This is a genomic window from Larkinella arboricola (assembly GCF_003259745.1).
GTDB classification, from domain to species: Bacteria; Bacteroidota; Bacteroidia; order Cytophagales; family Spirosomataceae; genus Larkinella; species Larkinella arboricola.
In genome coordinates, this window is record NZ_QLMC01000005.1 from 576025 (window position 1) to 632575 (window position 56551).

Genomic DNA, 56551 nt, shown 5'->3' on the forward strand with positions numbered 1-56551 from the left:
AAGCCGACGACGGCTTGTGGCTTCAATGGCCGGGCTATTTTGCCCGCAGCTTTGACTTCGAGACATTTGGGGTGAGCCTGAAAAAGAATGAGCAGCGGCAGGACGCCATCAATGCCCTGAAGGCCACGTTCTCGGATGCGCGGGCCTACGCCGACCTGAAAAACCCGGCACCGAAAAACCTCAAACTGGAAGCCATGAGGGGCCTGTTCGACGGGACGCGGTGTTTATATATCCGGGCCAACTACGGCAAGGACATCATCGAAGCCGTCAGGTTTGCGAAACAGATGGGCGTTAAAAAGCCGGTCATTGTCGGGGCGGAAGACGCGGCCCGGGTGGTCGATTTTCTGAAGGAAAACCAGGTGCCGGTGATTCTGGGGCCGATGCACCGCCTGCCGACGCTGGAAGACGAGGATGTATACCTGCCGTATAAACTGCCGGGCATCCTGCAAAAAGCCGGTATTCTGGTGAGCCTGAGCTACGACGGCGAATGGTGGCGCACCCGCAACCTGCCGTTTCAGGCCGGAACGGCTGTCGGTTTTAGCGGCCTTGACAAGGAAGAAGCCCTGAAAATGCTCACCTCGAACACGGCCAAAATCATGGGCATCGACAACGTAGTGGGCACACTCGAAAAAGGCAAACACGCGACGCTGGTGGTTTCGAAAGGCGATTTGCTGGACATGCGGACCAACGTCATTGAACACGCCTTTATCCAGGGCCGTCACATCAATCTGGACGACAAGCACAAACGGCTGTACCACATGTACCGCGAGAAATACGGTCAGCCGGATATTGGAAAGTAGGAAGAAGTTTTTGTAGAATTGGGGAGCTCAAGAAATTGGGCTCCTTTTTTTGTTGGGGACAAGCCATAGGTAGTGTTTGCGGTATGTCTGTATGGGGGTAGAAATACTGAATTAAGCCTTTGTGTGATCGTGGATGATAGGGCTGAACCAGTTGGGTTTATCAGGGTTACTCAAACCGGTTTGAAAAGTTTTCCAAATTACCCGCATTTCAAACGAAAACGGTTTGAATGAGGATGAATAACCTTCTGGGACAAAACCTGAAACACCTTCTTGATGATAGGAAGACAGGCTGATCTGGAACAACTGGTCGGCCTCTAACGCAATAAACCATGATCTTACCGAAAGAACGCGACCCGCGATTCATCACCATCCGGCGGGGTGGCACATTAACCGACTCGAATCATCAGTTGCTGGCCTTGTGGGCGGCTGCCTGTGCCGAACGCGTGCTGCCCCTGTTTGAGCAAGCCAGTCCGAACGATAACCGCCCCCGACAAGCCATTGAATTGACCCGGGCGTGGGCGAAAGGAGAGATTACGATGAAACAAGCCCACAAGGCGGCTTTTGCGGCAAATGCGGCTGGAAAGGGCCTGCCGGATGCAGCCCGGTTTGCGGCCCTGGCTGCCGGACAAGCCGTGGCGGTGGCGCATGTAGCGGCTCATGAACTGGGGGCTGCTGCTTATGCCATCCGGGCGGTCAGAGAGTCAGTGGAAGAAAATGAGAAGGAGAAAATGGGTCGAAACGAGTGCCAATGGCAGCGGGACCAGCTTCCCGATGCGATTCGTGACCTTGTGCTTGACGACCAGCACATCCGAAATCACCTCTGTTGGTTCGTGTTTCATGATCCTGTTTAGCGGCTATCTTTGAGTAGTCACTCGACCAATTCCGATCCGAATCGAGAAACCTGCGTAACAGTACGTGCCTTTTTAGAAGAAAAACAATTCTTATTGTCTTGTAAATGGACTCATAATCAATAGTTTAATAAGTGGTTGAAAACGCCAGTAACGGTTGTTAGAGGGTGAAGAAATACACGGATTTAATTGTAATCTGGTAAGTATATTTGGCATAGAAGTTGATCGATTTTAGAGGTCATCAATATTCCAAAATGGCCAAACCTGGTGGGAAAAGAATTTGATAGTATTATTTGTATTAGTCAAACGCCCTGGAAAGGCCGGTTTCAGAATTCTGCTGTTCAGCTTATGTCGGAGTTGGCCCAACGCCACCGGATTCTGTATGTTGACTATCAATATACGATCAAAGACTGGTTGATGGGCATCGTCGGCCGTCGGGACGTTCCCATCCGTGCCCTGCTGAAGCTTGAAGATCCGCTTACTAAATTAACACTCGAAAACGGAGGGGAAATTTATCTCTGGGTTCCCCCAATGATGTTTCCCACGAATTGGCTTACTAACCGATCTCACGATAAAGTACTTCAGTGGAATGTAAATTATCTCACCAGAGAACTGCGTAAAGTCATGGCGCGGCTGGAACTGAATTGTCCGCTGATTGTGAATGCGTTTAATCCGGTCTGGGGTCCTCCGATGATCGGCCGATTAAATGAATGCGCGACGGTTTATTATTGTTACGATGAAATCACGGCGGAAAACTGGATCAGTCGTCATGGCCAGCGTTATGAAAAAAAATATCTTCAGCAGGTAGATGCCGTCATTACCACATCTGAAGCCCTACGCCAATCGAAGTCAGCCTTGCAGCCTATCACGTTCTGCATTAAAAATGGAGCAAACTTTAATCTTTTTCATCAGGCTCGTCAATTGGCTGACAAACACCCCCCTGAAAAAATAATAATAGGCTATTTAGGCACGGCTGACAATAGAATAAATAGTAGTATTGTTGAATATTGCGTCCGCGTTATGCCAGACGTGGAGTTTCAATTTATTGGAGAAATTAATGATCTACAACTTCAGGAACGCCTGTCCGTATTTCCAAACGTAATTTTTATTAAATCGCTTCCTGCTGTAAAACTTCCTCCTTTGCTGGCGAAGCTGTCAGCGGCTATTATTCCTTTCGTCTGTAACGAACATACCTATACAATCTATCCGTTAAAAATTAACGAATACCTAGCTGCTGGCTTGCCCGTTGTGTCGACTCCCTTTTCCATTTTAGATGAATTTGAAAGCGTAATTGAGTTAGCCAATGACCCTGAAAGTTTTGCCCAGGCCTTACAACGGGTTCTGAACGATAATTCGCCGGAAAGAATTAGGCAACGGGTTGAAGTAGCAAGAGCAAACTCCTGGGAAAAGCGGGCCGAAGAGTTTGAGGATATTATTCAGAGAATATCCGAAGCCAAGGAAGTGAAAGCCTGATGTGATAAAGTACGCAGCTATGCTTAATCGATTATGCAAAAAATACTTTTAAAGTCTTTATACCTGATTGCCTCCATTAAATACCCCAAAGTACGGTCTGATTTACGGTATTTTATTAGAGATAATTATTATTGCAGGCTTAATCAAGTTAAGTATATTTTCAAAGATTACTTTGTTAAAAAGAAGTATAAAATTGTTAATTATCAGGGTGAATTTGATCAGGAATTAAGATATATATTACCGTTTGCCTATTGGCACCATGTGAATGGGACGCTCGAAAGAACCGTTTCCTGCAAAGACATGAAAGAGTTTTATTTTTTCAGTAAAAATCACGAAGAAAGATACACAGAACGGATTTGGCAGGCAGGATACAATTACTATGAGGTGCCAAATATGACGCATAGTAATACGTTTGACTACAGTAAATGGCTCAGAGTGCCTCTAAAGAAACAGTATGCCAATTCGATCTTTTTATACGACAAGCCTGCTTTAATTATTGCGAATAAATACAACATTGAATGGGATAAGCCCCCTGTTAACTATTTAGATCTTCCAATCCTTGGTAAATTAATTACTTCGCTGAAAGATAGGTATCAAATTATATATAACAGACCGCTTGCCAAACAGATCGTGGGGGATAACAGCGAAATACTGGATCTGAATGAATATGCCTGGATACGGGAAGCTCATCCGGAAGTTTTGCTGATGAACGATCTTTACGAACGGCATTCTAATGAAGTTAATAACTTTAACCACCTTCAGCTACTGGTTTATGCCAACTGCAATAGATTTATTTCGATGCACGGGGGTACGGCTGCCTTCGCCAGTTATTTCGAAGGAATTAATATAATTTTATCTGCTCCTGGTAACGGTATGGAGCACCATTTTAATGAATTCGAAACGATATTTCCCCAACTTTCGGGAGCTAAAATTCTCCACGCCAAAAACAGAGAAGAAGTTTTGCAGTATGTAAACCTCCATTATTGAGGACCAGACTGACGTTCCCGGTCCTGTATCCGGCATTCATTCATACGAAAAGCCACGCTTCTCTTTTTGAGGAGCACCTTAATTAAACTCCGGTTCTTCCTCCTAATCACTTCACGTGCTCAACAATCACGGCTGTCAGCTCATCTAAGCGGATAGCCCTATTGGCTCTTCAAACTATTTTTGGTTAATATACCGTCATAAAACCCGGACAAAAAGCAACCAACAGTTGCTGTAGCGGGTTCTGATTACATTAGCGAGCAAATACAACCCACCCAAACGAGCGAGAAATGCAGATTGAAACACACCCGATTAAGGATCAAAAAATAGCCGAAGTAGTTTCCGATGATGTCGTGATTTCCAGCGTGGAAGATGGCCTGGACTTACTCGGAAATTTATACTATCAGGGGTTCGATGCCATGATAGTTTATGAGAAAAACATCACCCCGACTTTCTTTGATTTAAAAACCGGTTTAGCGGGCGAAATCCTGCAAAAGTTTTCCAATTATCGGGTTCGGCTGGCCATCGTCGGGGACTTTACCCAATATCAAAGCAAAAGCATCCGGGATTTTATCCTCGAAAGCAACAAGGCCGGGCATATCAATTTCGTGTCGTCCCGAGACGAAGCGCTCGACCGGTTTTCCCGCTAACTAATGCTTGCCCAAATGCTGGAAATGTTTGCCTAGCCGTGTTTGGCAGCGGTTTCGGGATTGCGTATTTTGACGGTGTTAATTCCAAACCGTTTGATATGCCTTATAGCGAAGCATTGGCCGACCGGGTTCGGGAGCGGCTGGCCGATTTGCCTAATCTGGAAGAAAAAGCCATGATGGGCGGCAGGCTCTTTCTGTACAACGATAAAATGGTAGTGGGCGTCATTCAGGACGACTTGCTGTGCCGCATTGATCCGGCTATTTATGAGCAGATGCTCGAAAAAAACGGGTGTCGGATGATGTACTCGGGCAAACGCCCAATGAAAGGGTACGTGCTGGTGGATGAAAGCGGCCGGCGAACCCAGAAAGAGTTTGAGGAGTGGATCCGGCTGGCACTGGACTATAACCCCAAAGCGAAGTCGTCCCGAAAGAAATAACCATTGTGTCTGGGTGCGGTTATTGTACCGCATTCAGCTCCTCCAGAAAAGCCAGTCGGCGCGGGTTTTTGTCTTTTAACAGCTTAATCAACGCATTCATGACCGGGATGCTTTCCGGAATGTCGCTCTTGAGCAGAGCAATGAGTTGCGCCAGCCGACGATACTCCGAACGATCGGCGGCTTTTTCACCCAGTTTTTCGAGCACCGGCAGATACAGCGCGAGCATCTCGGTCGGAAAGCGGGCGGCCAGGTGCGGATGCGCCTGTTGGAGCCGCTCCAGACTGGGTTGTTCCTGCACCAGATTCAGCAGGGCCGCCCACTGTTTTTCTTCTACATAAAGGGGCGCTAACTGGTGGAACAGCGTGTCCGGTTCATAAAACCACACGGCTTTTCGCTGGCTTGTGTGCTGTGCCGCAGTTTGCGTAATGGACCGGATCAGCGCGTTGTATTCATCGGCCCATTCACGGGCCGAAAAAGTTTGTTTCCACTGCCGGTAATAGGGAAGCGAAACCGCCTGACCGGGTTCGAACGCAAACGCCTTTGTCCAGTGCCGGATGGTCGGGATGTCGTTTTCCCGGTAGGCAATGGCCAGCAGTTGCTCCTGCCACCGCCGAATCGTGCCGGGATGCTTTTTCTGTTCGGCCAGCCGAATGCCTTCCTGAACCAGCGCCCTGGCCTGCGCGAACTGCCCCGCTTCGACGGCTTCGGCCACCACTTCCTGCCGGACCTCAACAATGTCCAGACTTTCCTGCGTGAGCCTGCGAACCTCGTCGGTGCGGCCAATGGCCTTCAGAAACCGGATTTGGGTCGTTCGGAGCAGGTGCTGCGTGTAGTCCTGGTAATTGTCCCGGTGGAGCGGAATTAACTGGTCGATCAGCGCCAGAAAGCGATCCGGCTCGCTCATTCTGAGGGTCACCTGAAAGGCGGTATCGAGTAGTCTGGCGCCGAAATCGGCATACTCGAAATAGTTCGACTTTTTTAGTTCAACGGACAGGAAATCAAACAGTTGTTCCCGAAGCGGCTGGGCCGTTTCTTCAGAACTGGCCAGCTGGGTTAGTAGGTGGATGGCGTCGGAAATGGTACCGCTGAGGTAGCCCGCCGAGTCGTCGCAACGTTCGAGAAGATTTACCAGTTCGACGATCACCACCCGGCTGACCGTCAGGGCATCCCGGTAGTTTTTCTGGGCTAGAAATTGATGGCCCGTTACGAGGAACGTCCTGATTTCGCGGGCCAGTTTTCCGGTTTTCCGGTATTCGACAAAGCCCCGGCTGGAATGGGCGCGAATGGCTTTCCTGACCAGTTCGGTATACTGTTTTCCAACGTCGATGCGGTCGTCTTTGTCGGCAAAATAAAGCTGCACCTTGCTGGCAAAGGTCTTATCCGTGGCTGCGTAATCGGCCACAAACCGTCGAAGTTCCTCAACGGTTATTTGTTGCAGCAGATCGTCGAGGGTGAGTTTTTTAGAAGCGCGTTTGGTTTTGGGCTTGGGTTGATTCAATTTTTCGCGCAGGGCAAACAGCACAGATACCGTATGCTTGCAAAAGGATTCTTCCACCGGGCAGTCGCAAAAGGCATCCAAAAGGGTACGGCCCTGCAACTGGATTTCTACCGTATAGACCTCTGACCCTTCCACCTCGGCATTCCAGCCTGTATCGTCGGCCTGCTCAAGATACAAAACGGCTTTCCGGGTAAAATAACGGCGACCTTTCTGCACGGTATTTGTGTCGAGTTGCTGGTCGAACGTATCAATTGTCAGCATAGGCCGGTAGCGAATGTTTCTGCTTCCATTCTGCAAAAGTAAGAGAGTTCGGCAGGGCAGTGGTCAACTTCGCTTTTTTTCTCAACTTTGCGGCCAAACCGTCGTTCCGGTAGCGGGCGGTGGGTTGCCCGTTCATCAGCTAACTACTGATCCATGATTCGCATATTTCAACAGGATGAAACCGCCGTTCGGAAGGTTCGGGATATTGATTCGTTTTCGGATACCGAGCGAACCCTTTGGGTGGATTTGCAAAACCCCTCGCGGGAGGAAACCAAGAGCGTCGAAGACAAGTTTGATGTTAATTTCCAGAGCCAGCAGGAGCAGGCTGAGATCGAAAGCAGTTCGCGTTACATCGAAGAAGATGACTTTCTGATTGCCAATTCCAACTTTCTGATTCCGGATAAAGAGCATATGTACGTGACGGTTCCGGTCAGTTTTATGCTCAAGGACGACACGCTGTTCACCTACCGGAATGCGGATTTGCGGTCGTTTGCCGATACCGTTAAGAAAATCAAGTCCCGGCGCTCGGTGTTCAACGACGGTGCCCAGATTCTGATTACCATTTTTGAGTCGCGGATCGACCACGACGCCGACCTGATCGAGATGGTTTCGCAGGAAATTAAAGCCATCAACCGAAAACTGGACCTGGATGCCGCCCTTGATCGGGAGATGCTCCTGAAAATCAACGATTACCAGGAACTGACGATGTCGATCCGGGAGAACGTTGTCGATAAGCAACGGGTGATTTCGGCCATGATCCGCAGCGACGGCTGGTTTACGAACGACGAGCAGCAACGGCTCCGGACGCTGATCAAGGACATCAACTCGCTGATTGACCACACGAATTTCATTTTTGAACGGCTGGAATTTTTGCAGAACACCTTCCTCGGTTTGATTGATCTGGAGCAGAACCGCATCGTTAAAATCTTTACCGTCGTTTCGCTGGTGTTTCTGCCGCCGACGCTGCTGGCGAGCATCTGGGGGATGAACTTTACCAACATGCCGGAACTGAGCTGGCAGTTTGGTTATCCGCTGGCGCTGACCTCCATTGTGTTGTCCTCGCTGGTTACGCTCTGGATTTTCCGGCGAAAAAACTGGCTGTAAAACCGGTAGCGATGAATTAATCGTATTCCGGGCGTTACTTTTTGAAGTTTCAACCTTCTCAACAGGAAACTTTAAAAAGAATTGTATGGAATCCCCCGCTTTTTCAGTGCAGAGTGTGGTCGATCAGGTAGCGGCTTTTGCTACGCTTTACGGCTTTAAAATTTTGCTGGCTATCACCATCCTGATTATCGGGCTGTGGCTTACGAATCAGGTGGTCAGAATGCTGGCTGCGGTGATGAGCAAACGGCAGGTTGACCGGGATGTGCAGCCCTTTCTGCTTTCGCTGGTCAGCGTCCTTCTGAAAGTGCTGGTACTGCTCAGTGTGGCCAGCACACTCGGTGTCGAAACAACCTCGTTTGTTGCCATCATCGGTGCTGCGGGGCTGGCGGTGGGGCTGGCTTTGCAGGGCAGTCTGGCCAATTTTGCGGGTGGTGTTCTGATTCTGACGTTCAAGCCGTTCCGGGTGGGCGATCTGGTGACGGCGCAGGGCTTTACGGGAAACGTGGAAGCCATTCGCATTTTCGACACGGTTCTGGTTACGCCCGATAACCGTACGATCATCCTGCCCAACGGAGCCTTGTCCACTTCACCCATGACCAATATTTCCGGTAAAGGAACCATCCGCGTGGATATGGTTTTTGCCGCCGGTAATTCCAACTCGGTCGACAGCATCAAGGCGTCGATTGCCCGCGTGATCGATACCTGTCCTTATGCGCAGAAAGACCGGACCCACGATATTCTGTTAACCAAACTCACCGAACTGGCTTTCCACTTCGACGTGCGGGTCTGGACCAACAGCGACACATACTGGGACACGTATTACTTTGTCCACGAAGGCATTGCCCGGCAATTTGCCAAAGACGGTATTCAGGGGCCTCAACCGAGCATTACGGTTTCGGGTAATTTCACCAATCCCGGTAACGGCGTGCTGACCAGACAGGCGGCATAGGGAAAAAAGCAATTACACAGAGGTAATCAGAGATAATCGGGGTTAATCAGAGAAAATTCTGCTTGACTCTGATGTCCTCTGATCACCTCTGGGTAATCATTCATTTCAACAGCACCCGGCTCAGTACCGGCCAGTGGTCGGAAATAAAAACGTTGTCTTTCATAATAGGCAGATAGTCGTGGCGGTTTACGTCAATGTCCGGGCCGACAAAGATGAAGTCAATCACGGGGCCGCGCTGATCGGTTCTGAAGCCGTTAAAGGTGCTCTTGCCGCCTGTATGCGGGTTTTCGGATAAACGTTCGGTATTGGTGAGCTTCACAGACGAATGACTCGTCAAGGTCTGGAGGGCCGGCGAAATTTCCGGGGTATTGAAATCGCCGGTTAGAATCACGGGTAAGTCCTGGCTTACCTTCTTTATCCGGGCTATCAGCAGTTTGGCGCTGTTCTGGCGGGCCGTTTCGCTGATGTGGTCGAAGTGTGTGTTGATGACAAAAACCTGACGGCCATTCCGCTTGTCCTCAAAAATACCGTAGGTCGCTACACGCGGAAAGGCCGCTTCCCATGACTGACTGCCCGGCACGTCGGGCGTTTCGGAAAGCCAGAATGTGCCTTGTTTGAGAAGCTCAAATTTCTGTTTATTATAAAAAATCGGGCAGAACTCGCCCTGCTGTTTCCCATCCTCACGCCCTGCACCAATCCAGCCGTACGTGGGTAGCTGATCCTGCAAATCGGCAATCTGTCCCGCCAGTGCTTCCTGCAATCCGGCAAAATCGACCTGATAATTCCTGATGACACCAGCGGCCATTTCCCGGCGGTTGGGCCAGGCATTCAGACCGTCCTGCGGAGTAGTAGCCTGAATGTTAAACGAGAGGATATTCAGCGCCAACCGGGCCGTTCCGGTGGGAACGGTTTGGGCCGAAACGTTTGCAACAAGAACGAAGACCGTTAGAAGCAGAAAGGCTACTCGCATGAGATGAGGTTTAATTGCGACGAAGTAAGCCTTCGGTAACCGGAAAACCAACCGAATGGCTTATATTTCGAGAGCCCGTTGCCCGGTGACAGTGAAGGATTTCGCAGCAAATCGTAGTTCGCCAGGGGAGAGTTGATGCCGTTGCTTGGCTTGTGTGTCCTGATTCAGTGAGCCAACCGTTGGTTTGTCAAAGAAAGTTATATCTCCTATACCTGCTAAAATGACGACTCATCAACCCCCGACCAGCGGCATTTTAAACTGGTCATTTCGGTTCTGGTGGACTTACTTCGTACCCATTTCGTTCTGGATGCTGTTGGCGGCTCTGGGTCGCGCAATCCAGATGCGGCTTTTCGGACCCATACCGTCTGGCGTTTATTACGGGTTGGAAATCCTGGTTGAATGCGTGCGAATTATAACGGTGCTGGTCATTGTAGGGCACGGAAGTCCGCGACAGGGTGCCCGAAAAATCGTCCGGCTATTCCGTTTCAACCGAAGCCAATGGCGCGAAATAGGCCGGGCCGTCCGGCTGACAATCCGGCAACAGTGGGCAGTTTCGCTGATCAACCTTCTGGTATTTAGTTTGATCGCTTTCGGGTTCAACAAGCTGAATGGCATCATTGCCGATCAGTCCGTTCTGCTTCCATTTCTGAAACGTAACGGCCTGGTCGATGCCGCTGCAACGGGAATGCCGGTATTTTTCTTTCTGAAAAACCTGACGGTGATTCCGTTTACCCTGGTTTTTGAATATGGCCTATTCTGTTGGCTGGCCCGTCGATGGCCGGTCATTCCCAAGCCGGTTTAGGCCGGGGCATAAGTAAAACGCCGATCTTCCAACATTTAGGGAGCAATTGGGATTTGCATAAGTAGTTGATAATCCGACAATCACTATGCGAACAACCCTGTCTCCGGAAACCGACGCGAGTCCCACTACGCTGCCGGAAAAAACAACCATTCAGCTAACCATCAACGGCTCGGTTCACCATCTGGAACTGGCACCCTGGACATCCCTGCTCGATGCCCTGCGGGAATACCTGCACCTGACGGGCACTAAAAAAGGCTGCGATCATGGTCAGTGCGGAGCCTGTACGGTTCTGGTCGATGGCAAACGAATCAACTCTTGCCTGACCCTGGCTATCATGAAAGAGGGTGCCGAGATCACTACCATTGAAGGATTGGCGGGGGAAAACGGCCTTCATCCGCTGCAAACGGCTTTTATTGAACACGACGCTTACCAGTGCGGCTACTGCACACCGGGGCAAATCTGCTCGGCGGTGGGCCTGATGAACGAGGGCCGGGCCAAAACAACCGACGACATTCGCGAACTGATGAGTGGTAATATATGCCGGTGTGGGGCCTATCCGCACATTGTCGATGCGATTCAGGAAGTCATGAAAATCGATCCCAAAGCCTGACGTTATGAACCGATTCTCCTATTCCCGACCCGGCAACGTCGATACGGCCGTGGGCGAACTGACCCGGCACGAGGGCGCGAAATTTATTGCGGGCGGTACCAACCTGCTCGACTTGATGAAAGAAAATGTTGAGCGGCCCAATCACCTGATTGACATCAACCACCTGGCGCTGAAGACCATTGAAGACACGGAAGACGGTGGGCTCCGGCTCGGTGCGCTGGCAACCAATGCCGATACCGCCTATAACGACAAAGTTGAGAGTCGGTATCCGCTGTTGTCGCAGGCCATTCTGGCGGGTGCTTCGGCGCAGTTGCGGAACATGGCGACCAACGGCGGCAACCTGTTTCAGCGGACCCGCTGCTACTATTTTTACGATACCGGTACACCCTGCAACAAACGCGAACCCGGTTCGGGCTGCGGAGCCTTTAACGGTTTTAACCGCATCCACGCCATTCTGGGCACCTCGGACGAAAACCCGGAAACCCGCTGCATCGCTACCCATCCGTCGGATATGGCCGTGGCACTGGCGGCTCTTGAGGCCATTATTCGGGTAACCGGCCCTAACGGCGAGCGGACCGTACCCATCGCGGATTTTCACCGGCTGCCCGGCAACGAACCCTGGCTCGATACCACCATCCAGCCCGGCGAACTGGTGACGGCCATTGACCTGCCCGCCAAAGGATTTCCCGACTACTACGCCTACATCAAGCTGCGCGATCGGCAGTCGTACGCCTTTGCGCTGGTGTCGGTGGCCGTGGGGCTGGAAATTGAAAACAACCAGATTACCGACGCCCGGATTGCTCTGGGGGGTGTGGCGCATAAGCCGTGGCGCAAGCCCGAAGCCGAAGCAATGCTGGTCGGAAAAACCGTTACCGAAGCGGATTTCCAGTCGGTGGCCGAAACGATTCTGAGCGGAGCGAAAGGGTACGGGCACAATACATTTAAAATCGAACTGGCTAAACGCGCCATTGTGCGGGCACTGCAACGGGCGGCTAAAACCGAAACGGAATCATGACAAAATACATCGGAAAATCCATGAGCCGCGTGGATGGCGTGGCCAAAGTGACCGGAAAAGCCAAATATGCCGCCGAATATTCTGCGCCGGATCTGGCGTACGGCTACGTCGTTTGCAGCACCATTGCCAAAGGGAAAATCACGCGCATCAATACCGACGAGGTCCTGCAAATACCGGGGGTTATTCAACTTTTTACCCATGAAAACCGGCCCCGGCTGGCGTGCTTCGACCTCAATTACAAGGATCAGGACGCCCCGCCGGGTTCGCCTTTCCGGCCTCTGCGCGACGAGAAGGTGGTCTACAACGGCCAGCCGATTGCGCTGGTGGTGGCTGAAACGTTTGAAATTGCGCGGTATGCGGCCTCGCTGGTTAAAGTCGAGTATGAGCAGGAAGACCATGATACCGCACTGGAACACAACCTGCATCGGGGCCGGGGGCCAAAATCGGGTGTGGCCAGTTTGTTAAAGTCGCCCCCGCCCAAACCACGGGGTGATTTCGAAAAGGCATTTCAGGCGGCCCCCTTTAAAACGACGGGTCAGCATATTCACTCCGTTGAGCATCACAATCCAATCGAGATGTTTGCCAGCACCGTCGTGTACGAGAAAAACGGGAAGCTGACGATTTACGACAAGACGCAGGGCGCGCCCAATAGCCAGATGTATGTGGCCCAGGTGTTTAATCTGCCGTTCAAGGATGTGCGGGTGATCTCGCCTTACGTAGGGGGCGCGTTTGGGTCGGGTCTGCGCCCGCAGTATCAGTTGTTTCTGGCGGTTCTGGCGGCTCTCGAACTGAAACGGTCGGTTCGGGTTTCGTTAACCCGTCAGCAGATGTTTACATTCGGTCACCGACCGGCTACGGTTCAAAATCTGTCGCTGGGCGCAACGGCGGACGGAACCCTCGACGCCATTCGGCACGATGCGATAGCCGAAACATCGCGGTTTGAAGATTACTTTGAAATTGTCGTCAACTGGTCGGGAATGCTGTACCCGGCCGAGAACACCAAATCTACTTACGACCTTGTGCCGCTGGATGTCTTCACTCCGCTGGATATGCGGGCACCCGGTGGGGTAACCGGTGTTCCGGCTCTTGAAATGGAGATTGATGAACTGGCGCACAAAATTGGGATGGATCCCATCGAGTTTCGGTTAAAAAATTACACCGAAAAGGACATGGATCAGGATCTGCCGTTTTCGAGCAAGGAACTGCGGGAATGTTTCCGGCAGGGGGCCGAACGGTTTGGCTGGTCGGGGCGGAAGCCGGAACCGCGTTCGATGCGCCGGGGACACACGCTCATCGGCTGGGGGATGGCAACTGGTATCTGGGAAGCCTCGCAGGGACCAGCGCGGGCAGAAGCCGTGCTGACGGTGAACGGCAAACTTCGGGTGACCAGCGCCACCGCCGACATTGGTACCGGCACGTACACCATCATGACCCAGATTGCCGCCGATACCCTCGGAATGCCCATCGAAGACGTGATCTTCCGCCTGGGTGATTCGGATATGCCGCTGGCACCGATTGAGGGCGGTTCCTGGACGGCTGCAACGGTCGGTACGGCGGTGAAGGTGGCTTGCGAGGATTTAGGGAAGAAGCTCTTCAAAATGGCGCAGAAAATGAAAAATTCGCCGTTTGCGGACGTGAAGCAGGACGATATCACCTTTGCCGATGCCCATATTCGACTGAAAAGTGATCCGTCGGTCGCCGTTTCGTTGCTGGATATTGTCGGAACAAACGGGGGGCGGGCCGTTAGCGAAACATCCACTTCGCTGCCGAGTATGCTGGAGCAGCGCAAGTACGCCCGGGCCGCTCATTCGGCGGTATTTGTGGAGGTGGAAGTGGACGAAGATTTTGGTACAGTGCGGGTAACGCGCGCGGTGACGGCCGTGGCCGGTGGCAGGATTCTGAACCCGAAAACCGCCCGCAGCCAGATTGTCGGCGGTATGGTGTGGGGAATCAGCAAAGCCCTGGAAGAAGAGAGTGTGATGGACCACCAGTTCGGGCGGTTCATGAACCACAATCTGTCGGAATACCACGTGGCCGTTCATGCCGATATCCGGGAGCTGGACGTGATTTTTGTCGAAGAAAACGACACCATTGTAAACCCGTTGGGCGTGAAAGGACTGGGCGAAATCGGCATTGTTGGAATGCCTGCTGCCGTGGCCAACGCCATCTTCCACGCAACGGGCAAACGCGTTCGTAGTCTGCCGATTACGCTGGATAAATTGTTGTAAACCTGATTAAACCTTTGGGGGCGTTGAGGCATCTAAGGAGAATAAGGCACTTATAACGTCTGCCGGGCCATGAAAACACGACCGATCTTACCAGCTTTTGGTTTAATCTTATTCTTTTTTATCGCGCTGGTTGGGCCGCAGAAAACCGTGGCCCAACCCGGCGTTGATCTGCCGGTTGAGTCTTTTTACGACGAACTGGCGCCCTACGGGCAGTGGGTGCGCAACCCCCAATACGGCCAGGTCTGGATGCCGGAGGTCGAAGCCGACTTCCAGCCGTATGCAACCAATGGCCGCTGGGCCGTTACCGAATACGGCAACACCTGGGTTTCGGATTATGACTGGGGATGGGCACCGTTCCACTACGGTCGCTGGCTGTTCGACGATTACTATGGACGCTGGATCTGGGTACCCGACAGCGAGTGGGGGCCAGCCTGGGTAAGCTGGCGGTCCGGTGGGGGTTACTACGGCTGGGCTCCGCTGGGCCCCGGTATGAGTATTAACGTGAACATCAACATCAACCTGCCGTTCAATTACTGGACGTTTGTTCCGCAGGCGTATTTCACCAGCCCGCGCGTTTACAGCTACTGCATTCCACGCACGCGGGTGGTCAATGTTTACCACAACACTACAATTATCAATAACGTCTACCGGTATAACAACCGATCATACGGCTACGGGCCGCGTCGGGAGGAAATCGAACGGTATACGCGCCGGAATGTGCCGGTGTACCGGGCCAACGAAGTGGTTCGGCGCGGAACAGTCGGGGCGCGGGGTGGTAACGGTTCTTCCTATCCGTCCGACCGGTTCAGCAACCGGGGCGAGTATAACGGAAACAGCCGGGGAACGCTGGCCGAACGAAACCTGAATGATAACCGCTCCAACCGGGGCGGCTTTCCCGGCAGTCGGGGGGATAACGAAATCAATCGGAATGACGGTTTTAACCGCCGACCCGGTACTATGAACCGTCCGGATTTTGGCAACCGCCCCAACATAGACAATGATAATCGTCCGGATTTTAGTAATCGACCGGGTTTCGACAATAATGGTATAGACCGCCCAAACCGGAACGGAAACCGGGTAAACCGTTTCGAAAGTCCTTCCGAGAACCGGGCTAACCCGGGCTATACGCCACGGAGCAACTCGCCCTCGTTTGAACGCCGGTCGGAAAACCGTCCGTTCCCGCAGCCGGACCAATCCAGCCGTCGCGAAGGCTGGTCAGGAAACCGTGGTTTTGAAGGAACTCCGCAACGGATGGAACGCAGCCGGGAGTCGTTCCCGCAACGGTCAGGAGATCAGGCTCCCCGGCACTATCAGGAGCGCCAGAACTCGTCCAACCGGGGCGAAGGGAGCGGTAGCCGTCGCGGACCGCAGTAAACCAGATCAACCAGTTGGAGCCGTTGGGCCGGAGCGTTGTCGCCCCGGTCCAACGGTTTTTTATTTAATGCGGGATAGAATGGTATAATCGATATAAAACGTCCCGAACGGGATAAAGCAGGCCAGAATCACTTTCCAGGTCGTTTCCAGGAATTTCCACCGTCGCTCAATGCCGAAGCTTAACGTGTTGATGACAAACAGCAGGAAAAACAGCCCGTGAACCGGGCCAATGGCTTTCACCAGCGAAGCGTCGCCACCCGAATATTTGAGCGGTACGGCAACGCCCAGCAGCATGAGCAGCGAAATACCTTCCAGAAAGCCGATCAGTCGGAGTCGGCCGAGTTTGGTTTGAAACAGGTTGAACATGGCTAAAAGGCGCGAAAATAAGGTCGATTGGCGAGGGGTGAAAACGGCCAGGGAATGGCCACGAAAATGATCAGCAGCGCCAGCAGGAACCAGATCGTCATGGTTTTGAATTTGGCCCCATCGGTTTCTTTGCGTTTGGAAGCCGCCGATCCGATGGTAATAAAAAATACCGCTACCGTCATCAGCGTAATGTGAATCAGGCCGAAAAACAGGAACTCGAGCTGACGGCTGGCCTGACTGAAGTTGGCCCGGAAATAACTGATCACCGGGCTATTGAAATACAGCGTATAGCCGATCATCAACTGAATGTGCGAGATGGTGGCGGTAATATGCCGGATGGAGTTGTCCGATCGGGTATACATCCTTTGGCCGAACCAGCCGGTTAACCCCCGGTAGGTGGCATACAGCAAACTCAGGAGGACCAGCCATCGGAATGCGGAATGGAAAAATAATAAGGCGGAATACATGGTGATTTGTGGGCATTTCTGATGGGCACAAAGGTCAAAAAACCGTCCGCAACGGGTTAGGATGGATAAAGCCGTTTTTAGGACTTTTCAATCATTCGGCGAAATGCGGAGGGCGTCTGGTTTTCGTATTTCTTGAACAGACGGGTAAAATAAGAGGGATCGTCCAGACCGACTTCCACGGCAATCTCGCTCACCGACAGGTTGGTCTGGCTGAGCAATACCTTGGCTTCGAGCAGAATGGCTTCGTCAATCCACTGGGTCGGCGATTTGCCGGTAATGGCTTTTACGGTTTTATTGAGGTGATTGGGCGTAATGTTTAGCAGCGACGCATAATCCGTAACCCGTTGTTTGGTCCGGATCTGCGAAAAAAGCAGTTCCCGAAACCGGTTGGTAATCGTCACCCCCGCCACCGGACCGGGGCCGGACGCGGGCCGGTAAACCCGGTTGACTTCACACAGCAGGGTGAGCAGATACGACTGGAGCAGGTCGAGGTTCTGAAGACCGTTCTGCGAATAATCGATCATCAGCCGGGCAAACAGCGGCCGGATGAATGCCGCCGACTGCGGACCGGGCTGGATCAGGGGGTTGCCCCAGACCCTGAGAAAATCGAACTCGTTTAACAGGTTGTTCTTGAAAAACTTCCCGATCAGGAAATCCGCATGAAAACCGCAGATATACCCTTTGTTAACATCATCTTCCCGGAACGAAAACACCTGACCGGCGGGTACAAACAGCATCTCATCCGCGTGAATGGTGTATGGCTCGCTGCCGATTTTCATGCTGGCTTCACCGTCGGTGATGTACAGGCAGGAGGTGATGGTGGAGCGGGAAGCCGGTACCGCCCGGGTAACGAACTGATACATATCCTCCACACGCATGATAAAAAACTTACCCATGTCGCCCCGAAAAAAGCCACCCAGTTCTTCCGAGGGCATGAACTGCCCGGTAAACGCCCGCGTATCGTATAGCTTGATTTCACTCATGCCGGCGATGGGTTGATCTTCAGCCGGTCGATCATCATAATGGCCCGGTCGATGCGGACCTGCGGGGTTTTGGCCCCATCGACGTAATAAATGATACCCCGCTGCTGATTGGGTGTCAGCGCGTGAAAAAGCCGGTTGCCTTCTTCGTCAATAGCCAGTAGTTCCGTCAGTTCTTCGGGCATTTTGCGGCCGTATTGGCTGTCGTCTTTCCAGATAACCACCTGGAGCCTATCGCCCAGTTGCAGTTTACCCTGCTGCCGGATGGGCGTTCCGATGCTGATGAAAAACGAACCATCGCCTTTGGGCCGGAGTGCGCAGTGAAACTCGATGCTGTCGTTGAGCAGGCACATGATCCGAACCGGTTTGGGACGCGTAAACTGCTGGGCCACTTCGTCGGGAACGGCCATATAATGGGTTCGGTCGCGCTGCTCAAACCGTTCCAGAATGGATTCAAAACGGACCGACTGGAGAGAATCAGTGTTCATGGTAACATTCGCCCGCAGTTTCTTTCGCCACGGTCCAGCAAATTACCGGTTTTAACCGGGTTTACAAACCCACCTGAAACGACACTTTCACGGCAAACGGCGTCGCGTTGGGATGCTGGCGGTAGGTCAATCGGTGCATGGCTTCCACGCGCACCAGCTTAAAAATATTCTCAAGCCCGTAGCCCACTTCCACGTACGGATCGCGCTGGAGAGAGTAGACGGGCAGCAGGGCTTTTCCGGAGGCATCGTGCGTTGCAATCAGGTTACGATTCGACTCGCTTAAACTGCCCCACAGTAATTTGCCCGTCACAAAACTACGCCAGCCCAGCCGCCGGACCAGCGGAAGCCGGTTGGTGAGCAAGCCTTCAAATTTGTGTTCCAGCGCCACCGATGCGTACCGGTCGCTGACAAACTCGCCGTAATTCATCAGGTTATAGGCCGTGCGGTTGTAGAACGGCGTCTGGTTGCCAACGTGTACCTGCAACAGCGGATAGGGCAGGGTGGAGGGGGTATATCCCGCCTTAACCGTGTATTGCGTCCGCCCGAACAGGCCCCACCGCAGCGTATGATCCAACTGGAACTGCCATTTGTGGAAGTCGCCAAACGTGCCACCCTCAAACGAAGCCGTTCCGTATGTATACCGCAGGCTGACGATGGGCGCGGTTTCGGTGGGTCGGCGCTGCATCCGGCGTTTGGTTACCCGGCGGCTCGGAATCCGCCCCGGTGCGTAACGCAGTTCGAGAAACGCTTCCCGGCTCCAGAAATCAGAACTGAGCACGGTTTGCTGCGTGTCGGGAACGGGTTGGCGGAAGGCAAACGGAAAAAGTGGGTCGATGCGTCGGTAGCGAATACCGGCGGTCTGAATAAAATCGGTTCCTAAATCGCGCTGTACCGACAAAGCCGTTTCGTTCTGGTAAAAAGCTTGCGGGTAAGGGCCGAACCGGCTGGTGATGCGTAAAAAAGGGTTATCGGCTAAATCCTCGGTTCGGAAGCCCAGTTGCTCCAGGTCGTAGGTGCTTTTCAGCGTAATGAGTGTCAGGGGCTGGCGCGTCGGAATGTAGTTGATTTCGCCCCCCATTTTCCAGACCTGATCGCGGGTTCCGTAGGCACCGTAGGCCGATAGCTGCCAGTTCCGGCTGAACTGGTTATTGGTTTGCAACCCCAACCGCAGGCGGTGCCCTTCAACCGGGTTGTAGGCCCACATCGAAAAAACAGACCCGGCCTCAACACCTTTCGTGAGCGGGAGATAGCCGCCGTTGAGTACAAACTGGCCTGTGCGGCTCATGAATTTGATAACCGGCAGATTGCGGACGGTGTCGAGCAGGGCCCGCGTCTGCTGGTTGGTCCCGGATTCTGTGGCGCTTTCCCGCTGCGCCTGCCAGTAGTCGGCGGATGCTTCCGAACGGTCTTCGGCCAACTGGACCTCCGTATCGAAAAACCCGACCGGCCTGGGCCGCCCTACCAGCGGCTGACGAACCGTGGTCCGGTAATCGACCGTGGCCCCGAAGGTATTTTTTACCACCTCATCCACCTGGATGTTCAGGTGCGTCACTTCGGGAAGCCAGGCGCTGGCCGATTCTCCGGCCGTTTCGTAGGTCTGTTCAATGTCGATTTGTTTAATGAAATTCACGTTGGCGGCTGCTCCAACCCGCGCATTGATCTGCACCAGGGCGTAGCTGACGGTATCGATCCACATCTTGCCGCTGAAAACCAGATCGCGCTCGTTTTTGGGATCGAAATCAATGACGTAGCAAGTATGCAGGCCCACCTGAGCGGTATCGGCCAGAAAGTACGAATAGGCCGTCCGGCTATTCTCGGCCAGCGGTGAAATAAACTCCTTTTTGAACAGGCTGACGGTATTCTGGTAAAAATTGAGGGTATTGAAACCGGCTCCCGTAAACATCGTGATGAAGCTGTCGTCGGTCAGCCCGGCGCTGCTGATGGCCGTTTTCAGAATGTGTTCTTTCTGGCGTTCGGGTTGCCGCCGGGCGTACAGTTTCGAAACGGTTTCGGAGAAAAAGATCGGCACGTGCGTCAGCGGTTTTCCGGGTTGTTTTTTCTCGAGTGCCCGCAGAATGGTTTGCACGGGTTTACGTCGGCGGAACCGTTCGGCCAGTTGGGTAATGCTGATCGAAAGCTGGCTGTAGGCTTCATATTCGTAGCCGTCGAGCTTCCGGAAATCATTTTCCGACCGATGGGCCGATACGGCACGCAGGATGCGGAAGGCCGGATTTTCGCCCGCCCGTATTACCACTTCGTTTAATTGCGTTGCCACGGGTTTGAGCACGATTTCGATGGGTTTGTCGGCGCTGGCTGCGTTGAGGGCAACGGTGGTGAGCTGGTAGCCCATGGCCGAAACCAGCAACGAATCGGCCCGTTGGCTGACCGTTAACCGAAACAGGCCGTTTTCATCCGCCTGCGTACCAATGGGTTTGCCTTTGACGGCTACCGAAGCAAACGGAACTGCCGCCCCGGATGGTGTTTCGATGATGCGACCGGAAAGGACCAGCGAGCCGGATGTCGGCTGTCCGAAAGCGGCCCACGTTGTTATGAATATACTTAAAATGGCTGCTGGAAAACGGGTTAAAAGTCGGCGAAAGCCGTTGGATAAGGTTTGCAAACGCAGGTTCATTCTCTTCGTCGTGTTGTTTACTGTGATTTATGCCACTAGGACGACAAAGGTGACGTTTACCCCTACGGTTCAAAGAGAACGGTGTGCGTGAACAGGTAAATTCTACGTTTGAATTGCGGTTTTATGGAAGTGAACTGACTGATTTTTTGATGGGCCTAAACCGTCCGGGAAACCACGGAGCCGCGCAGCGGTTTCTGATTTAGTATTCGGACGCCAGCCGGGCGTAATAAACCGAGTCCAGAAAGCGGCCGTTGAAATAGCTGGCTTCCCTGAAATGGCCTTCTTTCCGAAAACCGCTGCGTTCCAGCACCCGGGCCGACGCCGTATTGTCGGGATCGACGATGGCTACGATGGAATGCAGCTTCATAACCCGAAAACCGTAGTGGACAACGGCCTCCAGGGCTTCCTGCATGATGCCCCGGCCCTGGTACTCCGGATGCAACAGATAGCCCACTTCGGCCCGAAAGTTTTCCGGACTGATCCGGACAAAGCCAATGGTGCCGATAATGCCCGGTTTGTTGTTCAGCGTGATTCCCCAGGTAACGCTCTCATTGCGCCGAATGGCATCGTTAAAAGTCTGAATTAACCGGACCGCATCATCCACCCGGATCGTCAGCGGCCGGGGTATAAACTGCATCAGCGTCGGATCAGAGCGAAGCTGATGCAGCGCTTTTCCGTCCGACTGTTTTAATGGTCTGATGATCAGGCGAGCCGTTGTTAAGGTGGGGCAGGGGGTTAGGTTGATGGTCAACATGGCAAGAATAACGTTAAACGGCGGGAATGATGGGGTGATCGGTTTGCCGCTCAAACCGGATACCGTTCGTTCTCCATCTTTTGCGGGTAAGATACTTCTTTTCGATTTATCTTGCCCAACTGCGGTGAAATGGGGTATGAATGATGGCTAAAATTGCACAATTCGGTAATAATATAGTATCGTTTTTGTTGACCGGAAACGATTCACATACGAGAGATTTACTATTTTCGTTGCCTTAATACAACGTCAGATCCAACCACCGTTTCGTTATGCACCAGTCCGATCCTGATTTGCCACCCTTTGCCCGCTCCTGGCGGCAGCTCTATTTCCTCGTCATTGGCAGTCTGCTGCTGGAGATCGTCTTGTTTTACGGGTTTATGCAGTATTTTTCATGAGTGGTATTGATTGGTTGATTCTGGCCGGTACGCTGGCGCTCATCATCAGTTATGGCGTAATCCGCAGTCGGGGCAACCGCAGCATGGACGATTACCTGCTGGCCGACCAGTCGTTGCCCTGGTACCACGTCTGTCTGTCGGTCATGGCGACGCAGGCCAGTGCGGTTACGTTTCTTTCGGCTCCGGGGCAGGCGTTTACCGACGGGATGCGGTTTGTGCAGTTTTATTTCGGGCTGCCGCTGGCGATGGTGGTGCTGGCCATCACGTTTGTTCCCATCTTTCACCGGCTAAAGGTTTTTACGGCCTACGAATACCTCGAATCCCGGTTCGACGCCCGCGTTCGGGTCTTTACGGCTTTGCTGTTTCTGCTCCAGCGGAGTTTGTCGACGGGTCTTTCCATCTATGCCCCCTCCATTATTTTGTCAACCATTCTGGGGTGGAATATCTTCTGGACCAACATCATCATGGGCGGTATTGTGCTGGTCTACACCGTTTCGGGCGGGGCCAAAGCCATTTCGTACACCCATTTGCAGCAGATGCTGATTGTAACGGTGGCCATGTTTATTGCCGGTTGGATGACGGTACACTTGCTCCCGGCGGATGTCGGTTTTGTGGATGCGCTGCAAGTGGCCGGTAAATCCGGACGGCTCAACACCATTGACCTCACCTTTGACCCCGACAGCCGCTACAACGTCTGGTCGGGCCTGATTGGCGGTTTTTTTCTGCAATTATCGTATTTCGGCACCGATCAATCGCAGGTGGGACGGTATCTGACGGGGCAATCGGTCGGGCAAAGCCGGCTGGGGCTGCTGGCAAACGGGATGCTGAAAGTGCCGATGCAGTTTCTGATTCTTCTGATCGGGGTACTGGTTTTTGTTTTTTACCAGTTCAACCCTTCGCCGGTTTTCTTCAATAAAGTTGAAACCGATCAACTGCTGAAGAGTCCGTATGCCGATCAATACCGTCGGCTGGAAACGGAACACGAGGCCATTGCCGCCCGTCGGCAGAAGGCGGTGCTGACGCTGAACAAGGCGCTCTCCACAGACGATACAAAGTCCGTGGAACAAACCCGGGCGGTTATCAGTCAGACCGATCAGGAAGCCAAAGCGGTGAAAAACCAGGTGGTTGATTTAATTAAAAAGAACAATCCGGTCGGCGACACGAGCGACGTAAATTATGTTTTTCTGCGTTTTGTTCTCGATTTTCTGCCTCACGGCCTGATCGGTCTGCTCATTGCCGTCATTTTCAGCGCATCAATGGGGTCGATTGCGGCTGCCTATAACTCGCTGGCTTCGACCACCATTGTGGATATTTACAAACGGCTTTTCTGTAACAGTTACAGCGACGGTCATTACCTGAAAGCGTCCCGGATTGCGACGGTTATCTGGGGGTTATTCTGCATCGTGGTGGCCCAGTTTGCCAGTAAATTGGGCAGCATGATCGAAGCCGTCAACATTCTGGGCTCCCTGTTTTACGGGGTGATTCTGGGGATTTTTCTGGTGGCCTTTTACTTCAAATCCATCGGCGGAAAGGCCACGTTCTGGGCGGCTGTGCTGACGGAAGGAATTGTCATCTGGTGCTGGTGGACGGAGCTAACGGCTTTTCTGTGGCTTAATGTCATCGGCTGTGTTCTGCTGATCGGTATTGCCTGGTTGCTGGAAAAAGTAATGCCCTCCAGGCGGCTACAACCGGTGGATGCGGTGGATGTGTAATGTTACGGTATTCCGATAAATAGCAACGCCGATTTCAGGGTTGAAATCGGCGCTGGTGTTACAATCTGCTGCGTTTAGGCTTTCTTCTTCTTTCCTTTTGCGGGTGTCGCCGGAATCAGAGCCTGAAAATCGGTAACGCCTTTCTGAATAGCTTCTTTATAGAATCGAAAAACCGGGTCATTGGACGTCTCGCCTACCGTTAATGCCTTTTTGGCCAGCGGCAGGGCTTCGGCTGCTTTGCCCATTTTCGCCAGAATCTGCGCTTTGGTCCAGAGGTTAGCATACGTTTCTTTCAGCCCGATTGATTTATCAGCCCACGCCAGAGCCTGATCGAGATTCCGGTTTTTGGACAGATTCCAGTTGGCTGCGGCTTGCAGTACTCCGGCGTCTTCTGGTTTTTCGGCAACGGCTTTTTCGATGTTAGCCTGCGCATTAGCCAGCACATTGACTTTCAGGTTGGCCGTGGCCCGCGTATCGGCCCAATCCAGGTTGAAATTGGCGGTGCTGTCGGTCAGGTCGCTGAAACCAAGGGTGAACGTTTCCGAAGTTTTGCTCATTTTTTCAGCTTTAATCTGAACCCGAAGCGCATCTTCTTCCTTTTTATAACCGTTAGGAGCCCCTTCTTCGGCAGTGGCCGTCAGGTTTTTGTTAAAGATCAGGGTCCACTCGCCCTGATTCGGAATGGTAAAAACCGAGTACGTTCCGGCGGGAAGCTTCTGCCCCTGCACCATGACGTCCGTGGTGGTTTTGAAGTTGGTAGCGGCATTGGCCCCGGTCCGCCAGAGTTTGCCAAGCGGTGCCAGCGGGGTTTCGTTGCCTAACGCCGGGCGGCCTTTCAGGCTGGGTCGGGAAAAGGTGACTGTAAAGTCAGTTGTACCTACCGTCTGGATTACCGTTGCGCCGGGGCTGGGCTGCGGTAATTTAATTTGCGCGAGGGCGACCTGAGCTCCCAGCGTTAGCAGGGCAAGGATAGACAATTGCTTCATAATTCTTAGATAATTGTATGTCGTAGTAAAATCAGGACGAAGTTGCAGTTTTTTACAGTGAAAGCCAACATTCATTTTTAATATGCACCGTAAACCGTTGTTGAATCTGCTCATGAACTACCAGCCAGTCGATGAAGACGAACGACGGATGCTGGAGCAAACCATTCAGTTTGTCCACACCCATGCTGACTGTTTTGAGCGTCATCTCAGCGTCGGGCATGTGACGGGTTCGGCCTGGATTGTCAGTCCGGACCGGCGGCAGGTAGTGTTGCTGCACCATGCCAAACTCGACCGCTGGTTTCAACCCGGTGGTCATGCCGATGGTGACCCGGATGTGCTGGCGGTGGCGTTGCGGGAAGCGGAGGAAGAAACGGGGCTGTTGGAGTTAAAAGTGGTCAGTTCAGCCATTTTCGATGTGGATGTTCACACCATTCCGGCCCGCGCAACCGAGCCTGAACATCTGCATTATGACATCCGGTTTATGCTGGAAGCCGCTACGGACAGCCCCTTTATCAAGACGCGGGAAACAAAAGACGTGCGCTGGGTAAATTGTAGTGAAATTGAAAATTTAACCTCGGAAAAGTCAATTCTGCGAATGAAAAGCAAAATTAATGCTGATAACTAAAAACATAGTGATTTCTTATTAGTTATCTTAGCATCGAGAACAAATTTTTGGTTTTCATAGTACAACAAAACCACAGGAAAGTTATGAAGACGATAGTAGCGACCTGCCTGGGGCTATTGGCGATAGCTTTAGCTATTCCGGTCATGGCACAGGATAAACTGAAGAACGATCCGACGTACTCTACGGCTAATTATAAACATCCTAATAAGGCGGCAGCCGCCCGTCAATGGGAGCCTGAAAAGGGGATTGAATTCAGAAGACGGAAAGCGCAACCGCAGAACATTGCGACCTACCGCGAGCAACAGCGTCGGGGCGGTATTGGTGATCCGGCCATTGCTATACCCGCAACTCCTTCGATGGCCAACCGGAATTACAAGCAGCAAAATCGGATGGTTAGTCCACAACCTGCCAACAAACCGGAAGTGGCTGCCACCCGTACCGAAGCCGACGAAAGTGTTGGGAATTAACAGAATCTTCCTAAGGAAAACCACCTCAGCAACAGGGTGGTTTTTTTGTGCCCGAAAACATTGCCTATCTGCAAAACTGGTAAAGTCCGGGTCGTAGGGTAGCTGTTCTGTTGCCGTTAGGAATTTTCAGAAAGTCCTTGCTGGTAAAGCCGGTAGTTCTCGTCGTCGAAGCAAACAAACTGCACTTCCTGAACCGGTGTGTCACCTTGTTGCCCAAACTCCTGAACGGTTTTCAGGGCAATGGCGCAGGCTTTGTCTTTTGGGTACCCGTAAACGCCCGTGCTGATGTTGGGAAACGCCACTGTGGTCAGTCTGTGCTCCGTGGCAATTTCCAGCACCCGGCGGTAACAGCGGGCCAGCAGTTCCGGTTCGCGGCTGTTGCCACCGCGCCAGACCGGACCAACGGTATGAATGACGTAGCGGGCGGGCAATCGGTAGCCGTTGGTGAGTTTGGCGTCGCCGGTGGGGCAACCGTTGAGCGTCCGGCATTCGGCCAGCAAGTCCGGACCGGCTGCCCGGTGAATGGCACCATCGACTCCTCCTCCGCCCAGCAGGCTCGAATTCGCTGCGTTGACAATGGCATCAACCGCACATTTCGTAATATCTCCCTGAACAACCGTTCGTTTCATGCGTAAGTGCGTTAGTATTTCATCAGTTTCACCGTCCGCCGGGCGCTGGGTGCCGAAAGCGTCAGAAAATACAGGCCGGGCGAAAGGCTGAGGGCTTGCAGCGAAAAACGGGTTGCCCGGTCGGAGGTGTATTGCTGCCGCCAGACCACCTGACCCGCCGAGTTGGTGACCGTTGCGTCGATGGTCTGGTTCAACGGGATTTCGTTCCACTGGACCGTGATGCGATCGACGCTGGTGAACGGATTCGGATAAATCAGCAACGAATACGATTCGGCGGCAATGACCGATGCCCGTTCAAAATCAGGAATTCCATAACCAAGTTCGTTATCGGGTTTGGCCGACTGGCTGCCCGACTGACGCAGACATTCAATCACCTGCTGAGCGGTCAGGCGCGGGTTGGCCTGCCAGAACCCCGTTGCCAGGGCCGCCACCAGCGGGGCCGAGTAGGAGGTGCCATTTCCGGTCGTAATCAGCCCCGTTGACGAGCCCAGAGTGGTGCCAAGTCCGTAGGCAACCAGGTCGGGTTTGATCCGCCCGTCGGCTGTGGGGCCAAACGAGCTGAAAGGCGCTTTAAAGCCGTCGCGGTCGACGGCGCCGATGGACAGGATCGTAGCCACATCCGCCGGTGCGCTGATGTAGTGCCAGGGATCGTTGCCTTCATTACCGGCTGAAACCACCACCAGCATACCGGCTTCGGAAGCCCAGCGGGCGGCCCGGCTGATAAGCGTTGTTTGCCCGTTCAGGTCGTTGTAGGCATGGTTTTGGGTGGGATCATCGAAGGAGGTGTAGCCCAGCGACGAGTTGATCACATCGACTCCCGAGCTGTCGGCGTATTCAGCACCAAGCAGCCAGTTCACTTCCTCAACCGGGGTTTCGCTCGACGCGTCTTCCGTTCGCAGCAGGAGGTAGGACGCTTTGTAGGCAGGCCCGACCAACTGGTCTGGCTGATAACCGGCCATGATCGACAGGACGTTCTGCCCGTGCGAATCGTCTTCGAACACGCCCGTTTCTTTCTTCACGAAATCATAGGTACCGACCACGCGGTTTTCCTGAAAAAGCTGGCTCAGAAACGGCACCTGATTGGCGTTGCGGAAACCGGCATCCAGAATGGCCACCAGCATTCCCTCGCCCCGGTAGCCCTGCGCGTGCATTTTATCGACGCCAATCTGGAGTAACTGATCGCGTGAATTGCCGTATACTTGCGGGTCGTCAACCTGGCCGCGTTTGTCCCGGCGCCGGTTGGCCGTAAACTGCGCAAATCCGACCCGGGCGCGGCCAATGGAGCGGTTGTTTTCAATACCGGCCACAAACGGCAGGGCGCGGATGGCCGCCAGATTGCCGTCGGTGGACTCGACCAGAACGGCATTGGCCCAGCGCGAACTAAACCAGATTTTGGCACCCGCCTGCTGAAGCGCCGACACGTAAGCCGGATTGACGGGCAGGTCCTTTTCCTGAACAGAAATGCCCTGTTTCTCCCGACGCAGGATGGCACGCTGGGAAAGAAATTGCTCCGGTCGGCTGACTGAATACGGCGAGTTGGCTTTGTCTTTCAGCAGGACCAGGTATTTACGATTCTGGGCCTGAGTCGAAAAGCCGCCAGCCGTCAGCAGGAGCAGGAAAAGCAGGGTTCGTTTCATAAAGGATTGGCTTCCAGTGTGCCCGTTAAGTGTTTAACCTCGTCATAAACGGTTACGCCGAGTAGTTTCCAGTGCATGGTTCCCGATACACCATACGTTATTTTACGGTCTTTCGTTGCTTCAACGGATACCAGGTGGGGCTCCCAGCCATAGCCGGTTATTGAACCCATTAAATGAGGGGTGGCCGATAGGGCAACGGTTTTACCGGACGTTGAATCGGTGCCGGTTTCCACGGTTAGTTCAATCCGGTTTACCCAGTTTTTGTCAATGGTGCTGTACCTAATCCGGTGTGAGGCTGGTCGTATGTTGATTTTGGGCGCAAGGCCGATGGTTCTCGTCGGTTTACTTTCTTTACGGGTTGAATTACCCGAAAACAGCCCTACCACAAAAACAACGGCGGCAAAAAGTCCCATTTTTTCCCGAATCAGCTTGGTGGCCCGAAAGCAGATCACCAGAAAGAAAATAATGAGACCGATATTCAGCAAGGTCCAGAAGAGGTGTAGCATGGGTTTGAATGGAGTGTCTCACCAAATCTACGCATCCTTTCATAATTTTCCGTATGACCGCAGCCGCATATAATACCGAATGCCGTAATCAATCTGGGCTTTGCCGACGCACGACGGAGTGGACGAACAAAACTGCAACTGAACCTTTTCCCGGTAAATCAGTCCCACGTTCCGGGCGTAGACTTCCAGGCGTTTGTCCTGATTAACCAGTGTGGAGTCATTTTGTTGGATCACCGTAGCCGTTTGGGGAAACGTCTGATTCAGAATGTTAAAGGACTTCCCCGTATGGCGAAGCTGGTAGTTGTCTTCCCCCAGCGTATTGTACGCATTGCCGTTCCACTGCAACTGATCCGTCAGCGGAAAAACCAGCTTGAGGTAGACCACGTTATTTTCGGTTCGGAGGAGTTGATCGTCGGAAAGCCGGACGCTGCTTACCGAGTCGGGTTGCCAGCTTGCCTGCTCATTCGCCCGTCGATAGCGTTCAATGCGGAAGGCGGTACCGTTGGCCGGGTCCGTCTGCGAGTCGGTCGTTACTTCGCGCAACTGATAGGTCTGGGTTGTCGGCGTTCCGTTTAGCGCAAAGCGTTGTTCCGTTACGTCATAAATACGGTATGAACCGGCTTCCAGCGGAAAGTAGTCGTACCCGGGAGCCTGCGGTTCGGTATGGGTCTGGCAGGCATGGAGAAAGAATAATGCTGCTACAAGCAACAATGTACAGCAAAATCGAATAGTGGAATGGAGTTGAAAAGGCTTCATGGACAAAGACGTTAGAAAACGAAAATACACAGTTTGCGCCAGCGTAACAAACCGTGGACCAGAATGGGGTGGCTCGTAAGACCGTCGCGTCAATAATCTTACCGATGGCAGCTATTCCAGCAACGGGCTAACAGAAAAGCCGTTCCAGACTTGAAACGGCTTTTCTTATGATTTATTCAATAAACTCCCGTAATCAGACCATGTGACCGATAGCGGGCATGGAAAACGGCGTCATTTCTTCGCCCTGCTCCGACTGCCGGAAGCTTTTCATGATCCAGCCACCGCCGATCACGTCGTCGCCTTCGTAAAAAACGGCGGCCTGTCCGGGGGCAATGGCCGAAACGCCCTGTTCGAACAGAACCTTAATCCGGTCATCGGCTTCCTGCGTAATCAGCGCCGGGGTGCCCGGGTCTTTATAACGAACCTTCGTAACGGTTTCCAGCGGTTTTTCGAGCGCGGCATATTTTTGCAGGTTCAACCGGCTGACAATCATACCGTCGCGGTACAAGTCTTTGTCAACACCCAGCACCACCTCGTTAGCCTCTTTCCGAATGTCGGTAACGAAAACCGGGAAGCCCAGCGCAATGCCCAGCCCTTTCCGCTGGCCGATGGTATAAAAGGGGTAGCCTTCGTGTTTACCGACTACTTTCCGGGTGCCGGTTTCGGCGTCTTCCAGAATGAAGTTTCCGCCCGCAACCGACTGCTCCAGCCCCGGAACGCGCCGTTTCAGGAAGCCCCGGTAATCGTTGTCGGGCACAAAGCAGATTTCGTAGGATTCTGATTTGGTAACCAGTTCGATAAACCCGCGGTCTTTGGCCATTTCGCGGATTTCCGATTTGCGCAGGTGTCCCAGCGGTAATTTGGTCCGGCTCAGGCTTTCCTGCGAGACCCCCCACAGGACGTAGGATTGGTCTTTGAGGTTGTCGATACCGCGGGAAATCACAAACCGACCGTTGGCGGGGCTTTCATCGGCAACCTGCCGGATGTTGGCGTAGTGGCCCGTGGCAATGAACTCGCAATCAAGCCGGTCGGCCCGGCGCAGCAGCGCATCCCATTTGATGTGGGTGTTGCAGAGCACGCAGGGATTCGGGGTACGGCCTTCCAGGTACTCGCCCGTAAAGTGGTCAATCACCGCATCGCCGAACTCGGAGCGGATATCCAGAATATAATGCGGGAAACCGAGGTTGACGGCGATGTTGCGGGCGTCGTTGATGGAATCGAGGCTGCAACAGCCGGTTTCTTTCTTAGTGCCGCCCGACGAGGCATAATCCCACGTTTTCATGGTCATGCCGATTACTTCGTAGCCTTGTTCGTGCAGCATCACTGCCGCCAGGGAAGAGTCGATGCCGCCACTCATGGCGACCAAAATACGTCCGTGTTTGCTCATGGTTTATCTGACAAGGTTCAAAGCCTTGCGATAATTATTGAATAATGAATAATAGACAATGCGTAAGGAAACCGTTACTTTGTAGTGTAACACCGTTTACATCGGCGATGGTTTCTTGCTGCAAAGGTAACGCAATAAGCTGTCAAATTCAGTATCCATCCGATAATCCATTCATTATTCTGTGGTTAGTAATGGCTTTAAAAACAATCGTTAAAATTAGTAATGTAACCAACCTGAGCGATGCCCGCTACTGCGCCGGCATGGGCGTCGATCTGCTGGGGTTTTCGATGGACGAAAGCTCCGAGCAGTACGTAGCCCCCGATACATTCAGGGAAATCCGTTCGTGGGTAACGGGGCTGCACATCGTTGGGGAAACATCCTCCATCGACCCGCTGGAAATTGAGCGGCTGCTGGAATTGTACCAGCCGGACGTCCTGCAAATCGAAGAACCCGCCCTGCTGCCTTACCTGTCCACTTTCGACAGCCGCCTGATTCTGAAAGCCGACCTGGCCCTGCTCACCCTCGATCAGTTGGAAGCCTACTTTTCGGCCATTCAAACCGATCAGGTCGATTATTTCCTGCTCGAAAGCAAAGCCAATAGTCACCTGGACGACGACCTGAAAGCTGTTCTGCACCGGCTTGCGGCCCAATACCCCATTCTGCTCGGAACCGGCTTTACACCCGAATCCATCCACGACCTGCTGGCCGAGCTTCCCGTTCAGGGTATTGCGCTCACCGGCGGGGACGAAGACCGCCCTGGTTCACGCGATTTTGGCGAACTGATGGACATTCTGGAAACGCTGGAAATCGACGACTGAATTATTAGGTTAAACCCGGTAGTATGTATTACCTATTATCCGGTTTAGCGTACTTCCATCCGTACCCGCGTCCATTCTTCCCTTCTTTCTTTTAAGCTACCCAAAACGGCTCTAGGTTTACATCGTGTTCAACAAATACGATCATGACCAAACGCTTAGAACGTTATCGCGACGAGGCCATGCTGGGCGGAGTAGCCGCCGGTATGGCCCATTATTTCAATATTGACCGGACGCTGATCCGGGTCCTGTTTGTAGCCGGTTTTTTCCTGCCGCACGTTCCCTCCCTGATAATTTATGCTATCTTGTGGATTGTGCTACCGGAACGGGTTTCCGGCTTTTATACTGCTTATCAGTCTGATCCTTCAACTAATGTGTACACAACTATGAATACGAATGAACGCAATGGTAACGTCGTCGGGGGAGCCATTCTGGTAGGAATCGGTTTTCTCTTTCTGCTCGACCGCTGGTTTGACATCAATTTTGGCGATATGTGGCCGCTGATCCTGATCGGTATCGGTGCGTGGCTGATCGTTAAAGACCGGAACCGCAACAACGATAACGACGTACCCCCTCCACCAAACCGCTACACGAGCGGCACCGATCCGTACAATCCGGGTCCCAGCACGACAGATCCGTATTCGACCAATCCACCCCAACAACCCCTCTAACCACTCATGAACCGAACAGGCTTATTCTGGGGAATTGCGCTGATCACGCTGGGCGTGGTATTTCTGGGCCATAATTACGGCTGGTTCTATATCGACTGGGGCTTCTTTTCCAACTTCTGGCCGGTGCTGATTATTCTGGCGGGTCTGAATCTGATCTTCGCGCGCCGTAATCCTGGCGCGGCCGTAGTGACCACCGTCCTGCTGGGGGTGTCGGTACCGCTGGCGATTGTGGGGGCCTTCCACGGGAATCGTTGGGATAACGATCGGGATAGTTACCATTATAATTACCACGATGAGGAGGACAATGAAGACTCGGACGAAGCCCGGGAGCGCGATGAGGAAAACCGTGACCGTAATGGAGAAAACGACCGGCCAAAGGTGCAGACCAGCCACATTGCCGAGCCAATGGACCCCACCATCACCCAGGCCAGCCTGAAGTTTGAAAGCGGGGCCGGACGGTTTTACATCGGTTCGTTGTCGGATAGTCTGGTGGAAGCCGATACCCGCATGAGTGTCAGTAAGTACAGCATGTCGGTGAGCCGTAACGCTGAAAGCAATTCGGCGGATGTTCATGTGAAGCTGGACGACGATAGTTTTAACCTGAAATCCGGTGAGCTGGTCAATCAGGTAGATTTGCGGCTGAATCAGAAGCCGTCGTGGTCGTTTGAATTCGGCATTGGTGCCGGACAGGCTAACTTTGATCTGAGCGCCTACACCGTCCGGTCGGTAAAGCTGGAAGCCGGTGCCGCCGATCTGGACCTGAAACTGGGTGAGCGGGCTCCGCTTTCCGATGTAAAGATTGAGTCAGGGGTAGCCTCGGTGACCATTAAAATTCCAAAAACGGCTGGTTGCCAGGTCGAAACCAAAGGCGCCCTGAATATTAAAAAACTGGACGGTTTTGTTGAAATCGGTGGGGGCGTTTACCAGACACCTGGATATGCAGCCAGCCCGAAAAAGATCAACATCGCCTACGAAGGCGGAGTATCCCGCTTTGCGATAGAACGGTATTAGGATAAGAAATAGGTAAAAAAGGCCGCCGGACCCTCCTGGCGGCCTTTTTTTATGAAATAAAGAACCATCCTGACCGATTTGCCATTTAACCGGTATTTCGACCGTAGAAGTACTATGTATAGCAAGGTACCTTGCGGATTTTTACTTTTAAATCGTATAACGGCTGTTTTGGCAGGCCGCTCACAACGAACGCACAAACAACGAATACGATGAAAAAACTAGTTGCCTCCGCTTTCCTCACCTTACTTTTAGGGATGATTTCCGTTTGTTTTGCTGATAATAGCCAGGACGCCCCTGAAGCGAAATCTTCCTTTCGTTTAGCGGTTTATCCGGCTGCTAACAACATGAAGATCAGTGTGAATATTAAGAAAGCTAAAAACAGTAAAGTCAACATCCGGCTGCTGAATCAGATGGGGGAGACGCTGACGGTTCTGAACCTGGGCCGAGACAATGAATCATCGACCATTCGGTTTGACCTCAATCATCTGGAAGACGGTATATACCGGATTGAAGTATCGGACGGTAGTAAGACCGAAATAAAAACGGTATTCCTGCAAACCCGCCCGCCCCTGACTACCGCTTATCGGTCTGTTTGTCTAAACTAAAGACGGCGAATCGTCACAATTTCAGAGAATAAGACGGTTTTTCCGGATAATTGAAAAATAGTTCAGAAAAAACGGTGATTTCTGGTGCTCACTGGTCTCTATAACTGTGAAGGCTTTTGCCTCTCATCATAGGTTGGTTGAGCACAGGCTCCGGCGTTTGCCGGAGTTTTGTGTTTTCAGATGGTATGCGCTAACCGGCAACAGGCCCGATCTGGACAGAAATCCTTCCAGAAACGGTGCTGTTTGCCAGATCGGCCTGCTTCAACAGGGGCAAAACTGTAAGGCAGGCCGTCAGTAATCCGGCTAAACGGGAAGAACGAATGGCGATGCTGGAGAGATGGTATCAACAGCCCGCCGGAATGAAGCTCTGGAGGCTTTTCTCAGATGGCCTTGCTTTTCTCCAATCAGAACCTTCACTAAAGGAACAAGCTGACCGTTGAAATCCGTCACATACTGGACCGGTCTGGATACAATACCGTTCTGAATAAGCCAGTTATCCATGCCAGCATTTTCTGAATAATTTTTAATGTACGCGTACCCGTCAGGACAAGGGGCATCCGCCAGATTAATGCTGATCCGGCAGTAAGGGAGGTTAAGCGATTTTTCCATGAGTTGAATGGTCAGCCTGCCATTCTTGTAATTTCCCAGTTTAACGGTTACGTCGGTGCCTTCGTGGGTGTAAATCGCGTTAGTCATGGATGTTAGCTTTTTGATGGATAAATTTATTTTGTTACCGGGCCGCTGTTCTGACATACGGTATGTAGTGTCAGTCTGATGAGTGGCAGAAGCACCTAAAACAATTCTTGTGTTGCTTGCGTATGCAATTATAATTATATTTGTTTATAGAAACAATCGTATCGGCTGGATTTGTGGAAATTTTTTCGCTTGGTCTTTATGGTCTAGCTTACAGAACGTTACGGCGCTTAACTGAACAGAATTGTCAGGGCGATGATAACAAAGGTGAAGATCACCAGCCAGTCGGGACGATTGGGTCGGGGGCTTTTTCGCGACGGTTTTCCGAACTGGTTGTAGTAAATGGCAAAGCGGGACGGGCGCGGATGAAGGGACCGGATAAAGAACAGATGGACAGTCATGATTCATCGGGTTGTTTCACGACCAAAACTGTATTCCAGTCCTTAAGCCTATCTAAATATGGCCTTAAAATTTACTTAGAACCCTAAAGTTCGTAGGTGACGGTTTGCCGAAGTACCGGGCCACCTTCCGGTTTAAATGCAACCTGCAAAAGACCTTTTTTATTGGTTTTACGATACGTGGCGGTTTGGTAAAGAATCCGGCCCGTTTCAAAACCCAGCATTTTTTTCTCCATCGAACCGGCACCAAACGTGAGCGGACGAAAGCTGGCTTCGGTTAGGGCCGTGTCCATCTCCGTCACCGTAAAAACCGTATCCTGGGCGGAAATCCCCTGAACCTGTACCAGCAGCAGACCGGTGGCACTGGTCGGGTCACCATTTTCGTCTACCAGGGCTACAGACACAATCAGGCCGTCGGCCCCGTCTTTCCGGACGGCCACTTCTTTCAGGGCTTTAGGGGTATTCTCGTTTTTACACCCGACTGCTAGCAGCACCAGTAGCAGGAATCCAGCGGTTTTCATCAGGACGATTGATTAAGGAATGGTTTATAATCAATAACTGTCCGGATGATAAACGGTTTGCGGCAGTGCGGTTTCGGGCTTGCAGTGCCTGCTTTTGCGGGTTGGTCCGCTGCAAGCCCGAAACCGTTCATTTCGGAACTACTTCGGCCATTTCGCCAGCGGTTCAACGGCTTTTTTGCCCAGCTTTTCGGCTTTCTGGGGAATGAGCAACACCGTTAGCGCCGTTTTGGCACTGGCCGCAACCGGTATTTCGAAACCGACGCGGACCGTGCCGGGGTTGGGGGCGTCGTATTCGTTGGGGGACTCGGTTGTCCAGGTTTTCAGGACCACATTGGCCGGTTCCCGCACTTCCAGCACCAGCTTCTTGCCGTCTTTGGTCAGCTCGGCTTTGTTGTTGCCGAGAATTTTTACGTCAGTCGGTGTCAGCATGGTCCAGCGTACGGTGGTTGGAGCGGCTTTGTTTTCGAGTTCATCCCGCACGACGACGTAGCTTTTATCCACCAGCGCAATGCCCCGCACGGCTTTCTGAACTGATTCGGCATAAAGCTCGGTCATATCCGTCACGGCATTCATAAAAGCGGGTGTTTTTGAAACCGCCGTGATGGGTGCCTGGCCGTTTACCACCTGCATCGCATTGTTGATTGTCAGGGTATTGTGGACAAAGTTGTTGTACCGGAACACCTGCCAGCGCTGCGAATTCTGGTTCTTGTTCCATAAATCCACTTTCTTGGATTCCAGCGATTCGTAGTCCTGCATCCCGAAATCCATTGCCCAGCGAACCTCGTCGGCTTCCATTATAAACGAGCCCACATCCATGTGCGCGTGGCTCGCCGAAGGACTACCTCCTTTGAAGCCCACGTACACAGCCGCCGGGTCGGTCCAGGACGACCGCATCATCGCCACTGGTGTTTTTCCTCCGCCCGTCCACATCAGCGCTTTCGGCTCCTTCATAGCCGCCGTGCTCACCCCGGCGCTCCAGAGCATGGTGGCGGGCAGCAACCGGTTTTTGATCAATTGCTGAGCCTCATCGTTCAACAGATGGCTGCGCTCAACCCACAGCAGCGAAGGGTCTTTCTGGCGGGCGGCAAACCAGAACATGGCCGGTTCAAGACCGACCCCGCTCCCGGCATCGGAATAATTAAACGGAAGGCCGGAGGGGCCGGTCATGTTTTCCATATATCCTGCGGTTTTCAGAAATCCCGGCTGGGCCGACAGGCCAAAATCCTTCCCGAACGCTTTTTCCAGCGCACTGATGAGCATGACATTAAAACTTGTTCCGTAGCCCCAGTAACTGTAGCCTTCGGGGTAGGCACCGTCCGGGCTGTATTCGGCCATCGAAATAACCACCGATTCGAGTGCGCGGTTGACGATTTTTTTGCCCAGTTCGGGCTGGTCTTCAAAAATGGCCAGCGCACCGTATACCATGCCTGCATTACAGACCTGATTCCAGTTGTTGGTCGTTCTCAGCCAGCTATTATACTTCGGATCAAGCGAGGGTTCAATCCCTTTTTTCAGAATCGCTGTTTTGATTGCCGTCCGCGACGATTCGGGTAAACCGTCATACAGCCAGTCGTACCCCAGCGCAACGGCCATCGTCATTTCGCCCACGTCCAGAAAATGCGACGGATTCCAGTCGCTGAACGCCGAGATGGCGAGCAGTTCTTTTTCTGCCCGACGGAGGTAATTTTCCTGCCGGGTCATGCGCCAGCCGTAACTCAGAAAAAACAGTCGGCGCAGGCCCTCGCGGGATTTGCCCAGCAGGCGTCGCCCAATCTGAATCCGTTCGATTGGGGGGACCTCCATCAGCGCATCGCATTCGGCCAGAATAATACCGTGTAATTTCGCCCATGCTTTATCGGCGCCGATGGTGCGTTTGATCGCATCTTCTTCGCCTTTCAGGAGCAGGATGCGCGGGTGATCGGGCAGGGTAGCCTGGGCACCGATGTGATCAACCTGCGCCCGGACAACGCTAGGAATCAGCAACAGAACAGTAAAGAGGTTTAGAATGATCTTCATGGTTTGTAGTCGGGAATAGGATTCGTTCTTTCTATCCTAAACCGGGTTCGCGGCCGGGTCTACCCATCGGATAGTAACCTTGGTGGAAAAAGTTACGTTTTTCTGCGTTGGTAGATTTTTAAAGTTTTGTACTTTACAGGCAAAGTAGGAACATGCAAAACTTAAAAACCCCGGCATCTACAGGCCGAAATCTTTACATAAATGGATCTTTTTAACATCAACCGTCGTCAGTTCCTCCAGGGCGCTACGGCATCGCTCGCACTTTCTGCCTTCGGTGCCCAGGGGATGGATATGTTGCATCAGGGGAAAACCTGGCGCGTTGGCCTGATCGGAACTGGCTGGTACGGCAAAAGTGACTTGTTCCGGCTTATTCAGGTGGCACCCGTTGACGTGGTGGCGCTTTGCGACGTCGATAAAAATCAACTGGAAGCGGCCGGTAAACTGGTCAGCCAGCGGCAGAAATCGGGCAAAGTGCCTAAACTCTACGGCGACTACCGGAAACTGCTCTCGGAAAATAAACTGGATATCGTTCTCATCGGTACACCCGACCACTGGCACGCGCTTCAGGCCATCGAAGCCGTTAAATCCGGGGCGCACGTGTACGTGCAGAAGCCCATCAGTGTCGATGTCATGGAAGGGGAAGCGATGGTAGCGGCTGCCCGAAAATACAACAAAGTGGTGCAGGTGGGTACGCAGCGCAAAAGCACCCCGCACCTGATTGACGCCAAAAAGAACATCGTTGACGCGGGGTTACTGGGCAAAGTGTCGCACGTCGAAATGTGCTGTTATTTCCACATGCGGGCCAACGGCAATCCGCCGGCTGAGCCCGTTCCGGCTTTCCTGGACTACGAAATGTGGACCGGACCGGCCCCGATGCGTCCGTACGACGGTTTGCCGCACATCCGCTGGTGGCGCACCTTCAAGGAATACGGCAACGGTATTATGGGCGATATGTGCATCCATATGTTCGATACCGTGCGCTGGATGCTCAAACTCGGCTGGCCGGAGCGCATCAGTTCCGAGGGCGGTATTTACGTGCAGAAAGAAGGAAAATCCAATATTTCCGATACGCAGTCGGCGGTTTTTGAATACCCCGAACTGAACTGCGTCTGGCAGCACCGCACCTGGGGAACGCCTAACAACCCCGATTATCCGTGGTCGTTTACGCTTTATGGCGACAAGGGAACGCTCTGGGCCAGCACAATGGCCTACGATTTTATTCCGCAGGGCAAAGGCGAGAAAATCCACAAGGATGTTGTGTACGAAAAAGAAAAATATCCGGAGGACAATACCGAAGAACGCATCGAACTGAACGCGGCCCCGGCCACGCGGCTGCACATGCTCGATTTTCTGTCGGCCATCGAAAAAAACAGCCGCCCGGTTGCCGATATTGAAGAAGGACACATCTCGACGGCGAGCTGCATTCTGGCGAACCTGTCGATGGAACTCAAACGGCCCATGGTCTACGATCCGAAGAAACGCGAGGTGGTTGGTGATAAGGAAGCTACCGCCAAACTCTCCCGCGAATACCGTAAACCCTGGATTCACCCTGATCCCAAGAAAGTATAGATGGATCGGAGAACATTTATGCGCATCGGCTCCGTGTCGCTTTGCGGTTTGCCTGCTTTAACAACGGCCAGTCTGGCCCGTCCTTTTGGGGTTGCCCCCGACACCAAACCCGCCTGGCTGGTGGAGATAATCAAGGCCAACGATGAACAGATCGGGAGAGTCCGGGCGTATCGGGTGAAGGAATCCGGTGATCCGGCTTTTGGCGGGATAAAAGATGGCGAGGATATTCCGAATGCCCAGTCGACCGGCGATTTTGTCCGGCGATGTGCCTGCGCCATTTCCTGCCCCGAATCGTCGTTTTACCGTTCGAAAGAACTGCTTAATGAGACAGCGCTGGCGATGCAGTATCTGCTCAAAATCCAGCATTCGGACGGCACCATCGACCTGCCTTCGACCAACTTTCACTCGACGCCCGACACCGGTTTTCTCGTCAAGCGGTTAACCACGGCGTATACGCTGCTGAACCGGTCCGGAGCGCCGGGTCTGGAGACGGTTTTGCCGAATCTTAAAACGTTTCTGCAACGGGCGGGCGAGGCCCTGACGGTGGGCGGCATTCACACCCCGAATCACCGCTGGGTGGTGTCGGCGGCTCTGACCAAACTAAACGCGCTCTGGCCCGACAAACGGTATGTAAACCGCATCGAACAGTGGCTGGGCGAACACATCGACATGGATGAGGACGGGCAGTATAACGAACGCAGTACGCTGATTTACTCGCCCCTGACCGACCGTCTGCTGATTACAATTGCGCGGGGGATGAACAAACCCGAACTGCTGGAATTTGTGCGGAGAAACCTGGCCATGACGTTCTACTACATTCACCCGAACGGCGAGGTGGTTTCCGAAGCGTCCGGGCGGCAGGACAAGGCCGGAATCGGTACGCTCGAAGGCTATTATTACCCCGCCCGGTACATGGCGCTGCGGGACCAGAACGGCGAACTGGCCGCGCTGTGTCGGCAGATCGAGAAAACCGTTCTGCTCAAGGGCGTTTATTTCCTCGACTATTACCTGGAAGATTCCGCGTTCTGGAAGGAGTTGCCGCCGAGCAAACCGTTGCCGACCCATTATGTGAAACCGTTTCCGCATTCGGGCCTGGTCCGGATTCGGCGCGGCAACTGGGACAGCACCATTCTGAAAGCCAATCCGGTCTGGATGACGTTTTCGAAGGGCGAAGCCGTCTTGCAGGGCATTCGGTTGTCGGCTTCCTTTTTTGGGAAAGGTCAGTTTCAGACGGCCAAAATCGAGCAGCAGGACAATAGCTGGGTGTTAACGCAGTCGCTGGTTGGGCCTTATTACCAACCCGTTGCCAAAAACGAGATCGATCCGGAGGGCGATTGGGAAAAAATGCCCCACGCGAAGCGAAAGCAAACTGAAATTCAACGGTATGAGGCAAAGGTGACGATTCGGGAAACCAGCAGTGGGATGGAGGCTCAGATTGCGATTACCGGAACCGACAACGTACCGGTGTCGCTGGAACTGATTTTCCGACCGGGCGGTACGCTGGCGGGGGTTACCAAACACCCTACCCGGGCCAATGCCCACCTGCTGAGCGGAGATTCCGGTTCGTATACCGTCGGGAAAGATACCCTTACGTTCGGACCGGGAAAGGCGCTGCATAAAGGCGTCGTGCTGCGGGGTGCTTTGCCGCCGATGGACGCGCCCACGGTTTACCTGACCGGCTTCACGCCATTTGAGCACACCATCCGGCTTTCGTAAACCTCATCAGCCCCCAATCCAAAAGGTTGAGGGCTGATTTTTCAAACTTACCGGAGTTCTTCCAGCATGAGATCCTTGTAGTAGACCAGTGCCTTGCCTCCGCCGTGAATCTGCAAACCGATCAGGCCCGTTTGCGGGATGGTCTGGTCCGGTTCAGTATAGTCGATGGTCTGTTTGCCGTTCAGGTACAGCCGGATGCGCCGGTTTTCGGCCCGGATTTCGTAATCGTTCCAGTCGTTGCGCTTCAGAATTTTGGCGATCAGTACCGAGTCGGGCTTGACCAGCGTTTTGTTCCGGCGCGATTCGTCGTACAGACTGGCCCAGTAACCGTCGCCCAGATCGGCCTGATAGCCCGTCATTTCGTGGGCCGGGTTGGTAAGCCGTTTGCTGCGGAACTGAACACCGGTATTGACAAAACCGTCGGTGCCGAGCAGCTTGAATTTGACGCGCAGGATAAAGTTGGCGTATTCGCGCGTTGTACACAGAAAGTCGTTTTTAGGTACGGTTTCCGTCAGCGAGCCGCCCACCAGTGCACCGTCCTCGATTCGCCAGGTTTTGAGGGTGTCGCCTTCCCAGCCACGAAACGTTTTGCCGTCAAAAAGCGAAACCGCTTTCTGCGGAGACGGTGCCATAAAACCCGTCAGCAGGGCTCCGGCCAGGAGTGTGCAGAAAAGAGAAAATCTCATCAGAGTCAGGAATCGTTAGAGTCAGGAATCGTTTATGTAAAGAATTGTGAATGGCAGTGCTCAGTGCGGGCACAGATTTTGGCCCATTTCTTCCTGAGTGGGTTTGGACGACGCTAGGCCGCCCGCCGGAACATCGGCTTTGGCCACCCAGCTAATGGCGTTCAGGACCAGCTTCCGGACGTTATCGTCGGTCCAGACGCGATGGTAATGCCCGCCGGTAATGCCAAAACCACGACCGCCATCGGGTCGCTCCCGACACCAGGCCATGTGCTGGGGTTGCCCGGCTTCGGCCCGAACGGCCGGGTTGCCTTCGTGCGGACCGTCTTTCCGCTCCAGGGTGGAAGCGGGCGGAACCGTGGTCAGAATGGGCGTCACCCCCTCCATATTCTTCCGGAAACGCATGTGGTAATACCACTCGTCGTTGATCGTGAAGGGCTTCACCCCGCTGGTGATGGCGTGTTTGGGCAAGCTCCGGTATTCGGCCGTCCATACGGGGTTGACCGACCAGTACGTTTCAAAGTACCCGCCGAGCCAATCCAGAAAGTAATTTCCCGCTTGTCCTTTAGGCACTTCTACGGCATAATGAATGCAGACCAGTCCGACGCCTTTTTTCATGAGTGCATTGACCGACTCCAGGTGCTTGAGAACCATGTGGCTGTCACCGCCGTCGCCGTAAATCACCACCGCAGCGGCCCCATCGAATGCGTTCGGAGCAGTGGGCCAGCCCGCAAAAACTTCCGTTTCTAACGTCGGGACGGCTTGTTTGAGCCGTTTGGCCAGCAACAGACAACCCGCTTTGTGTTCGTGTTCGCCCGCGCCGTGGCTGCATCCCCCCGCAATAAACACCACCCGCTTGTTGGCCGGGACCGATGCGCCCGGTACGGGGTCTGGTTGTACGGTAGGGGCCGGAAAGAAAGCCATCAGCAGGCTTCCAACACTTAACAAACCAACGATAAACAGAGAGAAGAGCGGACGCATGGTGTTTTCTGATTGGGAATATGACTAAAAGAAGCCGGTAGCCGGTAACTACTACTGGACCTGTTTTAGATGGTTTTCTATCAATAACGGCGAAAAGCCGCTCTTGGCGACCATATACAAACTTTCTTTAGCGAATGGCGTGGTATTTGTGCGGTATATTCTAGTTAGAATTGCCTATCCGTCCGGCATTAACTCTTTTCCCTACACATTGAATGAAAAAGTCGGTACTGGTTGTTGAAGATCAGTCTTCACAACGAAAAATAATGGTCGATGCTTTGCAGAAGGCCGGTTATGCCATTTATCAGGCCGCCGATGTGCAGCAGGCCATTCAACTGCTGCACCAGCATAAGCCCGATGTACTGGTAGCAGACATGCACTTGCCCAGCGGGGATGGGAGAGAGGTGATTCGGGAAGCCCGGCAATTACTGGGGGAACCCATTGCCATTGTCGCTGTCTCCATTGATCTGGCTATCCTGAATCAGAGCCTTACGGCCACCTATGCGGCTGATGCGTATTTGTCGAAACCGTTTCATCCGCGTGAATTGCTAAAGATCGTGGATGAACTGGTGGGTATTCAGCTCTGATAACCGGCCGCTCGTGCTAAAAAAGCAGGCCGGATTTGATACTATATGATTGGTTCCGTGTAATTAAAGTTAATCCTATACGGGGCTCGCTAACAAATGGAAACGTCGATTCAATACACTATGTCCGGTTCTCAGGCTGATTCCTTGTTTAATCCCGTGTGGAGTAAGCACGTTCAGGAATCCTTCGATCTTTATCATGAACTGGATGTGTTAAGGGATACAATTCTGGACCCGGATACCGTTCAGGAGATAGATGACTGTCTGCAACACCTTTTATTTACGCTAAATGCCGTCTTTGTTGATATGAGCAAGGCGCCGGGTCCTGTCGATCAGGAAGCGCTGGCTGCCTTCATGCGGCAGATTTCCCGGCGGCTACAGGCCGAAAACCATTCGGTGAAAGAACTGCTCGAGCGGGCGCGTAAAGCGGAAAATAATTTGTTCGCCGGGTAAAGGCGTTCAGAAAGGGAATGGTCTTGCGTACGGTGATATCCGTCGATGTAGTGTCTTTTGTACCTTTGTCAGGACTTAACTTCCTGACCCAATGACGCGTTCTTACAGTTATCTACTCTTTGTCTTTCTGCTGGCTGCTCAGCCGGTTTGGTCGCAGTGGCAACCCGCGCCCTGGCCCGTCTTAAAACACTACGACAACGCGCATCTTTACAACATTGCCCTGCCGCTGGGCGGAATTGGCACCGGCACGGTTTCGCTGGGGGGCCGGGGCGAACTGCGCGACTGGGAAATTATGAACAAACCCGCCAAGGGGTTCAGTACCGTCACCGTAGGCAACAACGCGCCGTTTTTTGCCATCCATGTGAAGCCCGCCAACGGCAAACCCGTAACCAAAGCCTTACTGGGGCCGCTGGACCCCGCCGAATACCTCCACTACGAAGGCCGCCCGGTCAATCAGCACGGTTTTCCGCGTTTTGCCGAAGCATCGTTTGATGCGACTTATCCGCTGGGCCAGGTAAACCTCTCGGACCCGAAAATGCCGATAACAGTAAAAATCAAAGGCTTTAACCCGTTCGTGCCGGGCGATGCCGATGCGAGCGGCATCCCGATGGCCGTGCTGGCGTACGAAGTAACCAATACCGGAAAAGAACCGTTGACGGTGGCGGTTTGCGGTTCGATGCGCAATTTTATCGGGAAAGACGGCAGCCAGTACCGCAAAGACTGGAAAGGCGATGTGATTCCGCTGGGGGCCAGAAAGAACCAAAACGTTTATAAGGCGGGCGACGGTTTTCGGGGCATTTATATGTACTCCGACAGCGTCAACCGGCAGGACCCGGCCTGGGGTACCATCGCCCTGACGACCAACAGTTCCTCCGGTGTCAGTTACCGCACCTCGTCGCGGTCCAACGACTGGGAAAATGCCATGCTCGATTTCTGGGACGATTTCAGTGCCGACGGCCAGTTGACGGAAAAAGACAAACTGGAGGACGACGATCCGCTGGCGTCCCTGGCCGTTCAGAAAACCATTGCACCGGGCCAGACCCAGACGTATTCATTTTTTATCACCTGGCGTTTTCCGAACCGTCCGGCCTGGTCGTCGTATTCGTTGCAGCCGGGGCAGAATACCGTCGGCAATTATTACGCGACCCAGTATGCTGACGCCTGGGATGTGATGACCAGGGCGCTCCCGCGTTTACCGGCTCTGGAACAGAAAACCCTCCAGTTTGTCAATGCGTTTCTGGCGAGTACGTACCCGGATGTGATCAAGGAAGCGGCTTTGTTTAACCTGGCGACGCTGCGTTCGCAGACGGTTTTCCGGATTCCGAGCGGCCACCTGATGGGGTGGGAGGGTGTTTTTGATGAGAATGGTTCCTGCTTTGGTTCGTGTACGCACGTCTGGAATTACGAACAGGCCACGGCATTCCTGTTTGCGGATTTGTCGCAGTCGATGCGGGATATTGAGTTTAATTATGCCACCAACCCAGCCGGGAAGATGAGTTTCCGGGTGATGCTGCCGCTGTCGAAAGCGCAGGACTGGAATAACGCAGCCGCCGACGGGCAGATGGGAACAGTGCTGAAGTTCTACCGCGACTGGCAACTTTCGGGCAATCCGGAGTTTCTACGCAAAAACTGGGAGCCGGTAAAACGCGTGATGAGCTACGCCTGGGTTCCGGGTGGCTGGGACGGTAACCAGGACGGCGTGATGGAAGGGCGGCAGCACAATACGATGGATGTCGATTATTTTGGCCCCAATCCGCAGATGGGGTTCTGGTATCTGGCCGCCCTGAAAGCCACCGCCGAAATGGCAACGGCCATGAAGGACAAGGCGCTGGCCCAGAAATGCCTGGACTTATACCAGAAAGGTAGCGTCTGGATGGACCAGAACCTGTTCAACGGCGAATACTACGAACACAAAATTACCGACCCGAAAACGTTTGCCTTTCTGGATTGGGAACATAACCCGAACGTGGCCGTGCCGGATTACCAGTTGGGCAAAGGCTGTCTGGTCGATCAGTTGGTGGGGCAGATGATGGCCCATGTGCTGGGGCTGGGCTATCTGGCCAAACCGGAACATATCCAGAAAACGCTGCAAAGCGTGATGAAATACAATTACCTGGACAATTTCTCCGATCATTTCAACAACATGCGGTCGTATGTGATGGGCGACGAAGCGGGCCTGCTGATGGCCAGCTGGCCGAAGGGCCGGTTGAAGGTGCCCTTTCCGTATTTTGCCGAATCCATGACCGGTTTTGAATACACTGCCGCCGTCGGAATGCTCTACGAAGGCCAGACGGAAAACGCCCTGAAATGCCTGAAAAGCATCCGCGACCGCTTCGATGGCCGCAAGCGCAACCCGTTCAATGAACCCGAATGCGGACATCACTACGCCCGTTCGATGACCAGTTGGAATACCGTTCTGGCCTGGAGCGGGTTTCGGTACTCCGGCGTCTCGGAATCAATGACCTTTACGGACCGCCCGGGCACGTATTTCTGGTCGAACGGGTCGGCCTGGGGAACGTGCACGATTGCGCCGGAGGCAGCCCTAAACCGCGTATCGCTGACGGTGCTGAACGGCAAAATACGGCTTCGTCAGGTTGAACTCCAGGGAGGTGGAAAGCAACGGTTTAAACAGCCGAAGGAAGTAGCGGAAGGAGAAAAGCTGGATTTTACGGTGCAACAATGAGCCAAGTGGAGGGCTATAAACAACCACTAACTCAGCTATACCGGATGTGAAGCGCCATTTATTCATTATTCATTGTTCAATATTTATTTAACCCCTAACTTGCCGGCTACGTTACCACCAATCCGTTTAACCCTTGATTATTGAAACACGCGCCTACGCCCGCGCCGGGTTGTTAGGCAATCCATCCGACGGTTTTTTCGGTAAAACGATCTCCATTTCCGTCAGAAATTTTGGTGCGTCGATCTCGTTGTACGAGTCGCCGGAACTAAACATCGAGCCGCAGCCACAGGACACCAACTCGTTTCGGAGCATTTATCACCTGCGCGACGCTGTGGCCTCGCTGGGCTATCACGGCGGGATACCGCTCATCAAAGCCGCCCTCAAACGGTTCTGTGAGTACTGCGACCAGCAGGGTATCCGGCTGCCGAACCGTAACTTTACCATCCGCTACAGCACATCCATTCCGCGTCAGGTGGGGCTTTCGGGCTCCAGCGCTATTGTGGTGGCCACGTTCCGGGCGTTAATGAAGTTTTACCAGCTTGACATTCCGCTGCCGCAATTGCCGACGCTGGTGCTCAAAACCGAATCCGAAGAACTGGGCATTACGGCTGGCTTGCAGGACCGCGTAATTCAGTGCTACGAAGGCTGCGTTTACATGAACTTCGACCGGGATCAGATTGAACGCTGCGGCCACGGCATCTACGAACCCGTTGACCCCCGGCTGCTGCCCAAATTGTATATTGCCTACAAAACCTCGCTGGGCAAGCAATCGGGCCGGATTCACAACGATGTGCGTTCGCGGTGGGATAAAGGGGAGGAGCTGGTCGTCAAGACGTTGCAGGAAATTGCCGACGTGGCCCGCCAGGGCCGTGAAGCCCTGCTGAATAACGATACGAGCCAGTTTCACGGCCTGGTCAATCAGAATTTCGACCTGCGCACCCGGATTTATACCATCAGCGAAAGCAACCTGGAAATGATCTCGGCAGCCCGGCGCATCGGTGCATCGGCCTCATTTGCCGGGTCGGGCGGGGCCATCGTCGGTACTTACAAAGACGACGATATGCTCAACCGCCTGTTCGTCGAAATGAAACACCTCAACGCCCGCGTCATCAAACCGTACGTAGTTTAATTTTGAATGATAGAATGAGTGAATGAGCGAATCGCAGCGCCCGGTGTTGGCTTTTCGCAGCGCTATTCACTCATTCTATCATTCGCTCATTCACTCCTTGATATGATTAAGAAAGCCGTTATTCCTGCTGCCGGACTGGGAACCCGATTTTTGCCGGCCACCAAAGCGCAACCCAAAGAAATGCTGCCGATTATCGACATGCCCACCATCCAGTATGTGGTGCAGGAAGCCGTCGATTCGGGAATTGAAGATATCTTGATTATCACCGGAAAAGGCAAGCGTTCGATCGAAGACCACTTTGATCGGAACTACGAACTCGAAACCCGGCTGGAAGAAAAAGAAGATGAAGCCCTGCTGGTCGAAATGCGCCGGTTGTCGGACATGGCCGATATTCATTTTGTTCGGCAAAAAGAACTGAACGGGTTGGGCGATGCCATTTATTATGCCCGCCATCACGTTGGCAATGAGCCGTTTGCGGTTTTGTTGGGAGACACCATCATGGATTCTGTCATTCCGGTGACGCAACAGTTGATCGATACGTATGATCAATACCGTGGAACGGTGATTGCCGTGGAAGAGGTGCCGAGTGATAAGGTAAACCGCTACGGAATTGTCGGTGGAACGACGCTGAGCGACAGCATTATGGAGTTGACGACACTGGTTGAAAAACCGGCTCTGGATGCGGCTCCCTCTAACCTGGCGATTGCCGGACGGTATATCCTGACGCCCGATATTTTTTCGGCTATTGAGCAGACACCGAAAGGTAAAAACAACGAAATTCAGTTAACAGACGCGATGTTGCTGCTGCTGAAACGCGAAAATATTTATTCGCACCGCATCGAGGGCAAGCGGCACGACATTGGTAATAAACTGGATTTCCTGAAAACTACGGTTGAATTTGCCCTGAAACGCAAAGAGTTTTCGGCGCCGTTTCTGAAATTTTTGAAGGAAATCGTCGCTGAACATTCCTGATCAGACTCACGAACGTTTGCTTTTTACACCAGAAGCCCGCCAGATACAACTGGCGGGCTTCTGCTATTAATAACATTTTGAGAACGTAAGGCTGATATTACCAGCTTGTCCAGCCGCCATCGACAAACAGATTCTGCCCGGTCACGTACGAAGCGGCTTCGGAGAGCAGAAAAGCGACGGCTCCGGCGATTTCGGGCGATTGGCCGATGCGTCCCAGCGGTGTTTTCTGCGCCAGCCGTTCCACAAATTCCGATTCGTTCTGCTGCACCGCCGGATTCGGAAACGGGCCGGGCGAAAGGCAGTTGCAGCGCACACCCTGCCGCCCCCAGTGAACGGCCAGATACCGGGTCATCTGAATAATACCGGCTTTGCCAACTCCGTATTCGATGGGATTTTTGTTCATTGGAGCCTGATAGACAGCCGGATCTGGCGACACCGATCCGTACATACTGGAAAACAGTACGATACTGCCCCGGCCTAAGCGAGCCATTTCCTGCCCCACCTGCCGCGCCAGCAGAAATGTGGCTGTGAGTCCGCCGTGATTTACTTCGTCGAAATCCTCTTCGGTCAATTCTTCCAGTTTTTTTCCGGTCGAGGCAAAGGCCAGATTAACCAGACCGTGCGGCACTCCCCGACGCTCTAGTTGCTCGCTGACAAACTGCTGGATGGCGGCACCCTGCCGGATGTCGAGAGAAGCCGGGGTTACCTGAGCAGCCAGTTGAGCATCGTTGACAAAAGTAGCCGCCCGGTCGTCCAGATCGGCACAGAGGACGCTGGCTCCCGCAGCCTGAAGCAGCCGCACGGTGGCCTGACCCAGATAACCGGCCCCGCCAATCACCCAGATATCTTTTCCGTGCAGACCGAATGCGTTTGTGAACAAATCCGTCATTTATGAATTCAGGTAAACGATTCTGCCGCCCTGCGCCAGACTTTCCCGGGCGGCCAGCAGCGTTCGGATGATGTTTTCGGTTTTCGCAAAGGACAAACGCGGGTTGTTTTCTTCCACCGACCGGATAAACTCGATCAGGTTATCCCGGAACATTCCGAACCAGTTTTTGACCTCAATCAGCCGCCAGCCGTCTTTGCCGAACAGCGAAATCTGGAACGTCAGGGCAATGTCCATGAACAGGTGGACGGTGGCCTGCAAGCCATCGGCAAATTCCAGATAGACCACATCACCCCCGTCGCGCCCAACGTGCCGGACGGAAACCGGCGTCGGATCGTCGAGCACCATAAACAGGCCCTCCAGCATATGAACACCGTATTTGATCCAGTCTTTCTTGCCCACCGAGGTAGCTAGTTGCAGTTTGCCCAGGGCGGCAATCTCATTCTTAACCGCCCGCAATTCAGTAGCGTAGCGCATGGACGAACACGACATAATGAACTTGCCGCTGGCCACCTGTTCGGCGAAATAGGCCAGGTCTTTGGCGCTGCTGGCCAATGGTTTGTCAATAAAAAGCGGTACACCGGCTTCAATGAACGGTTTCGCCATTTCGACGTGGTATTCGGGGTCGTCGCGCGCCAGAATGACCGCATCGACCTGCCCGATCATTTCCGCCAATTCGTCTACGACGTGTTCCACCCGCACGGCTTTGGCGATGCTTTCCGAAATCGCCCGGTCCTGCGTCCAGACGTGGGTGACCTGCGCACCCGGAATGCCCAGCAGATCGCGGTTGGCCGTCAGGTAGGCCGACACGCCCGGGTAGCCAACCCGGTTGATCTCGTCGGCGTCGAAAAAACCGTTGACGATGGCCGACCACGAGTACGGATGGGCGTTGCCCGCACTCATGCCAATGATTCCAATTTTTATCACTGTCTTATCAGTTATGTTCACTCCCGCCGGGCGGGTTATCCTCTTTTTTGAATTTTCAGAATGGCGTACGCGGCCCCCGCGCGAACATCCGCATTTTCGTGTTTCAGCATGGGCGTCAAAACCGCTACATCGGCCGGACGCCCGGTTTCGGCCAGTGCCGTCACCAACTCCAGCCGGTCGCCAACGGCTTCCGACTGTTTGGCCGCCAGCATCTTAATCCGCAGCAGACGATACGGTTCCGATCGGGTTGCGCTCGGAGAAGCCGTGACCAAAGCCGCATGCACCAGATTCAGTTGAACGCCCGACGAAATGGGTTCCGACAAAGCCGCTTCGGCCAGTTTCTTCCAGTCGGCGGCACTCAACCCGCCTAGCCGACGGAGAATAAACGTCCCCAATCTTCGGGGAGCGGCCTCTTCCTGCCGATTCAGGGCCAGGGTCAGAAATTGCTGGCGATTGGCCGTAGCCGCTTTGGAATCGGCCAGCGAAGCGCCCCACAGGGTGTAGAGCGATAAGGGACGGCTTTCACCGGCAATGGCTTTGCGGGTTGCTTCGGCATCGACGGTGGTTGGCGAAATGCCGAGTTTGGCCAGGGTTTCGGCGGCATGGATGCGGTCCGGACCGGCTAGGTCTTTGAACGCGGCCGCAATCTGGTCGGTCCATTTTTTCTTTTCCTCTGGACTGGCAGCCGCCTGGGCCAATACCCGCCAGATGCCGATACGGTATTGCGGTTTGGTGGCAAACTGCCGTAGCTCGTTCAGGTAAACGTCCTGAACACCCGCCGGTTGGCCGAGCCAGAGCAGGTATTCGGCCGCGTGGACTTTAATCCATTCCTGTTCGGTCTGTAAAACCGTCCGCAGTTCCTGAAGGCATTGATTTCGCAGGGTATCGGGTAAGGCTTGCACCGAAGCAGGCAAGCTGGCAATATTGATCATGATGAAAAATAGGGAAACAAATCTGGCTAATGGGCTCATAGTCAAAGCTTGTCAAGCGGAACCTGCGCCAGATAGATGGCCGATTTTCCGTCGTGAGTCGAATAATACGATACCCAGAGTTTATTCTGGTGAATGACCATGCCCGGATAACTCGCATCGCCACTGCTCGGAAACGGAATCGTTTTGGTGACCGTCCCATTTCGGTCCGTCAGAAACAGGGCCATTTTGTTCGGCGATGCATAATTCCGGGAGCCAACGACGAGTTTCTGGTCATTCAGCATCAGGAAGTTAGGGCCACCCAGCCGGATGGTCATTTTGTGGTACGTCCAATCGGTATACGGCGCTTTGCTTTCGGCCAGAACGCCCATCTGGTCCTCGGCTTCCCGGCGGATCAGGACGAGCATATTACCGTTTTTGTCAAACCGGATGGTCGATTCATTCGGTCGGCCCGTTACGTCGAGGTCGGACACCTTGTCGTAGGTAATACCGTCTTTGGTTTTCAACAGATAGACCACCCATTTATCGTCGGTCTGTACCTGATAATCAATGGCGTAGCCTGTGCCTTTGTGCCAGGTCGTGCGCCATATCCAGTCTTTGGAAGGCGAAATGGCCGGGTCCAGAATCGATTTCCGGGGCGCTGAAAAATTCAGTCCTTTTTTGTCGGAAAACGAAACCATCGGGGCAATCTGCTGCGCTTTCACTTTTCCGTCTACCGGCCCGAAAACCGCTCCGGCCAGGGTAAGCATCAGCCTTTTGTCGGGGGTGATTGTCAGTTTCGGGTCGCGCAGATCAATTTCGGGAATCGCCAGCAGGGCAACGCTGATCCATTCCTTTCCATCACGGGATTTCAGCACGCGCACCTTGCCACTGTTGGTCATATCAACGTGGTTGACTCCTTCGCGGAAGGTGCAGTAAAACGCGTTGTTGAACAGCACCAGATCCGTAAAGGCGCTGTGGGGCGGCTGGTCCCAGATTTTGGTGACGCTCACGTAATCCGGAAACGGACCGTCCTGCGCCCGAATCGGCTGCAAACCACAAAAAAGCAGGGTCAGGAATAACAGAAATTTTTTCATCGGTTTTTGGGGTTACTGTTCGGATGAGGTAAGCCGGGTTTGTGATTTTAGCCAGAACAACGTAGCTGCGCAGATCAGCAGCAATACCGTAGCGATCTGAAACAACTGGCTGAAACTCACCTGAGCATCCCGCAAGGCTCCCCCGGCGTACAAACTCAGACCGCCCACGATGCAACTGCCCAGATTCAGAATGCCGTATCCGGTGGCCCGGTACCGCTCGTCGGCAATCAGGCACAGAATCGGCATCATGTTCGTATCGGCAAACACGCGTGTAAAGGCGAAGCAGATAAACCCAACAATGGCGACCGCCAAAACCGGGGTGGTGCTGGCCAGAAAAATGGCCGGGGCCGCGATGCAGAGCGCCAGAGCCGGAACCAGAATCCGACCGCGTGGATTATTGCGGCTTATCCGGTCGGTCAGTGCCCCGCCAACGAGAACGCCCACCAGGGCAGCGGTGTGGAAATAGCCGGTGGCATAGAGTCCGGCCTGCGACTGCGGCAGGTTGAAATGTTCCTGGTAAAACGTGGGCAACCACCCGACCACCAGCCAGCCGACTACGCCGAGCAGCGCCCAGAAAAGCAGCAGCAAGCTAAACGCCGGTTTGCTGAACAGATTCCGGACCGCTTCGCCAAAACGCACGGGTTTTTCGGTTCGGGTCAGAACGGTTTCGTCTTCCACGGGCCTCGGGGCGTCGCGTAAAAACAAAGCCAGTACAACGGCGTACCCGATGCCCACCAGCCCAAAGACGCTGAACGCTGTACTCCAGTCGCGGTTTTCGGCAATCATCCCGCCCAGAAAACCCAGGCTTTGCCCAATCATCACCCCTGCCAGATGAATGCCCGTTGCCAGCGAGCGGGTCGGGCCACGGTGGTAATCCACAATCAGGGCCATAGCCGCCGGAATGTAACAGGCTTCGCTGATGCCCATCAGGGCGCGGGTCAGCAGCAATTCTTCGAAGGTAGTGGCATGGGCGGTCAGCCAGGTCACCAGCGACCAGACGAACAGACTGCCGATAATGACCCGGCTGCGGTTGAACCGGTCGGCCAGAAAACCGGCGTACGGGCTCAGCAGCCCGTAAATCCAGAGGAAAACCGCCGTTAGCAACCCAAATTGTGCATCGGTCATCGGAATGGCCGCCTTGATCGACTCGCGCATGGTGGTGATCATGATGCGGTCGAGGTAGTTCAGGCAGCCCACCACGCAGAGCAGGGCCACAACCAGCCAGGCCCGCGCCGGAACGGTGACAATTTTAGGGGTGCTAACGATTGTATCGGTTTTCATAAAAAGGGTTCAGGAGCTACGGAGGGTACGATTACTTCAGTTCCAGAATCGATCCGGCAATGTGACGGGTACCATTGTTCAGGTTGTAATAATAGACAACCAGCACCCGGTTTTTATCCAGTTGCACCGACCACGGATAGCCAATGTCGCCGTTGCCGCCGTCCTCGCGCAGCACAATTTCGGGAGCGGTTTTATAATCGGTGCATTCGGCGTTCAGGATGCGCGCCCGGATTCCATACGGTTTATGACGGTATCCGTAGACGAGCATGACCCGGTTGTCGGCCAGTCGCATAGCCTGCATGGGGTGGCCCTGAAAGCCCATTTTTTCCCACTTGAAGCTTTTTCCGCCATCGGTCGAGCGGGCAATACACGCCTGATCGTCCATGTCGGCGGTGCGCAGAAAACCAATAATATCACCTTTGGGCGTTTCATAAGCCGATGCTTCGTTGAAAGACGCCTTGTCATCAATGGCGACTACGCTCTGGTATTTCCAGGTCAGGCCCTTGTCGTCCGACACGATCAAATGGTTGGAGGTTTTCTTGGGCGAATTGGAATCACTGGAAGCGACCACCCAGTAGATACGGCCGCTTTTGCCTTCGTACAAAGCGCCCCGGTTGTAGGCCGGGATGGGTGTTCCGCCGAGGGGACTGTAGTTGATTTCGGGTTCGATATGGAGCGGATAGATCGGTCCCTGCCAGGTTTTGGCGCCATCGGTGGAACGCACCAGATAACCGCCCAGAAAATAAGCGTCGCCCCCTTTAAAGAACGGCTTTTTCAGGTTTTCGACCCCGTCGGGACGCAGGAACGCCCAGCCGTAACTGGCGCACAGAATATCGCCGTTTTTCAGTTGCAGCAGACACGGGTCCTGCGAGCCGCCAAACGCGTGGGAATAAATCAGTTCCGGTTCTTTCGTCCAGTTTTCCCCATCCTTCGAGCGGACGGCTACCAGATAGCTGTTCGGGTCTACGTGGCTGGTACCCTTTTCGCCAAAGCCTTTGCGGTCCGGGGCCCGCCGGAAAGCCAGCAGGTATTCTCCGTTGGGTTTTTTGATGATCGAAGGAAACGACGAGTAAAACCGTTCATCCTGATAAATCACCAGATCTTTCACTTTCCGGGCCTGCGGTTTTGCTTCGCGGGGGGCGGGGGGCTCCGGTTCCGATACGGTTTTGGGAGCCATCGCAATGGAGGCTAAACAAGTCAGGAATACCCAAATGGCGGGTTTAAATACTTTTTTCATATACTAAAAGTTGATAACACTCTTAAATTGGTTACAAAGCAATGCGCATCAGTCCTTTGGCAATCTCAACTGCCGCACTGTGTCCTCGGTAGCAGCCCGAAATCGGGTTGAGTTCGGCCGGGATGATAAAAGCCTGGATAATCCCGTTGGGAGCGTCGCTTACTTAATTGGTGGTGCTAATCTGGTTTAGCGGCACTTTTGCAAAATAGATACTGGATTTCCCCTCATGGCTTGAATAATAGGTAACCAGCAGCTTATCCTTTTCGAGTACTAATCCGGGATAGCTACTGTCGCCATTACTGGGCAATTTGATCGTTTTCTTGATGTTGCCCTTCAAATCCAGCAGGTGAAGCGCGGTTGACGCCTGTTTGCCTTCGTGGAAGCGGGTGCCTAGAACAAGCTGGTTTTTATCTAAAAACAGGAAGTTGGGGCCGCCCAGGCGCACCGTTAGTTTATCGTAGCTCCAGTTTTTGTAGGGGGGCAGGCTAGTGTACAGAACGCCCATCTGATCCTCCGTTTCGCGCCGGAGAACGATGAACATCTTGTCGTTTTTATCAAAGCGGATGGTGGCTTCGTTGGGGCTGCCGTCCACCGATAAATCCGCCACTTTCTCAAACTTCCGGCCATCCTTGGTTTTCAGGACCTGCGCAAACATGTCCCGCTTCCATTTCCCGTTTACGTCGGTATATTTTATGCTATACATGACCCCGTAGCCAACGCCCTTGTGCCAGGTTACGCGCCAGATCCAGTCCAGCGTGGGCGTGATTCCCGAACCATACGTCACTTTCTGCAAGGGCGTGAAATTCTCGCCGGCCTTGTCAGAGAAGGAAGCATAGGGCGTTAAGGTCCAGTAGCGGCCATCCCGAAATTTGCCAGCCGCGACAATGGCCATGAGGGTTCCGTCAGGACGCACCGAAAGCCGGGCCTCCCGGACATCTTCCGTGCTGGATTCAAAAAGCTTGACGGATTCCCACTTCACACCATCTTTGGAGCGGATGACGCGGACCTTGCCATCACTCTCGTTGCCGACGTGGTTGGTCGCTTCGCGCAGCGTGCAGTAATAATAATCCTTGAATTTGATCAAATCGGGAAACGCGTCATGGGGGCTTTTATCCCAGATTTTGGTCACTTCAATTTCACTGTTCTCCTGTGCATGGGCAGCTGTTATACAGGCCAGTCCAAGCCAAAGCAGGATGTATTTTCCAACTTTCATATCAGTTAAGGGTTTAGGAAATCAAAATTAATAGCCGGGATTCTGCTTCACTTTGGGTTCCAGGCTTAATACGCCGTTGGAAATGGGGAACAGCAGCAAATCGTTCTGGCCTTTTTTGCTCTGAAGATTCGGCACCAGGTCGAAGGCTTTGCCGAACCGGACCAGGTCCCACCAGCGTTTGCCTTCAAACAGCAGTTCCAGCAGCCGTTCTTTCAGAATGGCCTCGTCGTTTTGCTCCTTCGTACCGCTGACAAAGACGTGTTTGCCCGCATTTTCCTTATATGCCCGCTGCCGAACCAGATTGATTTCGGTGGAGGGGTCCTGCCCCAGCGCATTCTTGGCTTCGGCTTTCATTAACAGAATGTCCGCGTACCGATACAGGATAATATCGCTCAGGAAAAGCCGGTTTCCACCTACGATGACGCCCTGTCCTTTCATCGTCAGCGTGGTGTAAAAGGTGGGTTTCCCGGCCGCATCGTACGTGTATACTTCGTGGAAACTGGCCTTTTTGCGAGTGTCATCCTCCGTAAATTGTTTCCGGACCAGATCCGTTACCACCAGCAAGCCCTGTCCACTGCCCACGGGATTAATCATTTTCAGGGTTTCCGCATCGGTATTGGCCGGTACGGCGCTGCCGATAATCCACTGCCGCCAGAAGTGATTGTTAGCCGCGCCGTCCAGATCCTGGAACCGGATGGCCATCACAATCTCTTTA

Annotated in this window: 56 protein-coding genes (2 of these 56 running past the window's edge); 28 read left to right on the forward strand and 28 right to left on the reverse strand. The window is 53.4% G+C overall.

Going from position 1 to position 56551, the window contains the following annotated elements:
* The 6 genes from LX87_RS21600 to LX87_RS21625 form a co-directional block, all read left to right on the forward strand.
* On the forward strand, positions 1 to 800 hold the 3' portion of the coding sequence (locus LX87_RS21600; protein ID WP_111630337.1) for an amidohydrolase family protein. Its footprint begins 505 nt before the window's first position; the window shows 800 of its 1305 coding nt (coding positions 506-1305); its start codon lies off the left edge, out of view; its stop codon occupies positions 798 to 800.
* A 329-nt stretch (positions 801 to 1129) separates the two neighbouring features.
* A complete protein-coding gene (locus LX87_RS21605) occupies positions 1130 to 1651 on the forward strand; it encodes a putative immunity protein (RefSeq protein ID WP_111630338.1) in 522 nt (173 codons plus the stop codon).
* Between the two features lie 264 nt (positions 1652 to 1915).
* Complete coding sequence (locus LX87_RS21610; RefSeq protein ID WP_229310762.1) at positions 1916 to 3121, forward strand: glycosyltransferase; 1206 nt, start codon at positions 1916 to 1918, stop codon at positions 3119 to 3121.
* A gap of 33 nt (positions 3122 to 3154) precedes the next feature.
* A complete protein-coding gene (locus LX87_RS21615; RefSeq protein ID WP_111630339.1) occupies positions 3155 to 4108 on the forward strand; it encodes a hypothetical protein in 954 nt (317 codons plus the stop codon).
* 287 nt (positions 4109 to 4395) lie between these two features.
* Complete coding sequence (locus tag LX87_RS21620; RefSeq protein WP_111630340.1) at positions 4396 to 4755, forward strand: DUF4180 domain-containing protein; 360 nt, start codon at positions 4396 to 4398, stop codon at positions 4753 to 4755.
* A gap of 98 nt (positions 4756 to 4853) precedes the next feature.
* Entirely contained in the window at positions 4854 to 5192 is a 339-nt protein-coding gene (locus LX87_RS21625) for a TfoX/Sxy family protein (RefSeq protein ID WP_111630513.1), read from the forward strand.
* Positions 5193 to 5211: 19 nt separating this feature from the next.
* Here the strand turns inward: LX87_RS21625 and LX87_RS21630 are convergent, their stop codons facing one another.
* Positions 5212 to 6951: an SWIM zinc finger family protein gene (locus LX87_RS21630; RefSeq protein ID WP_111630341.1), complete on the reverse strand. Its 1740-nt coding sequence runs from the start codon at positions 6949 to 6951 to the stop codon at positions 5212 to 5214.
* A gap of 153 nt (positions 6952 to 7104) precedes the next feature.
* On the opposite strand from LX87_RS21630, the gene corA reads away from it, so the two are divergent.
* Together corA and LX87_RS21640 are read left to right on the forward strand one after the other, a co-directional pair.
* Entirely contained in the window at positions 7105 to 8055 is a 951-nt protein-coding gene (gene corA / locus LX87_RS21635; protein ID WP_111630342.1) for a magnesium/cobalt transporter CorA, read from the forward strand.
* Between the two features lie 85 nt (positions 8056 to 8140).
* Positions 8141 to 9004, forward strand: coding sequence for a mechanosensitive ion channel family protein (locus LX87_RS21640; protein ID WP_111630343.1), 864 nt, complete (start codon positions 8141 to 8143; stop codon positions 9002 to 9004).
* Positions 9005 to 9104: 100 nt separating this feature from the next.
* On the opposite strand, the gene LX87_RS21645 is transcribed toward LX87_RS21640, so the two are convergent.
* Positions 9105 to 9974: an endonuclease/exonuclease/phosphatase family protein gene (locus LX87_RS21645; protein WP_111630344.1), complete on the reverse strand. Its 870-nt coding sequence runs from the start codon at positions 9972 to 9974 to the stop codon at positions 9105 to 9107.
* Between the two features lie 220 nt (positions 9975 to 10194).
* On the opposite strand from LX87_RS21645, the gene LX87_RS21650 reads away from it, so the two are divergent.
* The 5 genes from LX87_RS21650 (at position 10195) to LX87_RS29135 (ending at position 16003) form a co-directional block, all read left to right on the forward strand.
* The gene (locus LX87_RS21650) at positions 10195 to 10776 is read left to right on the forward strand and encodes a hypothetical protein (protein WP_111630345.1); all 582 of its coding nucleotides are present in this window, start codon (positions 10195 to 10197) and stop codon (positions 10774 to 10776) included.
* Between the two features lie 85 nt (positions 10777 to 10861).
* Positions 10862 to 11386: a (2Fe-2S)-binding protein gene (locus tag LX87_RS21655; RefSeq protein ID WP_111630346.1), complete on the forward strand. Its 525-nt coding sequence runs from the start codon at positions 10862 to 10864 to the stop codon at positions 11384 to 11386.
* Between the two features lie 4 nt (positions 11387 to 11390).
* Complete coding sequence (locus LX87_RS21660) at positions 11391 to 12401, forward strand: FAD binding domain-containing protein (protein WP_111630347.1); 1011 nt, start codon at positions 11391 to 11393, stop codon at positions 12399 to 12401.
* A complete protein-coding gene (locus LX87_RS21665; protein WP_111630348.1) occupies positions 12398 to 14629 on the forward strand; it encodes a xanthine dehydrogenase family protein molybdopterin-binding subunit in 2232 nt (743 codons plus the stop codon). The genes LX87_RS21660 and LX87_RS21665 overlap by 4 nt, the downstream gene beginning before the upstream one ends.
* A gap of 69 nt (positions 14630 to 14698) precedes the next feature.
* A complete protein-coding gene (locus tag LX87_RS29135; RefSeq protein ID WP_111630349.1) occupies positions 14699 to 16003 on the forward strand; it encodes a DUF6600 domain-containing protein in 1305 nt (434 codons plus the stop codon).
* Between the two features lie 60 nt (positions 16004 to 16063).
* On the opposite strand, the gene LX87_RS21675 is transcribed toward LX87_RS29135, so the two are convergent.
* The 6 genes from LX87_RS21675 to LX87_RS21700 form a co-directional block, all read right to left on the reverse strand.
* Positions 16064 to 16369 carry a DUF3817 domain-containing protein gene (locus tag LX87_RS21675; RefSeq protein WP_111630350.1) on the reverse strand — a complete coding sequence of 102 codons (306 nt, stop codon included), beginning with the start codon at positions 16367 to 16369 and terminating at the stop codon, positions 16064 to 16066.
* A 2-nt stretch (positions 16370 to 16371) separates the two neighbouring features.
* Positions 16372 to 16836 (reverse strand): hypothetical protein, encoded by a 465-nt coding sequence (locus LX87_RS21680; RefSeq protein ID WP_111630351.1) that lies wholly within the window; start codon positions 16834 to 16836, stop codon positions 16372 to 16374.
* Between the two features lie 77 nt (positions 16837 to 16913).
* Positions 16914 to 17819: a helix-turn-helix domain-containing protein gene (locus LX87_RS21685; protein ID WP_111630352.1), complete on the reverse strand. Its 906-nt coding sequence runs from the start codon at positions 17817 to 17819 to the stop codon at positions 16914 to 16916.
* Positions 17816 to 18304, reverse strand: a complete 489-nt coding sequence (locus LX87_RS21690; RefSeq protein WP_111630353.1) for a YdeI/OmpD-associated family protein — start codon at positions 18302 to 18304, stop codon at positions 17816 to 17818. Before LX87_RS21690 ends, LX87_RS21685 begins: the two co-directional genes overlap by 4 nt.
* Before the next feature lie 61 nt (positions 18305 to 18365).
* On the reverse strand, positions 18366 to 20936 hold the full coding sequence (locus LX87_RS21695) for a DUF5686 and carboxypeptidase-like regulatory domain-containing protein (RefSeq protein WP_111630354.1): 2571 nt from the start codon (positions 20934 to 20936) through the stop codon (positions 18366 to 18368).
* Between the two features lie 199 nt (positions 20937 to 21135).
* Entirely contained in the window at positions 21136 to 21690 is a 555-nt protein-coding gene (locus tag LX87_RS21700; protein WP_146624527.1) for a GNAT family N-acetyltransferase, read from the reverse strand.
* Between the two features lie 269 nt (positions 21691 to 21959).
* Here LX87_RS21700 and LX87_RS29285 point away from each other — a divergent pair, with 269 nt between their 5' ends.
* Positions 21960 to 22085, forward strand: coding sequence for a hypothetical protein (locus tag LX87_RS29285; protein ID WP_262511100.1), 126 nt, complete (start codon positions 21960 to 21962; stop codon positions 22083 to 22085).
* The gene (locus LX87_RS21705) at positions 22082 to 23797 is read left to right on the forward strand and encodes a sodium:solute symporter family protein (protein ID WP_111630356.1); all 1716 of its coding nucleotides are present in this window, start codon (positions 22082 to 22084) and stop codon (positions 23795 to 23797) included. Before LX87_RS29285 ends, LX87_RS21705 begins: the two co-directional genes overlap by 4 nt.
* Before the next feature lie 74 nt (positions 23798 to 23871).
* Here LX87_RS21705 and LX87_RS21710 read toward each other — a convergent pair whose 3' ends face one another.
* Positions 23872 to 24783, reverse strand: a complete 912-nt coding sequence (locus LX87_RS21710; RefSeq protein ID WP_111630514.1) for a DUF2911 domain-containing protein — start codon at positions 24781 to 24783, stop codon at positions 23872 to 23874.
* 82 nt (positions 24784 to 24865) lie between these two features.
* Between LX87_RS21710 and LX87_RS21715 the strand changes: the two genes are divergently transcribed.
* Positions 24866 to 25408, forward strand: coding sequence for an NUDIX hydrolase (locus LX87_RS21715; protein WP_111630357.1), 543 nt, complete (start codon positions 24866 to 24868; stop codon positions 25406 to 25408).
* 83 nt (positions 25409 to 25491) lie between these two features.
* On the forward strand, positions 25492 to 25875 hold the full coding sequence (locus tag LX87_RS21720) for a hypothetical protein (RefSeq protein ID WP_111630358.1): 384 nt from the start codon (positions 25492 to 25494) through the stop codon (positions 25873 to 25875).
* A 116-nt stretch (positions 25876 to 25991) separates the two neighbouring features.
* Here the strand turns inward: LX87_RS21720 and LX87_RS21725 are convergent, their stop codons facing one another.
* From LX87_RS21725 to mnmA, 5 genes are all read right to left on the reverse strand, one after another.
* Positions 25992 to 26504 carry an O-acetyl-ADP-ribose deacetylase gene (locus LX87_RS21725; protein WP_111630359.1) on the reverse strand — a complete coding sequence of 171 codons (513 nt, stop codon included), beginning with the start codon at positions 26502 to 26504 and terminating at the stop codon, positions 25992 to 25994.
* A gap of 11 nt (positions 26505 to 26515) precedes the next feature.
* Entirely contained in the window at positions 26516 to 28141 is a 1626-nt protein-coding gene (locus LX87_RS21730) for a S8 family serine peptidase (RefSeq protein ID WP_111630360.1), read from the reverse strand.
* Positions 28138 to 28647, reverse strand: a complete 510-nt coding sequence (locus tag LX87_RS21735; protein WP_111630361.1) for a hypothetical protein — start codon at positions 28645 to 28647, stop codon at positions 28138 to 28140. Before LX87_RS21735 ends, LX87_RS21730 begins: the two co-directional genes overlap by 4 nt.
* A 39-nt stretch (positions 28648 to 28686) precedes the next feature.
* On the reverse strand, positions 28687 to 29403 hold the full coding sequence (locus tag LX87_RS21740; RefSeq protein ID WP_170139417.1) for a hypothetical protein: 717 nt from the start codon (positions 29401 to 29403) through the stop codon (positions 28687 to 28689).
* Positions 29404 to 29596: 193 nt separating this feature from the next.
* Positions 29597 to 30790, reverse strand: a complete 1194-nt coding sequence (gene mnmA, locus LX87_RS21745; RefSeq protein WP_111630363.1) for a tRNA 2-thiouridine(34) synthase MnmA — start codon at positions 30788 to 30790, stop codon at positions 29597 to 29599.
* Positions 30791 to 30981: 191 nt separating this feature from the next.
* Between mnmA and trpF the strand changes: the two genes are divergently transcribed.
* The 4 genes from trpF (at position 30982) to LX87_RS21765 (ending at position 33892) form a co-directional block, all read left to right on the forward strand.
* Positions 30982 to 31608 (forward strand): phosphoribosylanthranilate isomerase, encoded by a 627-nt coding sequence (gene trpF / locus LX87_RS21750; protein ID WP_111630364.1) that lies wholly within the window; start codon positions 30982 to 30984, stop codon positions 31606 to 31608.
* 143 nt (positions 31609 to 31751) lie between these two features.
* Positions 31752 to 32276, forward strand: coding sequence for a PspC domain-containing protein (locus LX87_RS21755; protein WP_111630365.1), 525 nt, complete (start codon positions 31752 to 31754; stop codon positions 32274 to 32276).
* 6 nt (positions 32277 to 32282) lie between these two features.
* Positions 32283 to 33287 carry a toast rack family protein gene (locus LX87_RS21760; protein ID WP_111630366.1) on the forward strand — a complete coding sequence of 335 codons (1005 nt, stop codon included), beginning with the start codon at positions 32283 to 32285 and terminating at the stop codon, positions 33285 to 33287.
* 209 nt (positions 33288 to 33496) lie between these two features.
* Positions 33497 to 33892, forward strand: coding sequence for a T9SS type A sorting domain-containing protein (locus LX87_RS21765; protein ID WP_111630367.1), 396 nt, complete (start codon positions 33497 to 33499; stop codon positions 33890 to 33892).
* A 303-nt stretch (positions 33893 to 34195) separates the two neighbouring features.
* Here LX87_RS21765 and LX87_RS21770 read toward each other — a convergent pair whose 3' ends face one another.
* The 4 genes from LX87_RS21770 to LX87_RS21780 all read right to left on the reverse strand — a co-directional run bounded on the left by LX87_RS21770 (position 34196) and on the right by LX87_RS21780 (position 37520).
* The gene (locus LX87_RS21770) at positions 34196 to 34588 is read right to left on the reverse strand and encodes a hypothetical protein (RefSeq protein ID WP_111630368.1); all 393 of its coding nucleotides are present in this window, start codon (positions 34586 to 34588) and stop codon (positions 34196 to 34198) included.
* A 227-nt stretch (positions 34589 to 34815) separates the two neighbouring features.
* A complete protein-coding gene (locus LX87_RS28885; RefSeq protein ID WP_170139418.1) occupies positions 34816 to 34986 on the reverse strand; it encodes a hypothetical protein in 171 nt (56 codons plus the stop codon).
* Between the two features lie 83 nt (positions 34987 to 35069).
* The gene (locus LX87_RS21775) at positions 35070 to 35504 is read right to left on the reverse strand and encodes a hypothetical protein (protein ID WP_111630369.1); all 435 of its coding nucleotides are present in this window, start codon (positions 35502 to 35504) and stop codon (positions 35070 to 35072) included.
* A gap of 138 nt (positions 35505 to 35642) precedes the next feature.
* Entirely contained in the window at positions 35643 to 37520 is a 1878-nt protein-coding gene (locus tag LX87_RS21780; RefSeq protein ID WP_111630370.1) for a heparinase II/III domain-containing protein, read from the reverse strand.
* Between the two features lie 201 nt (positions 37521 to 37721).
* Between LX87_RS21780 and LX87_RS21785 the strand changes: the two genes are divergently transcribed.
* Both LX87_RS21785 and LX87_RS21790 read left to right on the forward strand, forming a co-directional pair.
* Positions 37722 to 39089 (forward strand): Gfo/Idh/MocA family protein, encoded by a 1368-nt coding sequence (locus LX87_RS21785; protein WP_111630371.1) that lies wholly within the window; start codon positions 37722 to 37724, stop codon positions 39087 to 39089.
* Complete coding sequence (locus LX87_RS21790) at positions 39090 to 40805, forward strand: hypothetical protein (protein ID WP_111630372.1); 1716 nt, start codon at positions 39090 to 39092, stop codon at positions 40803 to 40805. It begins immediately after the preceding gene.
* Between the two features lie 47 nt (positions 40806 to 40852).
* Here LX87_RS21790 and LX87_RS21795 read toward each other — a convergent pair whose 3' ends face one another.
* A complete protein-coding gene (locus tag LX87_RS21795) occupies positions 40853 to 41491 on the reverse strand; it encodes a 3-keto-disaccharide hydrolase (RefSeq protein ID WP_111630373.1) in 639 nt (212 codons plus the stop codon).
* A gap of 60 nt (positions 41492 to 41551) precedes the next feature.
* Positions 41552 to 42469, reverse strand: coding sequence for a ThuA domain-containing protein (locus LX87_RS21800; protein ID WP_111630374.1), 918 nt, complete (start codon positions 42467 to 42469; stop codon positions 41552 to 41554).
* 212 nt (positions 42470 to 42681) lie between these two features.
* Here LX87_RS21800 and LX87_RS21805 point away from each other — a divergent pair, with 212 nt between their 5' ends.
* The 5 genes from LX87_RS21805 to galU all read left to right on the forward strand — a co-directional run bounded on the left by LX87_RS21805 (position 42682) and on the right by galU (position 48287).
* Entirely contained in the window at positions 42682 to 43053 is a 372-nt protein-coding gene (locus tag LX87_RS21805) for a response regulator (protein WP_111630375.1), read from the forward strand.
* 96 nt (positions 43054 to 43149) lie between these two features.
* Positions 43150 to 43503: a hypothetical protein gene (locus LX87_RS21810; protein ID WP_111630376.1), complete on the forward strand. Its 354-nt coding sequence runs from the start codon at positions 43150 to 43152 to the stop codon at positions 43501 to 43503.
* Positions 43504 to 43594: 91 nt separating this feature from the next.
* Positions 43595 to 46186 carry a GH116 family glycosyl-hydrolase gene (locus LX87_RS21815; RefSeq protein WP_111630377.1) on the forward strand — a complete coding sequence of 864 codons (2592 nt, stop codon included), beginning with the start codon at positions 43595 to 43597 and terminating at the stop codon, positions 46184 to 46186.
* A gap of 133 nt (positions 46187 to 46319) precedes the next feature.
* Positions 46320 to 47315, forward strand: a complete 996-nt coding sequence (locus tag LX87_RS21820) for a mevalonate kinase family protein (protein ID WP_111630378.1) — start codon at positions 46320 to 46322, stop codon at positions 47313 to 47315.
* Positions 47316 to 47417: 102 nt separating this feature from the next.
* The gene (galU, locus tag LX87_RS21825; protein WP_111630379.1) at positions 47418 to 48287 is read left to right on the forward strand and encodes a UTP--glucose-1-phosphate uridylyltransferase GalU; all 870 of its coding nucleotides are present in this window, start codon (positions 47418 to 47420) and stop codon (positions 48285 to 48287) included.
* Positions 48288 to 48384: 97 nt separating this feature from the next.
* On the opposite strand, the gene LX87_RS21830 is transcribed toward galU, so the two are convergent.
* The 8 genes from LX87_RS21830 to LX87_RS21865 all read right to left on the reverse strand — a co-directional run.
* On the reverse strand, positions 48385 to 49176 hold the full coding sequence (locus LX87_RS21830) for an SDR family oxidoreductase (protein ID WP_111630380.1): 792 nt from the start codon (positions 49174 to 49176) through the stop codon (positions 48385 to 48387).
* Entirely contained in the window at positions 49177 to 50100 is a 924-nt protein-coding gene (locus LX87_RS21835; protein WP_111630381.1) for a Gfo/Idh/MocA family protein, read from the reverse strand. It abuts the gene before it with no gap.
* A 35-nt stretch (positions 50101 to 50135) separates the two neighbouring features.
* Complete coding sequence (locus LX87_RS21840; protein ID WP_111630382.1) at positions 50136 to 51032, reverse strand: HEAT repeat domain-containing protein; 897 nt, start codon at positions 51030 to 51032, stop codon at positions 50136 to 50138.
* A gap of 41 nt (positions 51033 to 51073) precedes the next feature.
* Positions 51074 to 52105 (reverse strand): hypothetical protein, encoded by a 1032-nt coding sequence (locus LX87_RS21845; RefSeq protein WP_111630383.1) that lies wholly within the window; start codon positions 52103 to 52105, stop codon positions 51074 to 51076.
* A gap of 12 nt (positions 52106 to 52117) precedes the next feature.
* The gene (locus LX87_RS21850; protein ID WP_111630384.1) at positions 52118 to 53386 is read right to left on the reverse strand and encodes an MFS transporter; all 1269 of its coding nucleotides are present in this window, start codon (positions 53384 to 53386) and stop codon (positions 52118 to 52120) included.
* 31 nt (positions 53387 to 53417) lie between these two features.
* Positions 53418 to 54623, reverse strand: coding sequence for a sialidase family protein (locus tag LX87_RS21855; RefSeq protein WP_229310763.1), 1206 nt, complete (start codon positions 54621 to 54623; stop codon positions 53418 to 53420).
* A 163-nt stretch (positions 54624 to 54786) separates the two neighbouring features.
* Positions 54787 to 55836: a hypothetical protein gene (locus LX87_RS21860; RefSeq protein ID WP_111630385.1), complete on the reverse strand. Its 1050-nt coding sequence runs from the start codon at positions 55834 to 55836 to the stop codon at positions 54787 to 54789.
* Between the two features lie 27 nt (positions 55837 to 55863).
* A protein-coding gene (locus LX87_RS21865; protein WP_111630386.1) for a RagB/SusD family nutrient uptake outer membrane protein crosses the window boundary here: on the reverse strand, positions 55864 to 56551 show its 3' portion. Its footprint extends 788 nt past the window's final position; 688 of the gene's 1476 nt are visible here — the last part of the coding sequence; the start codon falls outside the window, past its right edge; its stop codon occupies positions 55864 to 55866.

What these genes read in the sequence shown, in the direction of transcription:
- LX87_RS21605 (WP_111630338.1), top strand. Translation starts at nt 1,130, where the DNA reads ATGATCTTACCGAAAGAACGCGACCCGCGATTCATCACCATCCGGCGG.
- LX87_RS21615 (WP_111630339.1), top strand. Translation starts at nt 3,155, where the DNA reads ATGCAAAAAATACTTTTAAAGTCTTTATACCTGATTGCCTCCATTAAA.
- LX87_RS21620 (WP_111630340.1), top strand. Translation starts at nt 4,396, where the DNA reads ATGCAGATTGAAACACACCCGATTAAGGATCAAAAAATAGCCGAAGTA.
- LX87_RS21625 (WP_111630513.1), top strand. Translation starts at nt 4,854, where the DNA reads ATGCCTTATAGCGAAGCATTGGCCGACCGGGTTCGGGAGCGGCTGGCC.
- LX87_RS21630 (WP_111630341.1), bottom strand. Translation starts at nt 6,951, where the DNA reads ATGCTGACAATTGATACGTTCGACCAGCAACTCGACACAAATACCGTG.
- corA (WP_111630342.1), top strand. Translation starts at nt 7,105, where the DNA reads ATGATTCGCATATTTCAACAGGATGAAACCGCCGTTCGGAAGGTTCGG.
- LX87_RS21640 (WP_111630343.1), top strand. Translation starts at nt 8,141, where the DNA reads ATGGAATCCCCCGCTTTTTCAGTGCAGAGTGTGGTCGATCAGGTAGCG.
- LX87_RS21645 (WP_111630344.1), bottom strand. Translation starts at nt 9,974, where the DNA reads ATGCGAGTAGCCTTTCTGCTTCTAACGGTCTTCGTTCTTGTTGCAAAC.
- LX87_RS21650 (WP_111630345.1), top strand. Translation starts at nt 10,195, where the DNA reads ATGACGACTCATCAACCCCCGACCAGCGGCATTTTAAACTGGTCATTT.
- LX87_RS21655 (WP_111630346.1), top strand. Translation starts at nt 10,862, where the DNA reads ATGCGAACAACCCTGTCTCCGGAAACCGACGCGAGTCCCACTACGCTG.
- LX87_RS21660 (WP_111630347.1), top strand. Translation starts at nt 11,391, where the DNA reads ATGAACCGATTCTCCTATTCCCGACCCGGCAACGTCGATACGGCCGTG.
- LX87_RS21665 (WP_111630348.1), top strand. Translation starts at nt 12,398, where the DNA reads ATGACAAAATACATCGGAAAATCCATGAGCCGCGTGGATGGCGTGGCC.
- LX87_RS29135 (WP_111630349.1), top strand. Translation starts at nt 14,699, where the DNA reads ATGAAAACACGACCGATCTTACCAGCTTTTGGTTTAATCTTATTCTTT.
- LX87_RS21675 (WP_111630350.1), bottom strand. Translation starts at nt 16,369, where the DNA reads ATGTTCAACCTGTTTCAAACCAAACTCGGCCGACTCCGACTGATCGGC.
- LX87_RS21680 (WP_111630351.1), bottom strand. Translation starts at nt 16,836, where the DNA reads ATGTATTCCGCCTTATTATTTTTCCATTCCGCATTCCGATGGCTGGTC.
- LX87_RS21685 (WP_111630352.1), bottom strand. Translation starts at nt 17,819, where the DNA reads ATGAGTGAAATCAAGCTATACGATACGCGGGCGTTTACCGGGCAGTTC.
- LX87_RS21690 (WP_111630353.1), bottom strand. Translation starts at nt 18,304, where the DNA reads ATGAACACTGATTCTCTCCAGTCGGTCCGTTTTGAATCCATTCTGGAA.
- LX87_RS21695 (WP_111630354.1), bottom strand. Translation starts at nt 20,936, where the DNA reads ATGAACCTGCGTTTGCAAACCTTATCCAACGGCTTTCGCCGACTTTTA.
- LX87_RS21700 (WP_146624527.1), bottom strand. Translation starts at nt 21,690, where the DNA reads ATGTTGACCATCAACCTAACCCCCTGCCCCACCTTAACAACGGCTCGC.
- LX87_RS29285 (WP_262511100.1), top strand. Translation starts at nt 21,960, where the DNA reads ATGCACCAGTCCGATCCTGATTTGCCACCCTTTGCCCGCTCCTGGCGG.
- LX87_RS21705 (WP_111630356.1), top strand. Translation starts at nt 22,082, where the DNA reads ATGAGTGGTATTGATTGGTTGATTCTGGCCGGTACGCTGGCGCTCATC.
- LX87_RS21710 (WP_111630514.1), bottom strand. Translation starts at nt 24,783, where the DNA reads ATGAAGCAATTGTCTATCCTTGCCCTGCTAACGCTGGGAGCTCAGGTC.
- LX87_RS21715 (WP_111630357.1), top strand. Translation starts at nt 24,866, where the DNA reads ATGCACCGTAAACCGTTGTTGAATCTGCTCATGAACTACCAGCCAGTC.
- LX87_RS21720 (WP_111630358.1), top strand. Translation starts at nt 25,492, where the DNA reads ATGAAGACGATAGTAGCGACCTGCCTGGGGCTATTGGCGATAGCTTTA.
- LX87_RS21725 (WP_111630359.1), bottom strand. Translation starts at nt 26,504, where the DNA reads ATGAAACGAACGGTTGTTCAGGGAGATATTACGAAATGTGCGGTTGAT.
- LX87_RS21730 (WP_111630360.1), bottom strand. Translation starts at nt 28,141, where the DNA reads ATGAAACGAACCCTGCTTTTCCTGCTCCTGCTGACGGCTGGCGGCTTT.
- LX87_RS21735 (WP_111630361.1), bottom strand. Translation starts at nt 28,647, where the DNA reads ATGCTACACCTCTTCTGGACCTTGCTGAATATCGGTCTCATTATTTTC.
- LX87_RS21740 (WP_170139417.1), bottom strand. Translation starts at nt 29,403, where the DNA reads ATGAAGCCTTTTCAACTCCATTCCACTATTCGATTTTGCTGTACATTG.
- mnmA (WP_111630363.1), bottom strand. Translation starts at nt 30,790, where the DNA reads ATGAGCAAACACGGACGTATTTTGGTCGCCATGAGTGGCGGCATCGAC.
- trpF (WP_111630364.1), top strand. Translation starts at nt 30,982, where the DNA reads ATGGCTTTAAAAACAATCGTTAAAATTAGTAATGTAACCAACCTGAGC.
- LX87_RS21755 (WP_111630365.1), top strand. Translation starts at nt 31,752, where the DNA reads ATGACCAAACGCTTAGAACGTTATCGCGACGAGGCCATGCTGGGCGGA.
- LX87_RS21760 (WP_111630366.1), top strand. Translation starts at nt 32,283, where the DNA reads ATGAACCGAACAGGCTTATTCTGGGGAATTGCGCTGATCACGCTGGGC.
- LX87_RS21765 (WP_111630367.1), top strand. Translation starts at nt 33,497, where the DNA reads ATGAAAAAACTAGTTGCCTCCGCTTTCCTCACCTTACTTTTAGGGATG.
- LX87_RS21770 (WP_111630368.1), bottom strand. Translation starts at nt 34,588, where the DNA reads ATGACTAACGCGATTTACACCCACGAAGGCACCGACGTAACCGTTAAA.
- LX87_RS28885 (WP_170139418.1), bottom strand. Translation starts at nt 34,986, where the DNA reads ATGACTGTCCATCTGTTCTTTATCCGGTCCCTTCATCCGCGCCCGTCC.
- LX87_RS21775 (WP_111630369.1), bottom strand. Translation starts at nt 35,504, where the DNA reads ATGAAAACCGCTGGATTCCTGCTACTGGTGCTGCTAGCAGTCGGGTGT.
- LX87_RS21780 (WP_111630370.1), bottom strand. Translation starts at nt 37,520, where the DNA reads ATGAAGATCATTCTAAACCTCTTTACTGTTCTGTTGCTGATTCCTAGC.
- LX87_RS21785 (WP_111630371.1), top strand. Translation starts at nt 37,722, where the DNA reads ATGGATCTTTTTAACATCAACCGTCGTCAGTTCCTCCAGGGCGCTACG.
- LX87_RS21790 (WP_111630372.1), top strand. Translation starts at nt 39,090, where the DNA reads ATGGATCGGAGAACATTTATGCGCATCGGCTCCGTGTCGCTTTGCGGT.
- LX87_RS21795 (WP_111630373.1), bottom strand. Translation starts at nt 41,491, where the DNA reads ATGAGATTTTCTCTTTTCTGCACACTCCTGGCCGGAGCCCTGCTGACG.
- LX87_RS21800 (WP_111630374.1), bottom strand. Translation starts at nt 42,469, where the DNA reads ATGCGTCCGCTCTTCTCTCTGTTTATCGTTGGTTTGTTAAGTGTTGGA.
- LX87_RS21805 (WP_111630375.1), top strand. Translation starts at nt 42,682, where the DNA reads ATGAAAAAGTCGGTACTGGTTGTTGAAGATCAGTCTTCACAACGAAAA.
- LX87_RS21810 (WP_111630376.1), top strand. Translation starts at nt 43,150, where the DNA reads ATGGAAACGTCGATTCAATACACTATGTCCGGTTCTCAGGCTGATTCC.
- LX87_RS21815 (WP_111630377.1), top strand. Translation starts at nt 43,595, where the DNA reads ATGACGCGTTCTTACAGTTATCTACTCTTTGTCTTTCTGCTGGCTGCT.
- galU (WP_111630379.1), top strand. Translation starts at nt 47,418, where the DNA reads ATGATTAAGAAAGCCGTTATTCCTGCTGCCGGACTGGGAACCCGATTT.
- LX87_RS21830 (WP_111630380.1), bottom strand. Translation starts at nt 49,176, where the DNA reads ATGACGGATTTGTTCACAAACGCATTCGGTCTGCACGGAAAAGATATC.
- LX87_RS21840 (WP_111630382.1), bottom strand. Translation starts at nt 51,032, where the DNA reads ATGATCAATATTGCCAGCTTGCCTGCTTCGGTGCAAGCCTTACCCGAT.
- LX87_RS21845 (WP_111630383.1), bottom strand. Translation starts at nt 52,105, where the DNA reads ATGAAAAAATTTCTGTTATTCCTGACCCTGCTTTTTTGTGGTTTGCAG.
- LX87_RS21850 (WP_111630384.1), bottom strand. Translation starts at nt 53,386, where the DNA reads ATGAAAACCGATACAATCGTTAGCACCCCTAAAATTGTCACCGTTCCG.
- LX87_RS21855 (WP_229310763.1), bottom strand. Translation starts at nt 54,623, where the DNA reads ATGAAAAAAGTATTTAAACCCGCCATTTGGGTATTCCTGACTTGTTTA.
- LX87_RS21860 (WP_111630385.1), bottom strand. Translation starts at nt 55,836, where the DNA reads ATGAAAGTTGGAAAATACATCCTGCTTTGGCTTGGACTGGCCTGTATA.